Below are 54506 nucleotides of genomic sequence, written 5' to 3' on the forward strand. Positions count from 1 at the left end.
TTTCACTCATGGCATCCGTCAACAAGGTCATCATCGTCGGCAACCTCGGGCGCGACCCCGAAATGCGCACCTTCCCGAGTGGCGACCAGGTGGCCAACGTGACCATCGCCACCACCGACCGCTGGCGCGACAAGAACACGGGCGAGAACAAGGAAGCCACCGAGTGGCACCGCGTGGTCTTCAACGGCCGCCTGGCCGAAATCGTGGGCCAGTACCTGCGCAAGGGCAGCCAGGTCTATGTCGAAGGCAGCCTGCGCACGCGCAAGTGGACCGACCAGGCCTCCGGCCAGGAACGCTACGCCACCGAAATCCGCGCCGACACCATGCAGATGCTGGGCAGCCGCCAAGGCGGCGGCGGTGGCCAGCAAGGCGGCGGCTATGGCGATGAAGGCTATGGCGACAGCGGCTACGACGCCCCTCCCCAGCAGCAACAGCGCCGCCCGGCCCCTGCCCCCATGGCAGCGCCCGCCCCGCGCCAGGCCCCTGCCCAGCGCCCCGCCCCCGCACCCATGGCACCCCCGCCGCAGCGCGCAGCCTCGGGCTTTGACGACATGGATGACGACATTCCGTTTTGATTCGGACCATCAAGGTTCTTGAGCATCCAGACCCGCTTTCCCCGGAAAGCGGGTTTTGTTTTTCCAGGCGCCCGACGACAAATCCCATGCCCCTGCCGCGTGCCAGAACCCTGTTGTGGAGTCTTGTCCTGTGCCTGCCGCTGGCCGTGTTCGGCTGGCTGGCTGCAGCCCTCTGCCTGATCTCGCAGGAGGACTACACGCCCGAGCCCGGCAGCTTCACCTACTACATCGGCATCTCGTCCCTGGTGCGCCATGCGCCGCTGGTGGGCGCGCTGGGCAAGGCGGAGTACTTCGGCACCGTGGGCGACGGCAACAAGCCGCCACACGGCCTGGTGTCCTATGACGTGGAGTTCGCAAGCATTGGCCCCGCCACGCACGCCTTCGATGCCTACCTGCTCGGCAAAGGCTATTCCCGGACTGCGGACAACGAAACGCCCGCCCCCTCCTACGGCATGGGGCGGCGCGTTCGCCATGGCAGGTACACGGCGGCTTCGGGCCAAGTCGTCTACGTGGAAGTGGTGCAGGCCTCGTCGGCCGAGCAAGGCCCTGTGCGCTACCGCGCCACCATGGCGCACTACGACTGATTGCGGCCAGGGGTCCATCCCACGGCAGGCAGCACCCCCTCGTACAATCGCGCCCGTGATTTCAGTCCACCGGCACCGTCAACCCGAGGCTCGCCAAGCGCGCAGCCGCGATGCCGCACGCCTTCACAGCTTCACGCTGGCCCGCATCGCGCGCGGCTCGCAGAGCCGGCGCTCGGGCTGCACCCGCCTGGCGCCGCCGTAGCACGGTCGAACCGTACAAGCCGCCAGGTTGTTTCGGGCATCGCCCGACGCCCGGCATGTTCATTCCCGTCTACAAAATCCTGCCCCGCCCTGCCACACCCAGCGCGGCGGGGCTGGTCATTTCCATGTCGAAACACCCCCATCCCTTTCGCGCCGAGTGGGCGCCCAGCATTCCGCGCGAGCTCATGGCCGGCGCCGTGGCCACCTTTGCGCTGATCCCCGAGGTCATCGCCTTTTCCTTCGTGGCTGGCGTCGATCCTGCCGTCGGGCTGTTCGCCTCCTTCATCATCAGCATCGTCATCGCCTTCACGGGCGCGCGCCCGGCCATGGTGTCGGCGGCTGCGGGCTCGGTCGCCCTGGTGGCCGCTCCGCTGGTGCATGCCCATGGCGTGCAGTATCTTTTTGCGGCCGGCATTCTTGCGGGGGCCGTGCAGATCCTGTTCGGCCTGCTGCGCCTGGGCGTGCTGATGCGCTATGTGTCGGGCTCGGTGCGCACGGGCTTCGTCAATGCGCTGGCCATCCTGATCTTCTCGGCCCAGATGCCGCACCTGATCGGCGCCAATGCCGCCACCTGGGCCATGGTGGGCGCCGGCCTGCTGATCATCTACGGCCTGCCCCGGCTGACCACGGCTGTGCCCTCGCCCCTGGTCTGCATCGTGGTGCTGACGGTGGCGGCGCATTGGCTGGACCTGCCCCTGAAGACGGTCGCCGACCTGGGCCTGCTGCCGGACGGCCTGCCCAGCTTCGGGCTGCCGCAGGTGCCGTGGTCGCTGGAGACGCTGCGCCTGATCGCCCTGCCCGCGCTGGCGATCGCCATGGTGGGATTGCTGGAGTCCATGATGACGGCCAGCGTGGTCGATGAACTCACGGACACGCCCAGCTCCAAGAACCGCGAGTGCAGCGGCATCGGCGTGGCCAACATCGCGGCCAGCCTGTTCGGCGGCATTGCCGGCTGCGCCATGATCGGCCAGACCGTGGGCAATGTGCGCTACGGCGGCCGCGGCCGGCTGTCCACGCTGTTCGCGGGCGCCTTCCTGCTCATCCTGATGGTGCTGCTCAAGCCCTGGGTGTCGCAGGTGCCGGTGGCGGCGCTGGTGGCCATCATGGTGATGGTGTCGGCCTCCACGCTGGACTGGGGATCGGCCCGCGCCCTGCTCAGGCACCCCAAGCTGTCCAGCGCCGTGATGCTGGCCACCGTGGTGGTCACCGTGGCCACGGACAACCTGGCCGCCGGCGTGGGCGTCGGCGTGCTGCTCAGCGGGGTGTTCTTCACCTTCAAGGTCTCAAGGCTGCTGTCCGTCGAGAAGACGCAGGACGGCGCAGGCCTGACCTACCGCGTCTCGGGCCAGGTCTTCTTTGCCTCGGCCGATCAGCTGGTCGATGCCTTCGACGTGCGGGACATCGAAGGCCGGCCCGTGCGCATCGAACTGACCAACGCCCATTTCTGGGACATCACGGCCGTCAATGCGCTGGACAAGGTCTGCCAGCGCCTGCGCAAGCACGGCAGCACGGTCGAGGTGACGGGCCTGAACGAACACGGCCGGGCACTGGTGTCGCGGCTGGATATCGGCATCGAGTAGGAAACCTGCCCCGGGCATGGTTTCCCTGCGCTGGCAGACCGCTTGCTTTCCTGGGGCAGACGCGGTCTGCTCTTTCGCAAAGAGAAATCCGTCAAATATCGAATGGGTCATTCAGAAAATTCTCTATTTCAAAGAGTTACTCTTTTGAAATAAAGATTTCAGCCCGCTCATTTAGGATCTGGACCGCTGTCACCTCCCCGAACCCCTTCCATCTCTTCCATGCGACTCAGATCCGTTATCTTGGGCCTTGTCCTCCTGGTCTTTGCCGCATCCGCATCCTGGTTGGCCGTGTATGGATTTCTCATCTCCCAGGAGGACTACTCGCCTGAGCGGGGATCGCTCAGATATTACGTAGGCATCTCTTCCCTGATACGCAATGCGCCAGCGACAGGGACGATGGCGCAGCCCACCTACTTCGGCTCCGTCGGTGATGGCAACAAGCCACCGCAGTCCGAGATAACCTTCGAGACCAGCGCCAAGGACATCACCGAGGCCACTGCGGCCCTCACCAGCTACCTGCGCCAGAAGGATTTCCACCAGAGATCCATCGATGCCGGAAATGCCGCCGCATCGTTTGTCCCCGAGGGAGAGCGCCTTGTCCAATACGCGCAATACGCGTCATCGGCCGGCGAAGTTGCCGTACTGGCGGTCACCCAGGCAATCGCAACAGGCCTGTGCAAGGTCACGCTCACCCATTACGACTGAACATGTCCAGCAGATCCCACATACCCCGAAGACTTATCTATACCTGCAACTGCGGATGGATTGACCTGGGCCACCTCCAATCGGTCGAGAGCCATCGCAATCGCTACGCCAGTGCGGCCTATCTCTGGAAAGACATACTGCATGAGCGCGGCATCGGGATTCCCGGTCACTCCGACAGCCATCTGATTCAATACAAGCAATCCATGGGGCGCTTTGGCCTGACCCAGGAATTTGCCAAGTTCTATCTCGTCAAGAAAGGCCTGTCTCTTTCAGCGAAGCGCTCCGTGGCCCTGGCCATATTCATGGAGGTTTCCATGGGCTTCGAGAGCCTGCAGGCATCCATGTCGCTCCTCACAGACAGTGGATTCAGCCAGGAAGACCTGGTTTCCAACCTGATTGGCTTTTACATGGTCGTGCACGGGGCACTGGACTGGAAGAATCTGTGCAGGCCGGTTTCCACCGAGGCATCGCTGGCCGTCTGGGATGCCAACGGTCCCGTGGGAAGCCATAAAAACAAAGTCTTCCAGCCGCAGTTCCACGCCTGCGAGGAATGCAAGAGCAAGCACCATGTGCAGCTGCCGCGCTTTCCTTCCGCGTTTCAGTCCATACAGCCCGCATCCAAGGGTCTGCATTTCATCGAAGCATCTGATGGGCTGCCAGTGCCAAAGCACATGCTTTCGACACTGTTTCCCTGAGTCTTCCTGCCCTGCGCCAGAACGCAGGCGCCCTCACCGCTCATCGAACGACAGCACCACGCGCTCGGTCAGCGGATGCGCCTGGCAGGTCAGGACAAAGCCGCAGGCGACCTCGTTCTTGTCGAGGGCGAAGTTGCGCTCCATGCGCACCTCGCCCTCGACCACCTTGGCGCGGCAGGTGCCGCAGACGCCCGAGGTGCAGGAATAGGGCACTTCCAGCCCGGCCGAGGAGGCCGCGTCCAGGATGCTGGCCTGGCCGCGCGTGAAGGGGATCTCGCGCGAGAGGCCGTCGCGCACCAGGGTGATGCGGGCGGTGGCGGCGTCGCCGGGCTGGGCCTCGTGCACCACGGCGCCCACCGTGCCCTGGCCTGCGGCCGGCAGGGCCACGCCGAAGCGCTCGATGTGGATGCGCTCCTCGGGCACGCCGGCGGCCAGCAGGGCGGCCTCGGCCTCGTCGTTCATCTGGAAGGGTCCGCAGATGTAGACATGGTCGATGTGCGCGGCCGGCACCACGCCCTGCAGGAATTCGGCGATCTTGGCTCGGTCCATCACGCCCATGTTCAGCGGCAGGTCGGTGTGCTCGTCCGAGAACACATGCTGCAGCGACAGCCGCGACATGTAGCGGTTCTTGAGGTCCTCGATCTCCTCCTTGAACATGGTGGACTGCAGCTGGCGGTTGCCGTAGATCAGCGTGAAGCGGCTGGCGGGCTCGCGCGCCAGCACGGTCTTCATGATGGACAGGATGGGCGTGATGCCGCTGCCGCCGGCGATGCCCACATGGTGGCGCGCGGCCCCGGGCTCGATGGGCACGAAGAAGCGGCCCTGGGGCGCCATGACCTGCAGCGTGTCGCCGGGGCGCAGATGCTCGTTGATCCAGTTGGAGAACTGGCCGCCGCGCACCTTGCGCACGCCCACGCGCAGCTCGCCGTCATCCACGCCTGCGCAGATGGAGTAGCTGCGGCGCAGGTCCTGGCCGTCGATCTGGTGGCGCAGCGTCAGGTACTGGCCCTGGGTGAACCCGAAGACCTCGCGCAGCGCGGGCGGCACGTCGAAGGAGACGACCACGGCCTCGGCCGTGTCGGGCGCAATGCTGCGCACGCGCAGCGGGTGGAACATCGTGGTCGTGGTCATATCGGCTTGAAGTGTTCGAAGGGTTCGCGGCAGTCCAGGCAGCGGTGCAGGGCCTTGCAGGCCGTGGCGCCGAAGGCCGACAGCCGCTCGGTGTGCGCGCTGCCGCAGTGCGGGCAGGCAACGGGCTCGGGCACGGCAATGCCCTGGCGGCGGCGCACCAGGCGGATGGGCGAAGTGCCCTCCGGCAGGCCGGCGTCGCCACAGCGCCCGGGCGGCGCGATGCCGTATTCGCGCAGCTTGCGCCGGCCGTCGTCGCTGATCCAGTCCGTGGTCCAGGCCGGGGCGCGGCGCAGCACGGCGCGCGCGGGGCCCAGGCCGGCGGCCTCGATGGCCTCGAGCACGCTGCGCTCGATGACCTCGGTGGCCGGGCAGCCCGAGTAGGTGGGCGTGAGCACGATCTCCATGCCCTGGCCTTCGGGCAGGGCATGGACCTCGCGCACGATGCCCAGCTCGCAGACCGAGATCACGGGCACCTCGGGATCAGGCACGTCCTGCAGCGCGGCCCAGGCCAGGCGCTCGCGCTCGGCCGAGGCGGATGTGACGGCCACCAGCCGTGCGGCAGCCATCACCACACCCCGCCCGGATAGGCGCGCTGCAGGTGCTGCATCTCGGCCAGAATGAAGCCCATGTGCTCGCTGTGCACGCCGTTGCGGCCCGTGCTGCGGAAGGCGGATTCGGCCGGCATGTCCAGCGTGGCCTCCTGCAGCAGGGCGGCCATTTCGGCCTGCCAGGGCTCGCGCAGCTCGGACCAGGCCGGGCCCAGGCCGCTGGCGCGCGCGGCGGCGTCCGTGGCGTCGTCGGTGAACAGCTCGGCCGCATAGCGCCACAGCTGGGCCAGCGCCGCCTCCATGCGCTGGCGCGATTCCTCGGTGCCGTCGCCCAGGCGCACCACCCAGTCGCCCGCGTGCTGCTCGTGGTAGCGCGCCTCCTTGAGCGCCTTGGCGGCGATGGCGGCCAGCTCGGCGTCGCTGGAGTGCACCAGGCGCTCCCACATCAGGCGCAGCCAGGTGGCGGCCATGGCGTTGCGCAGCACGGTGAAGGCGAAGTCGCCGCGCGGCAGCTCAGCCAGCGTGGCGTTGAAGTAGTCGCGCTCGTCGCGCAGAAAGGCGAGCTGGTCCTCGTCGTGCGCGCGGCCTTCGAGCTGGCCGGCGCGCGTGAGCAGCGCACGCGCCTGGCCGACCAGGTCCAGCGCCATGTTGGTCATGGCGATGTCCTCTTCGAGGATGGGCGCGTGGCCGCACCACTGGCCCAGGCGCTGGGCCAGGATCAGGCAGGTATCGCCCAGGCGCAGCAGGTACTGCACCTCGGGGCGGGCGTCGATGGAGATGGAGGAGGCGGAGGCGGTCATGGCTGCACCCCGCTCACATGTGGTCCACCGAGGGCGGCAGCTGGTAGAAGGTCGGATGGCGGTAGACCTTGTCCTGGGCCGGGTCGAAGAACATGTCCTTGTCGCCGGGGTCGCTGGCCACGATCTGGTCCGAGCGCACCACCCAGACGCTCACGCCCTCCTGGCGCCGCGTGTAGACATCGCGCGCCATCTGCAGCGCCATCTGCGGGTCGGCCGCATGCAGGCTGCCGCAGTGCTTGTGGTCCAGGCCGGCCTTGCTGCGGACGAAGACTTCCCACAGCGGCCATTCGTTGGTGATGTTCTGTTCGACGGTGGTCATGCGGCCTCCTTGCGGGTCTGGTTTCTCTGTGTCTGCTTGCGGGCATGGGCCAGGGCGGCCTCGCGCACCCAGGCGCCTTCGTCCCAGGCCTTGACGCGTGCGCCCAGGCGCTCGCGGTTGCAGGGGCCGTCTCCGGCGATCACGCGCCAGAACTCGTCCCAGTCGATGGGGCCATGGTCATGGGCCTGGCGGGCCTCGTTCCATTTCAGGTCGGGATCGGGCAGGGTGACGCCCAGCACCTTGGCCTGGTCCACCGTGGCGTCGATGAACTTCTGGCGCAGCGCGTCGTTGGAGATGCGCTTGATGCCCCAGCGCATGGACTGCGCGCTGTTGGGCGACTGGTCGTCGGGCGGGCCGAACATCATGATGGACGGCCACCACCAGCGGTTGACGGCGTCCTGCACCATGGCCTTCTGCGCCTCGGTGCCCTGCTGCATCATGGTCAGCAGCGCCTCGTAGCCCTGGCGCTGGTGAAAGCTCTCCTCGCGGCAGATGCGCACCATGGCACGCGCATAGGGTGCATAGGAGCAGCGGCAGATGGGCACCTGGTTCATGATGGCCGCGCCATCCACCAGCCAGCCGATGGTGCCCATGTCGGCCCAGGTCAGCGTGGGGTAGTTGAAGATGGAGCTGTACTTGGCCTTGCCCGTGTGCAGCGCGTGCAGCATCTGGTCGCGGCTGCTGCCCAGCGTCTCGGCGGCCGCGTAGAGGTACAGGCCATGGCCGCCCTCGTCCTGCACCTTGGCCAGCAGGATGGCCTTGCGCTTGAGCGTGGGCGCGCGGCTGATCCAGTTGCCCTCGGGCAGCATGCCGACGATCTCGCTGTGCGCGTGCTGGCTGATCTGGCGCAGCAGCGTCTTGCGGTAGTTTTCGGGCATCCAGTCCTTGGCCTCGATGAATTCGCCGGCATCGATGCGCTCGTCAAAGCGCTGCTGCAGGCGCATTTCGTCGGCCGAGCGCACGGCCTTGCCGCCATCGCCCGCTTCCTTGCCCATGGTGTCCATGGCCTGGGTATACATGTGCGATCTCCTTCAATGAAATGGTTGACGACGGCCGGCGGTGCCTCAGCGCGGCCGCCTGTCGTACACGCGCCGGGCCTTGCCGGTCTGCGTGCGCTCGATGGTGTCGGGATCGAAGACGCGCACCGCCGTGGAAATGCCCACCAGGGTCTTGATGCGCTGCTGCACCCACTGCGCGATCTCGCCGCGCTCGGCATCGCCCAGGCCGCGCCGCTGCGGCTGCAGCTCGCAGTGCACCTCGACGGTGTCCAGCAGGCCTTCACGGCTGATGTGCATCTGGTACAGGCCCGTGAGGCTGGCATTGGCCAGCACGATTTCCTCGATCTGGGTCGGAAAGACGTTGACGCCGCGGATGATCATCATGTCGTCGCTGCGACCCACGATCTTGCCCATGCGCCGGAAGCTGCGCGAGGTCGGCGCCAGCAGCCGCGTCAGGTCCCGTGTGCGGTAGCGCACGATGGGCATGGCCTCCTTGGACAGCGACGTGAAGACCAGCTCGCCCTCGCTGCCGTCGGGCAGCACCTCGCCCGTGTCCGGGTCGATGATCTCGGGGTAGAAATGGTCTTCCCAGATCACCGGCCCGTCCTTGCTTTCCACGCATTCGCTGGCCACGCCCGGGCCCATGACTTCGGACAGGCCGTAGATGTCCACGGCATCCAGCCCCGCCTTGCCCTCGATCTCGCGGCGCATGGCCTCGGTCCAGGGCTCGGCGCCGAAGATGCCGATCTTGAGCGAGCTCTCGCGCGGGTCCATCCCCTGGCGCTGCATCTCCTCCACGATCACCTGCATGTAGCTGGGCGTGACCATGATGATGTCGGGCCGGAAATCCTGGATCAGCTGCACCTGCTTTTCGGTCTGCCCGCCCGACATGGGCACCACGGTGCAGCCCGCGCGCTCGGCTCCGTAGTGGGCGCCCAGGCCGCCCGTGAACAGGCCGTAGCCGTAGGCCACATGCACCATGTCGCCGGGCCGCCCGCCCGCCGCGCGGATGGAGCGCGCCACCAGGTTCGCCCAGCTGTCGATGTCATTCAACGTGTAGCCCACGACCGTGGGCTTGCCCGTGGTGCCCGAGGAGGCATGCACGCGCGCCACCTTCTGGCGCGGCACGGCGAACATGCCGAACGGGTAGTTCTCGCGCAGGTCCTTCTTGGTGGTGAAGGGAAAGCGGGCCAGGTCGGACAGCGTGCGCAGATCGGAGGGGTGCACGCCCTTCTCATCGAAGGCGCGGCGGTAGTGCGGCACGTTGTCGTAGGCATGCTGCAGCGACCAGCGCAGGCGCTGCAGCTGCAACGAGGCGATCTCGTCGCGGCTGGCGGTTTCGATGGGATCGAGTTCGCCGGGGGCGGGGCGCAGGTCTTTGTTCATCGGGGTTCTGGCGTCGTGAGGCAAGGGGTTCAGAATAATTGACCGACCGGACGGTAGGATTATAAGATGCAGCTTTCTTGAGCAACAAGGCTTGTTGTCCGGTACTAACCCTGATAGCGACGCCACATTCCAAACCAGGAGACATCCCATGCCCGCCCACGCCCTCTACGAACGCCACCGCCCTCTGCTCGACGACGCGCTGCAGGCCCTGTCCCGCCGGGGCCACTGGTCGCCCTTCCCCGAAGCGCCCTCGCCCAAGGTGTATGGCGAGACCGCGCAGGCCCAGGGCCACGCCGCCGTGCAGGCGCTGTTCGGCAAGGACTATCCGCTGCGCCAGCCCGGTGAACGCGCCCGCGTGGCCACCGAGCAATCGCCCTATGGCGTGGCCCTGGACATCCGCTACCCCGAGTGCGATGCCCAGGCGCTGGTGGATGCCGCCCAGGCGGCCGAGCCCGCATGGCAGGCGCTCGGACCCCAGGGCCGCACCGGCGTGCTGCTGGAGGCGCTGACGCGCATCCACCAGCGCAGCTTCGAGATCGCGCATGCGGTGATGCTGACCACGGGCCAGGGCGCGATGATGGCCTTCCAGGCCGGCGGCCCCCATGCCCAGGACCGCGCCCTGGAAGCCATTGCCGTGGCCTGGAAGGCCATGGCCGACGTGCCTGCCGAGGCCGTCTGGGAAAAGCCCCAGGGCAAGCATGCGCCCGCCGTGCTGCACAAGCGCTTCGAGATCGTGGGGCGTGGCGTGGCCCTGGTCATCGGCTGCGCCACCTTCCCGACCTGGAACACCTACCCGGGCCTGTTCGCCGCGCTGGCCACGGGCAACCCCGTGATCGTCAAGCCCCACCCCAACGCCGTGCTGCCTGCTGCGCTCACCGTGAGCGTGCTGCGCGATGTGCTGACCGAGCAGGGCCTGGACCCCAACCTCGTCACCCTGGCCGTGAGCGACAAGCCCGAATTGACCCAGGCCCTGGCCACGCATGCGGCCGTGGCCTCCATCGACTTCACGGGCGGCAATGCCTTCGGCCAGTGGCTGCAGTCCAACGCGCCGCAGGCACGCCTGTATGCCGAGATGGCCGGCGTGAACCTGGTGGTGATCGAGTCCACCGATGCCTACGCAGGCATGCTGCGCAATCTGGCCCTGTCACTGTCGCTGTACAGCGGCCAGATGTGCACCACCACGCAGAACCTGCTGGTTCCGGCCGGCGGCATAGAGACTGACCAGGGCCACAAGAGCTTCGAGCAGGTCGGCGCCGATCTGGCCGCCGCCATCGACCAGTTGCTGGCCGATCCCAAGGTGGCCTTCACCGTGCTGGGCGCCATAGGCTCTGCCCAGACCGTGGAGCGCGTGGAACAGGCCGCCACCGTGGGCCGCGCCGTGCGCGTCTCGCAAAAGCTCACCCATCCCGAGTACCCGCAGGCCGAGGTGCGCACGCCCGCGCTGCGCGCGCTGGACGTGGCGGACGCCGCCATCTACGAGCGCGAATGCTTCGGCCCCGTCTCCTACCTGGTGGCCGTGCCCTCGGCCCAGGCCGCGCGCGAGCTGGCCGAGCGCAGCGTGCGCGCGCATGGCGCGATGACGCTGGGCCTGTACTCCACGGATGCGGCCTTCGTCGATGCCGTGGCGGCCTCGGCGCTGCGCTCGCGCGTGGCCCTGTCCATCAACCTCACGCAGGGCGTGATGGTCAACCAGTCGGCCGGTTTTTCCGACTTCCATGCCACGGGCGGCAATCCCGCGGCCAATGCCAGCTACACCACGCTGGCCTTCGTGGCCGACCGCTTCGTGGTCGTGCAGCGCAGGTGGTGATGGACCGGGCCGAGCCTAGGCCTGGCGGGCCTTGCGCGGCTTCTTGGCGTCCGGCACGCTGACCGCGCGCACGCCGCCGAAGAACAGCTGGGACACCATGGTGCCAATGGCGTCATGGTCCAGCGTGCCGCCCGGCTTGAGCCAGGTGAAGGTCCAGTTGATCATGCCGAACAGCAGCATGGCCAGGGGCTTGCCCAGGGCGCTGTCGGCGGGCTCGCCGCGCACCTGGGCAATGGTCTGCGCAAAGGCCGCGACCACGCGGCGCTCCACGTCCAGGATGCGCTGCTGGTCTTCCTCGCGCAGGAAGCGCACGTCCTCGGTCAGCACGCGGTGGGCATTCTGGGCCTGGGCGTACTCCTGGCCGAAGCCGCGGATCAGCGCATGCAGGCGCTGCTCGGGATCGGCATGGGCCTGCAGGGTGTCGTTGACCAGGGCTTCGAGGCGCAGCACATGCTCTTCGGCAATGCGCACGGCCAGGTCGTGCTTGTCGAGCACATAGTGGTAGAGCGTGGCCTTGGAGACGCCGCAGGCCGCAGCCACCTCGTTCATGGAGGTGCCCGCATAGCCGCGCTGCGCGAACAACTGGGCGGCGTGGGAGAGGATCATTTCACGCTGGCCATCGTAGCCAGCAGGGTCACGTACGCGTGCCATGCGGCGGCGTCCTTTCGGTAGATGTCGTTGCCAGGGTCCGCCCGTGCGGCCCGGGCCGGAATTATGGACGGCGCAGCGGCGCGCGCCCCCGCGATTACCAGTTTTCAGGGATATGCAAAGATGCGGGCTTCGCCCACAGTCGGGCGGCCATCCTGCCCCTTTTTACGCCCGCCGCTGCGCACGCCTTTTCCATGCCCGCCCACCTGCTTGTCCCAGAGTCCACGCTTCCGGCCCCGGTGCTGGTGGTGGAGGACGAGCCGCTGATCCGCCAGCGGCTGCAGTCCGTGCTGGGCCAGCTGGGCTACACGCCCGATGCCCTGCTGTTCGCCGGCTCCCAGGCCCAGGCCCGCGCCTGCCTGGCCGAGCCCGTGGCGCTGGCTCTGGTGGACCTGGGCCTGCCCGACGGCAGCGGCATCGACCTGATCGCCGAGATGCGCAGCGCAGACCCGGCCGTGGGCATCCTGGTGATCTCGGCCTGGAGCACGGAGGACGCCATCCTCGCGGCGCTGCGCGCAGGCGCCACCGGCTATGTGCTCAAGGAGCGCGACGACCTGGAAGTGTCGCTGTCCATCCGCAGCGTGCTGCGCGGCGGCGCCCCCATCGACCCCTTCATCGCGCGCCGCGTGATCGCCGAGCTGCAGGGCGCGGCACCGGCCACGCCGGAGAGCAGCGGCACCGAGTCCACGCTGAGCGCGCGCGAAAGCCAGATCCTGCGCCTGGTGGCCGATGGCCTGACCAACCGCGAGATCGCCGAGCAGCTGCACCTGTCGCGCTACACGGTGGAATGCCACATCAAGCACATCTACCGCAAGCTGGCCGTGTCCTCGCGCACGCGCGCCGTCAACACGGCACGCGTGCGCGGATTGCTGGGCTGACGGCCATGGGCGGGTGGCGCCGGTGGTTCGGCCCGGTGCGGCGCCTCGCCCTGGGCCTGGCGGTTCTCCTGTGCAGTCCCTGCGCCTTGGCCCAGGCCTGCCTGCCGCAGATCCTGTCCATCCAGTCCGCCAAGGCCGCAGGCCTGGGACCGCCGCCCATCGCCAGCGCGGTACGCGACTGGCACAACGTGACCCTGCCCGACCACTGGCTGGACCGCTGGCCCGGCTACAGCGGCGCCGCCTGGTACCGCATCGACTGGCAGCGCGGCTGCGCTCACCCCCCTGCCGCTTCTGCCACCGCCGCCGCAGATCCCGTGGCGCTGGCCCTGCACTCCATGGTCATGGCCGGCGAGGTCTTCGTGAACGGCGACCTGCTGTGGCGCGACCGGCACCTGGTCGAGCCCCTGTCGCGCAGCTGGAACATGCCGCGCTTTTGGCTGCTGCCCGAATCCGCCCTGCATGCGGGCACCAACAGCGTGTGGATACGCGTGCACGGCCTGGCCGAGCAGACGCCCGGCCTGGGCGAGGTGCGCCTGGGCGAGCCCGAGGCGCTGCGCCAGTGGCACGCGCAGACCTGGTGGAACCAGCGCACGCTGTTTGCCATGAACATCGTGGTCTCGCTGGTGCTGGGCGTGCTGTTCGCCTTTGCCTGGCTGCAGCGGCGCGCCAGCAAGGCCTTTGGCTGGTACGCGCTCAATGCCTTCTGCTGGGCGCTGTTCCTGGCCAATATCCTGGCCACCGAGGCCTGGCCCTTCCCCGACACCCTGGCCGTGGCACGCGGCAATTTGCTGGTCTTCTTGCTGTTCGGCCAGAGCTTTTGCCTGTTCACCTGGCGCTTCGGCAGGCTGCACCTGCCCCGGCTGGAAAAGCTGCTGTGGGCGCTGACGCTGGCCGGCATGGCCGCCGCCATCTTCGCGCCCTGGCCGCTGGTGGACGGCGTGCTGCACATCGGCCTGGTGTACTTCGGCATCTGCGTGGCCGTGTCGCTGCACTTTCCGCTGCACGCCTGGCGCACGCGCGAGCCGGGCCACCTGGTCTACGCGGCCTGCCTGCTGGTCTTCCTGTGTGCGGGCCTGCACGACATGCTGGCGCTCAAGAAGGTGATCGGCCCCGCCACGCCCTGGATGCCCTATACCGCGCCGCTGACCATGCTGGCCCTGTCCATGGTGCTGGGCCGGCAGTTCGTGCTCAGCATGCGCCGCATCGAACAGTTCAACCAGGAGCTGACCGACAGCGTGGCGCGTGCCTGCGACGAGCTCGGCGGCACGCTGGCGCGCGAGCATGCGCTGGCGCTCAGCCACTCGCGGCTGCAGGAACGGATGCAGCTGGCGCACGACCTGCACGACAGCCTGGGCGGCTCCCTGGTGCGCTCCATCGCCATGGTGGAGCAGGCCGGCACCCCCATGCACAACCGCCAGTTCCTGTCCGTGCTCAAGCTGCTGCGCGACGACCTGCGCCAGATGATCGACAGCGGCACCAGCGTCTCCGTCACCGTGCCGGACACGCCCCAGGCCTGGATCGCGCCGCTGCGCCACCGCTTTGCCAGCCTGTTCGACGCGCTGGACATGCAGTCCGACTGGCAGGTGCCGGCCGCCTGGCCGCAGCCGCCCGGTGCGCTGCAGTGCCTGGCGCTGACGCGCGTGCTGGAGGAAGCGCTGGCCAATGTGATCAAGCACAGCCGCGCCCAGTGCGTGCAGGTGCAGCTGCAGTGGCCCGAGCCGCATTGGCTGATGCTGCGCATCACCGACGACGGCGCAGGCTTTGACGTGGCCGCCGTGCAGCAGGCCGGCATGGGCGTGGGCCTGCGCAGCATGCAGGCGCGCCTGCAGCGCCTGGGCGGCCATCTGGACATGGATTCGGAGCCCGGCGCCACCGTGCTGGCCGCCTGGCTGCCCGTGCCCGGCGATCACCTGCACGACGGCACGGAGGAGCAGGCCACCCTCAGCGCGAAAAGCGCCCTATCCCCGCACTGACGCCGGCCGGGGTCAGCACATCGTCGAAATACTCCAGCGTGAGCTGGTTGCCGTCGAACGTGGCCTTGGACAGGCTGCCCGGCGAATCGCCCTCGGGCACGAAGCTGAAGACCTCGCCATCCCAGTGGCTGAGCAGCATGCGCTGCGAACCCAGGCTGACCTGCAGCCCCCCGCCACCCGTCTGCAGGCTGACCTGGGCCGGTCCGTAGAAGCGGTTGGCGTAGCTGCCCACATAGGCGCCCAGCGGCCGGGGCGGGCGGGGAAAGCTGGGCCGGGTCTTGCCCACCAATTCGCCATGCGGCTGCATGATGGGTGCCAGCCGCTTGGTCCAGATGCTCTCCCAGTCCTGGCGCTGGCGGCCCCATTCGACCTGGTCCAGGAACTGCGAGACCACGATCTCGGGCACGCCGATGGGCATGCCGTTGGTCAGCACCACGATGCCCAGCTTGAGCTCGGGCATGACGGTGAAGCTGGTCGCGCTGCCCGTGCCGAAGGCGCCCGAGTGGCTGTAGGTGGTGCGCCCCGCCTCGGACACGCCCACGTTGAAGCCGAAGCCGTAGTAGCGGGCGGGCTCGCCGTTGCCGGCCGGCGACTGCAGCATCTGCGGCGACAGCGCCGTGCGCAAGGCCTGCGCATCGACCACCTGGCGGCCCTCGAAGCGGCCTTCGTCCAGCAGCATGGTCATCCAGCGCGCCATGTCGCGCACCGTGGAGCTGACGCCGCCGGCGGCCGACTGCGCATCGGGCCGGCGCACCGGCCCCGTCTGCCACACGCCGTTGACGCGCAGGTGGCCGGCCGCGCGGTTGGCGCGCGCCTCGAAATCGGCAAACAGCGAGCTGGTCTGCGTCATGCCCAGCGGGCCGTAGACGGCCTGCTGCGACAGCGCGGCCCAGGACTGGCCCGCGATGGCAGCCACCGCCTCGGCGCCCGTGGTCAGGCCGAAGTTGCTGTAGGCGTACTGGGTGCCCACGGGCCGCAGCGGCAGATAGCGCAGGCGCTCCAGGATCTGGCGCTGGCTGAAGCCCAGTTCCTCCAGCGCATCGCCGGCCTGGCCGGGCAGGCCCGAGCGGTGGGCATACATGTCGCCCACGGTGATGCGCTGGGCAGCGTCGGCGTCCTCCAGCGTCCACCAGGGCAGGCCCTGCTGCACGCGCGTGTCCCAGGACACGCGGCGCTGGCCCACCTGCTGCGCCACCACGGTGGCGCCCACGGACTTGGAGACGGAGGCGAGCTGGAACACCGTGTCCGCATCCACGGCCAGCGACGAGCCCAAACGGCGCACGCCCATGCCCTGGGCATAGACCAGGCGCCCTTCATGCACGACCGCCACGGCCACGCCGGGCACGCCCGTGCGCCGCATCTGCGCGCGCACCTGGCCGTCGAGTTGATCGAGCGCACGCTTGACGCGGTCCGTCACGGGCGGATCGATGGGATCGCCCCAGGACACCTCGCCGTTGCATCCGGCCGTGGCCACGGCGCCCAGGGCCGCTCCCAGAAAATGCCGGCGCGCAAGAATCGATGAAGCCATGGGGTCTCCTGTGGTGCTGTCGTGAAGAACAAAAGGAAAAAGAAAAAGGGGCGGTTGTGCCGCCCCCCGTGACGATAGCAAAACGCGACGGGCCGAATCCTGCCCGGCATCAATGCCGCATCAGTGCCGCGTCAGTGCTGCATCACTGCGGATCCACCGCCGCGATGATGCCGCCGCCCAGGCACACGTCGCCGTCGTAGAGCACGGCCGACTGGCCGGGCGTGACGGCCCATTGCGGCTCGGGAAAATCCAGCCGGAAGCCCTCGGGCGTGGCGCCCGAGATCAGGGCCGGCGAGTCGGGCTGGCGGTAGCGCGTCTTGGAGCCGTAGGCCTTGCCCTCGGCGGGCGCGTGGCCGGCCACCCAGCTGACCTGGTCGGCCAGCAGCGACTGCGACAGCAGCCAGGGATGGTCATGGCCCTGCACCACGCGCAGCGTGTTGGTGTCCAGCTCCTTGCGCGCCACGAACCAGGGCTCATGGTCGCCGCCACCGCGCGGCGCGCCCTTTTCCTTGACGCCGCCGATGCCCAGGCCCGAGCGCTGGCCCAGCGTGTAGAACGACAGGCCCACATGCTTGCCCAGCTTGCGGTTGCGGTCGTCGAGGATGTTGCCGGGCTCCTTGCTGATGTAGCGGTTCAGGAAGTCGCGGAACGGCCGCTCTCCGATGAAGCAGATGCCCGTGGAGTCCTTCTTCTTCGCGTTGGGCAGGCCGATCTCCTCGGCAATGCGGCGCACCTCGGTCTTCTTCAGCTCGCCCACGGGGAACATGGACCTGGACAGCTGGGCCTGGTTGAGGCGGTGCAGGAAGTAGCTCTGGTCCTTGGCCGGGTCCAGCCCCTTGAGCAGCTCGAACAGCTGCGTGTCGGGGTTCTGGCGCACGCGGGCGTAGTGGCCCGTGGCGATCTTCTCGGCGCCCAGGCGCATGGCGTGGTCCAGGAAAGCCTTGAACTTGATCTCGGCATTGCACAGCACGTCGGGGTTGGGCGTGCGGCCGGCCTGGTACTCGCGCAGGAACTCGGCGAAGACGCGGTCCTTGTACTCGGAGGCGAAGTTCACATGCTCGATCTCGATGCCGACCACGTCGGCCACGGCGGCGGCATCGACGAAATCGACATTGGACGAGCAGTATTCGCTGTCGTCGTCATCTTCCCAGTTCTTCATGAAGATGCCGACCACTTCATGGCCCTGTTGCTTGAGGAGATGGGCCGTGACAGCGGAGTCCACACCGCCCGACAGGCCCACCACGACGCGGTGTTTAGTCATGGCAGCGATTATCCCAGCGCCCTTCAAAGGCTGCGCGCCACGGGCTTTGCAGCCCTGCGCCAACAGGAATAATGGCCCTCCTGCTCCCTAGGAAACGCCCGCATGCGCTACGACCTGACCGATCTCAAGCTGTTCATGGCCATCGCCCAGGCCGGCAATCTCTCGCGTGCCAGCCAGGCGCGGCACCTGACGCCCTCGGCCGCCAGCCAGCGGCTGCGCAATCTGGAGCAGGCCCTGGGCTGCCAGCTGTTCACGCGCGAGCACAAGGGCATGCGGCTGACCGAGGAAGGCCACGCCATGCTCGAGCATGCGCGCGGCGTGTTCGCCGCCATCGACGGCATGGAGGCCGAGGCCGCCCTGCTGGGCAGCAGCCTGCAGGGCAAGGCAACGCTGGCGGCCAACAGCTCCTCGCTGCACGGCTTCATCGGCCCGCACATCGGCGAGTTCCTGACCGCCTTTCCCGAGGTGAACCTCACCCTGGTGGAGCAGACCAGCGAGACGATTGCCGCCAGCGTGGCCGAGGGCGAGGCCGACCTGGGCGTCTACGCGGGCGAGCCCATGGCGGGCGCCGTGGCCTGCGAGACCTTTGCGCAGGACCGCCTGGTGGTGATCGCCCCGCCCGGCCATCCGCTGGTGCCCCAGCCGGTCGAGAGGCAAGAGGACGGCGAAGGCCCTTCCTGCCGGTTCTTCGACACCCTGTCCCATGCCTTCGTGGGCATGGCGCTGACCAGCAGCAACTACGCCTTTCTGCGCGAGCTGGCCAAGCGCCATGGCCGGCCGCTGCGCTGCCGCATCCACGTGGACGATTTCACCTCCATCGTGCGGCTGGTCTCGCAGGGCGTGGGCCTGGCCATCATTCCGCACAGCATCTACCGCAGGCTCGGCACCGCGCATGCGGTGGCCTGCCTGCCGCTGGAGGAAACCTGGGCACGGCGCCCGCTGCAGCTGGTGCGCTCCAGCGAACGGCCGCTGACGCCCACCGCGCAGCGGCTGCGCAGCTTTCTGAAAGGGCTGGCCGACAAGGCCTAGCCCGGCCCGGCCTGGGTTCAGTGCTGGGCCTGGGCCTTGGCCTGCTTGCGCTCCAGGAAGGCATTCATGTGGTGCTGCGGCTCGCCCGTGTTGAAGGCCGCGCCGAACTCGGCCACGCTGTCGGTGATGGCCGAGTCCACGCCCATGCCTTCCCAGCGGCGCAGCAGGCGCTTTTGCTGGCGCAGCGCCTCGATGCCGATCCCGCCCAGCCCCTCGGCAATCTGCGCGATGCGCGCATCGAGTTGGTCGCCGGGCACGCATTCGTTGAGCAAGCCCCATCGCTCGGCCTGCAGGGCACCTATATTCTCGCCCGTGAGCAGCAGCCAGCTGGCGCGCGTGCCGCCGATCTGCGCGGGCATCATGGCCGCGTGGATCACCGAGGGAATGCCGACCTTGACCTCGGGCATGCCCACCACGGCATCATCGGCCGCGATGCGCAGGTCGGCCGCCATGGCCAGCTCCAGCCCGCCGCCCAGCGTATGGCCCTGCAGTCTGGCGATCACGGGCACGGGAAAATGCCGCACCGCGTTGCACAGGTCGCGCAGCCCGCTGATGAAGGCGCGTGCCGAGCCGGCGTTGAGCGACGCCATCTCGCGGATGTCGGCCCCCGCCACGAAGGCGCGCGTGCCCGATCCGCGCAGCACCAGGCAGTGCAGATCGGAGCGCTCGGCCAGCTCGGCCAATTGCGCGGTCAGCGCGCGGATCACGGGCGTGCCCAGGATGTTCAGCGGCCCGCCGCCGGTGATGGTGAGCACGGCGGTCTGCGGGGTGGGAAAGGTCACTTGTGCATGCACGGCAGATCTCCTCAAAGTTTCTCGAATCCGATGTCGCGGATCAGCTGGGACCAGGCCCGGTTGGAGCGCTCCACCGTCTGCCTGAACTGCGCAGGCTCCTGGAAGTCCACGACGGCGCCCTGCTGCTCGATGGTCTTGATCAGCTCGGGCTTTTGCAAGGTCTTGCGCATGGCTTCGCTGAGCCTGGCAAGAATGGCGGGATCGAGCCTGGCAGGCGCGCCCAGGCCGTACCAGGACATGTCGTTCATGGGCCTGAGACCGGCCTCGGCATAGGTGGGCACGCCCGGCAAGGCCGAAAGGCGCACGGGGCTGGACACGGCCAGCGCACGCAGCTGGCCGCCCGCGATCAGCGCGCCCGAGGACGGCATGTTGTCGAACACCACATCGAGCTGCCCCGCCATCAGGTCGTTGAGCGCCGGCCCCAGGCCCTTGTAGGGCACATGGGTGAGGGTGGTGCCCGTGGTGCTGCCGAACAGCGCACCGCTCAGGTGACTGAGCCCGCCATTGCCCGAGGAGCCGTAGTTGAGCTTGCCCGGCGCGGCGCGCGCCGCGTCGCTGACGTCCTTGGCGCTCGTGTAGGCCGAGCCTGCGCTGACCACCATCACGCCCGGCACGTTGGCGATGTTGGTGATGGGCGTGAAATCCTTCACGGGGTCATACGCAGGCTTGGCGTAGACGTTGGGGTTCACGGCATGCGAGCTCTCCACCATCATCACCAGGGTGTAGCCGTCGGCCGGCTGCTTGGCCGCATAGGCCGAACCCGTGCTGCCGCCCGCGCCGGGGCGGTTTTCCACCACCACGGCCTGGCCCAGCGTCTCGCCCAGATAGCGGGCCGCCACGCGCGCGATCACATCGGTGGCGCCGCCCACCGCATAGGGCACGACCAGGCGTACGGGCCGCTCGGGATAGCTTCCGGCCCCCGCTGCCCCGGCTGCCCCTGCCGCCCCCGCTGCATACGCCAGCGGCATCCCCGCCAGCGCGGCGGCTGCCACGGCGGCCTTCAGTGCTTTCATGCGTTTCGTCATCCTTGTCTCCTTCTTGGCTTGTCGATGTCTAGGGATTCAGAGGTCCTGCGGCGCCGCACCGAGCACGGGCGGCGGCGGCACCTGGGCGCCACTGCCGGCCGGCACCATGGGGTTGCGCACCAGCCTCAGCGTGCCCAGCTGCGGGTGCTCCACCGTCTGCAGCATCTGGCGGTGCCGCACCTGCGGATGGGCGAAGACCTGTTCCATGGTGTTGATGCAGCCCCAGGGCACCTGGGCGGTGTCCAGCGCATCGGTCAGGGCCTGCAGCGGCCAGCGGCCCAGCGCCGCGCGCAGCAGCGGGCGCAGCTGCGGCATGCCGGTCAGGCGCGCGGCATTGGTGGCAAAGCGCGCGTCCAGGTGCCAGTCCGTGCCCAGCACGGAGCACAGGGCGGCGAACTGCCCGTCATTGCCGATGGCCAGGATGAAATGGCCGTCTTCGCAGGCAAACACCTCGTAGGGCGCGCAATTGGGATGGGCGTTGCCCGTGCGGCGCGGGTTCTCGCCGCTGACCAGGTAGTTGGCCGCCTGGTTGGCATTCATGGCCACGGCCACGTCCAGCAGCGCCAGGTCGATGTGCTGGCCGCGCCCCGTGCGCTGGCGCTGCACCACGGCCGCCAGCACGGCGCTGGTGGCATACATGCCCGTCATCAGGTCCACCACGGCCACGCCCGTGCGCAGCGGGCCCGCGCCCTCCTCGCCATCGGCCACGCCCGTGTAGCCCATGAGGCCGCCCAGCCCCTGGAACACATAGTCGTAGCCGGGCTTGTGCGCAAACGGGCCGCTCTGGCCGAAGCCCGTGATCGACAGGTAGATCAGCCCGGGGTTGATGGCGGCCAGCGCCGCGTAGTCCAGCCCGTGGCGCGCCAGCGCGCCGGCCTTGTAGTTTTCCACCAGCACGTCGGCATCGCGGATCTGGCGCAGCAGCCAGGCATGCGAGGCCGGCTCGGTGAAGTCCAGCGCCACCGACTGCTTGCCGCGGTTGCAGGACAGGAAGTAGGCCGACACGGCCTCGCCACCGGGCGCCTGCACGAAGGGCGGGCCCCAGGCGCGCGTGTCGTCGCCCGTGCCGGGACGCTCGATCTTGAGCACCGATGCGCCCAGGTCGGCAAGGTTCTGGGTGCACCAGGGTCCCGCCAGGATGCGGGACAGGTCCACCACGCGCAGGCCGTCGAGGGCGCCGGACAATCCATGGGTTTGTTGCATGGACTCCATGCTCGCGGCATGGCGCGCGGTGGTCCATCGGTCATTGCTTCACGCAGCGTTCGCGGAAACTGCATGCCCCGCGTAGGGGATGGCTTCCTCCACCGTTTCCCAGATGAACCGGCCCGACGGGCTTTGCTGCTCCTCCACCACATGCGCCACCAGCCCGGCGGCCCGCGAGATGACGGCAAAGCCGCGCATCACGGCTGTGGGCACGCCGATCTCGCCCAGCAGGGCGGCCACAGCCCCCGTGGCATTGATGGTGATGGGCCGGCCCGCCGCGGCGTCCACGGCGGCGGACAGGGTTTCGAGCGCGCGGATTCTGCTGCCCGCCAGTTCGGGTTCGGCACGGCCCATGTCCAGCAGCTTGTAGGCGCGCGGGTCCACGGGCTTGTGCAGGTGGTGGCCGAAGCCGGGCACGGGGCTTTTCAACGCCTTGTGGTGCCGGGCGATGGCGCGGGCCTCGGCCTCGGGGTCGGCGGCGGCGGCAATGCGGTCGAGCAGCGCGGCGCAGTTCTCCATGGTGCCCACGAAGGAGCTGCCCACGGCCAGCAGGCCGGCCGAGACGGCGCCCTGCAGGTTCTCCGGCGCGCTCATGTAGATGAGGCGCGTGGCGATGGCGCTGGGCGTGAGGCCATGCTCCATGAGCACGATGAGCACCACATCGGCGATGCGCAGGTCCACGGGGCGCGGCGTGCGGCCCAGGATCTGCATCAGCATCACCTCGGTGAAGGTCTTCTTGCCCATCAGGTCCTCGACCAGGTCGGCATCGCGGTAATGCAGGCTGGTGAGGGTGTGGGTGCACAGGCGGGTGACGGGGGGTTGGTGCGTGGCCATGGCCAGGGTCTCCTTGTGATGGTGTGCGGGATCAGCGGGGCGCCAGCGCAAGCTCGCGCACGGCCGTCTTGAGCAGCTTGCCCACGGGCGAGCGCGGCAGGCTGGCGTGAAAGTGGATGCGCTTGGGTGTCTGCACGGGGCCCAGGCGCTGGCGCACGAAGGCGATCAGCTCGGCCTCGTCCGGCCGCTGGTCGGGGCGCAGTTCGGCGCGCAATTGCACGGCGGCCTGCACGGCCTCGCCCCAATGGTCGTCGGGGATGCCGAAGACCACGCACTCGTGCACGGCCGGATGCTGGCCCAGGGCGTTTTCCACATCCACGGGATAGACGTTGAAGCCGCCCGTGATGACCAGGTCCTTCAGGCGGTCCTTCAGGTGCAGGTAGCCCTGCGCATCGATCAGGCCCCGGTCCCCCGTGTGCAGCCAGCCGTTCACCAGGGTCTCGGCCGTCTTGCCTGGCAGGCGCCAGTAGCCGCTCATCAGCAGATCGCCGCGCGCCACGACCTCGCCCACCTCGCCCCGGGGCAGAAGGCGGCCGTCGGGCGCCATGATGGCCAGGTCGCTGAACCAGGTGGCCCGGCCCACGGAGGTCCACAGGCCTTCGTCCTCGAAGTCCTCGGGCCGCATGGCCGTGAGGATCTGCGGCGCCTCGGTCTGGCCATAGGTGGTGGCCAGCACGGGGCCGAAGAAGGCGCGCACCTGGCGGATTTTCTCGGGCGGCATGGCGGCGCCGCCGTAGATGAGGCGGCGCAGGCCGGGGAAGTCCGCACGGCTGGCGCCCGGCAGAGCCATCAGCATGTAGATCAGGGTGGGCGGCATGAAGCACACGGTGCCGCCGCGCAGGGCAAAGGCGCTGCGCACGGCCTCGGCACCCGCACCATCCAGCAGCACATGGCAGCCGCCCTGCGCCAGGATGGGCAGCAGGTAGGTGGACGTGCCATGCGTGATGGGCGCGGCCATGACGTAGCGGTCATGTTCATCGAACCCCCAGGCCTGGATCTGGTTGGCAATGCCGGCCATCCAGGCGCGGCAGGGCTGCATCACGCCCTTGGGCAGGCCCGTGGTGCCGCCCGTGAACTTGATGGCCTGGATGGCATCGGCGGGCAGTTCGGGTGTCACAGGCAAAGCGCCGGTCTGCGCCTGCTCCAGGGCCGCCGTGCCCTCGCCCAGCACCAGGTGGATGCCCGGCGCCCCTTGCACCAGTGCAGCGCCGCCGGCATCGCACAGCACGATGGAGGGCTCGGTGGCATCGATGATGCGGCGCACCTCGGACTGCGTGCTCTTGGGATTGAGCGGCACCCAGACCTTGCCGCTGGCCATCACCGCCAGCAGGGCGGCGACATGGTCTGCGCTGTTGCCCGCGCAGATGCCCACGCGGCTTTGCACGGCGGGCTCCAGCGCCTGCAGGCCGGCCGCCAGCGCGGCCACCTTGCGGGCCAGCGCGTCATAGCGGATGCAGCCGCCCGGCGCGTCGATGGCGATGCGCTGCGGCCAGCGCTCGGCCGCGCGCCAGAAAAAATCAATGGGTTGCATGGGGGTCGTCTCCTTGTGGGGCGGTTGTGTCGAGCTTGTGCCGAACGTGTGCCGAACTACTGGGCGGTGGCGCCCGAGGCCTTGACCACCTCGCGCCAGCGCCTGATCTCCGACGCCGCAAAGCTGCGCATCTGCGCCGGGGTGCCGGGCTCGGGCGTGGCGGCCATCTCGCCCAGGCGCTGGCGCAGCTCGGGTGCGGCCAGGGCGGTGTTCAGGGCATGGTTCAGGCGCTCGATCACGGCGGGCGGCGTGCCCGCAGGGGCGGCCAGGCCGAACCACGACTGCACGTCGAAGCCCGCATAGCCCGACTCCGCCAGCGTGGGCACATCGGGCAGCAGCGCCGAGCGCCGGGCGCTGGTGATGGCGATCGCGCGCAGCTTGCCGGCCTGCACGTGGGGCAGGGCCGAGGGCGCGTTGTCGAACATGGAATCCACCTGCCCGCCCAGCAGGTCGGTGATGGCCGGTGCGCTGCCCCGGTAGGGCACGTGCAGCATGCGCAGGCCCGACAGCTGCCGGAACATCTCGCCCGACAGGTGGATCGACGAGCCGCTGCCCGACGAGGCGAAGCTGATGCCCTGCGCACTCTGCCGGGCATGGCGCACATAGTCGGCCACGTTCTGTATGGGCAGGCGCGGGTTGACCACGAGGATGTTGGGAATCTTGGCGATCAGGCCGATGGGCTCGAAGTCCTTGACCGGGTCATAGCCGAGCCGGGGGTAGAGCGAGGCATTGATGGTGTTGGCAATGGTGTAGACATACAGCGTGTAGCCGTCCGCAGGCGCCCGCGCCACGGCCTCGGCGCCCACATTGCTGTTGGCGCCCGTGCGGTTGTCCACCACCACGCTCTGGCCCAGCTGCTCGCCCATCCGGGCGGCCACCAGGCGTGCGATCACATCGGTGGCGCCGCCGGCCGCATAGCCCACCACGAGCCGCACGGGCCGGGCAGGCCAGGCCGCCGGCTGCGCCAGCACGGGCGCGGGCGCCAACGCCACGGTCGCGACGGTCGCGGCGGCCATGCCGGCCAGGGCGCAGGTGAAGGAACAGGCCAGCAGGCGCCGGCGCGCCCACGGATTGAAACGGGCAGGGGTTGTCATGTCTTGTCTCCAGGTGATCGTTCTGATGTCCGCTGATGTCTGCTGATGTCCGCTCATGTCTGCCTGTGTGGGCTTTCGACGGCCTGCGGCACACTGCGCGCTGCACGCAGGCCCTTTTCTGCCCTGCCTGCAATCACCGGGAAATTCTTTTCCATGCCTTCGCGCAGCACCAATCCAAACGTCCGGCCAGCGGACATTCCAGTCTCCGCCGACGATGCCGGCAGCCGCACCCTGCGCCGTGGCCTGCAGGTGCTGGACGCCGTGCTGGCCGCAGGCCGCGAAGGCCTGCGCGTCGCCGACCTGTGCCGCGCCACGGGGCTGGAGCGCGCCACGGTGTACCGCCTGCTGTCCACCCTGGTGGACAGCGGCTATGTGGCGCACAGGGGGCGCTTCGCCTATGCGGCCGGCCACCGGCTGGCGGCCACGGCCGCCAGCGCGGGCCAGCCCAACATGGCCGTGCGGCTGCAGCCCGTGCTGGAGCGCGTGAGCGCGGGCTGCGCGGACGCGGCCTTTGCCATCGTGCGCGAAGGCGCGGCATCGCACTGCATCGCCCGCCATGTGGGCACGCATCCGGTGCAGATCCTGGTGATCCAGGTGGGCACGCGCCAGCCGCTGGGCGTGGGAGCGGCGGGCCTGGCCCTGCTGGCCGCCCTGCCCGATGCCGAGGTGCAGGCCGCGATGGCGGCCAACGCGCCCGTGCTGGAGCAGTACGGCGGCATGACGCCCGAGCGCATGGCCCTGCTGGTGAAGGCCACGCGCCAGCGCGGCTGGTCCGTCATCGGCAACCATGCCACGCGCGGCGTGCTGGCCGTGGGCATGGCGGTGCGCAATGCCGAAGGCGAGCCCGTGGCCGCCGTCAGCGTGGCCTCCACGCTGGAGCGCATGCCCGGCGAGCGCCAGAAGCTGATTGCGCGCTCGATAGGCGAGGCCCTGGCGGCCCTGCTGCCGCGCGGCATCTGAGGCCAAGCCCCGGTCTGCACCGACAATCGGCGCTGCACACCACAAGCGCCGCCCCCATGGAACTGAGACAACTCCGCTACTTCGTCCGCATCGTCGAACTGGGCTCCATGAGCCGCGCCGCCCTGGACCTGGACATGGTCCAGTCCGCGCTGAGCCAGCAGGTCAGCCGCCTGGAAAGCGAGCTGTCCACCCGGCTGCTGCAGCGCACGCCGCGCGGCGTGGTGCCCACCGAGGCGGGCGTGGCCTTCTTCCGCGAGGCCCAGCTCACGCTGCGCCATGCCGAGCAGGCCGTGCGCAGCGCGCAGCAGGCGCGGCTGTCGGGCTCGGTCAGCGTGGGCCTGGCGCCCACCACCTCGGCCATGCTGGGCCTGCCCATGATGCAGGCCATGCGCGCGCGCTACCCCGATGTGCGCCTGCACATGGTGGAGGGCATGTCCGGCCACCTGACCGACATGCTCAATGCGCGCGCGCTGGACATGGCCGTGCTGTTCGACGCCCGCCTGCACGGCGGTCAGGCCCGCGCAGGCGGGCGGCGCTGGCAGGTGCACCCGCTGATCGAGGAGGAGCTGTTCCTGATCCGCGCGCGCGGCCACCACCCCGAGCCGCTGCCGCCGCAGATGGCGCTGGCCGACCTGGCCGGCGAATCGCTGATCCTGCCCACGGGCCTGCACGGCCTGCGCAGCACGCTGGACACGGCCTTCTCGCAGGCGCGCTTCACGCCGCATCTGGTGCTGGAGGTGGACTCGCTGTCCATGGTCATGGCGGCCGTGGATGCGGGCCTGGGCAGCACGGTGCAGCCCTGGGCCTCCATGGGCCGCTATGCCGATGCCGCGCAGCGCTTCGAGTGGTCGCGTATCACGGACAAAGATGCCCTGCGCACCAACTTGCTGTGCAGCCTGTCCGAGGATGAGCTGTCGCCCGCCGCCCTGGCCGCGCGCGTGGTGCTGATCGACTGCGTGCGCCAGCTGCTGCGCGGCGGCGCCTGGGCCGGCACGGCCCTCATCCATCACGAAGACTGATACCCCCATGCCGGAGGGCCCCTGCCCGCCGCGCTGCGTTCTCCCTACATTCGCAATCCCCACGATGGCGAATGCAAGGAGAACTCCATGGACCCCGATGTCCTGGTCATAGGCGGCGGCAATGCCGCCCTGTGCGCGGCCCTGATGGCGCGCGAGGCAGGCCGCAGCGTGCTGCTGCTGGAGGCGGCGCCGCGCGACTGGCGCGGCGGCAATTCCGGCCACACGCGCAACCTGCGCTGCATGCACGACGCGCCCCAGGACGTGCTGGTCGAGGCCTACCCCGAAGAGGAGTTCTGGCAGGACCTGCTCAAGGTCACGGGCGGCATCACCAACGAGCACCTGGCGCGCATGGTGATCCGTGCCTCCTCCACCTGCCGCGACTGGATGCGCCGCCACGGCGTGCATTTCCAGCCGCCGCTGTCGGGCGCTTTGCACGTGGCGCGCACCAATGCCTTCTTCATGGGCGGCGGCAAGGCCCTGGTCAATGCCTACTACCGCAGCGCCGAACGGCTGGGCGTGCAGGTGCGCTACGCGTCGCCCGTGGACCGGCTGGAGATCGAGGACGGCGAGTTCAAGGCCGCCTGGGTGGGCGAGCAGCGCATCACCGCAAAGACCTGCGTGCTGGCGGCGGGCGGCTTCGAGTCCAACCGCGAGTGGCTGCGCGAGGCCTGGGGGCAGAACGCGCGCGGCGAATGGCCGTCCGACAACTTCCTGATCCGCGGCACGGCCTTCAACCGCGGCGTGCTGCTGCGCCACCTGCTTGAGGACCATGGCGCCGACCGCATCGGCGACCCCACCCAGGCCCACATGGTGGCCATCGATGCGCGCGCGCCGCTGTACGACGGCGGCATCTGCACGCGCATCGACTGCGTCTCGCTGGGCGTGGTGGTCAACCGCGAGGCCGAGCGCTTCTACGACGAGGGCGAGGACTTCTGGCCCAAGCGCTATGCCATCTGGGGCCGCCTGGTGGCCCAGCAGCCGGGCCAGACCGCCTGGTCCGTCATCGACGCCAAGGCCATAGGCCGCTTCATGCCGCCAGTCTTCCCGGGCGTGCGCGCCGACTCCCTGCCCGAGCTGGCACGCAAGCTGGGCCTGGACGAGGAACGCTTCATGCAGACCCTGGATGCCTACAACGGCGCCTGCCGCGTCGGCCACTTCGATCACACGGCGCTGGACGACTGCCACACCGAGGGCCTGGCGCCCGCCAAGACCCACTGGGCCCGCCCCATCGACACGGCGCCCTTCTACGGCTACCAGCTGCGCCCCGGCGTGACCTTCACCTACCTGGGCCTGGAGACCGACGACACGGCGGCCGTGCGCTTTGCCGGCCAGCCCAGCACCAGCCTGTTCGTGGCCGGCGAAATGATGGCCGGCAACGTGCTGGGCAAGGGCTATACGGCCGGCGTGGGCATGTCCATCGGCACGGCCTTCGGCCGCATCGCGGGCCGCAACGCGGCCCTGGCCGCCACGGGCCACCCCGCCGTGCGCGGCGCAGTGACAGAGAAGGCTTGACCGAGATGCAGACCCTGAACGCCCTGGCCCAAGAAGCCCAGGACCTGGCCGCCGGCCGGGTCATTCCCATCCTGCCGGTCTCCACCGAAACCGCCGCCGAAGGCGAGGTGGCGCGTGCCCTGCAGATCTGCAACGCCTGCCGCTACTGCGAAGGCTTTTGCGCGGTCTTCCCGGCCATGACGCGGCGCCTGGAGTTCGGCAAGGCCGATGTGCACTACCTGGCCAACCTGTGCCACAACTGCGGCGCCTGCCTGCATGCCTGCCAGTACGCGCCGCCGCATGAATTCGCCATCAACATCCCCAAGGCCATGGCCGAGGTGCGCGGCCAGACCTATGCCGACTACGCCTGGCCGCCCGCCCTGGGGCGCCTGTACCAGAGGAACGGGCTCACGCTGTCGCTGGCCCTGGCCGCAGGCCTGTCGCTGTTCCTGGTGCTGGCCGTGGCCCTGCAGGGCGGCCCGGGCCGGCTGTGGGGCGCCGACCTGGGCGCCAACTTCTACAACCTGTTCCCGCACAACCTGCTGGTGGGCATCTTCGCGCCCGTGTTCCTGTTCGTGGTGCTGGCGCTGGCCATGGGCGTGCGCCGCTTCTGGAAGGACGTCAAGCCCGCCACCGGCGGCGTGGACGTGGGCACGCCGGCGGCGGCCGAGGCCGCGCACGACGTGCTGCGCCTCAAATACCTGGACGGCGGCCACGGCGAGGGCTGCCACAACGAGGACGATGCCTACACCCTGAGCCGCAGGCGTTTTCACCACCTGACCTTCTACGGCTTCCTGCTGTGCTTTGCGGCCACGGCGCTGGCCACGGTCTACCACTACGTGTTCGGCTGGGCCGCGCCCTACGAATTCCCCAGCCTGCCCAAGCTGCTGGGCGCCGTGGGCGGCACCAGCCTCATGCTGGGCACCGCAGGCCTGTGGCGCCTGAACCGCAGGCGCCACCCGCTGCATGGCGACGCGCGCCAGAAACCCATGGACCTGGGCTTCATCGCCCTGCTGTTCCTGGTCGCGGCCAGCGGCATGGCGCTGTGGCTGGGCCGCGGCACGCCGGCCCTGGCCCTGCTGCTGTGCCTGCACCTGGGCGCGGTGATCGCCCTGTTCGCCACCCTGCCCTACGGCAAGTTCGCGCACGGCGTGTTCCGCACGGCATCCCTGCTGCGCCACAACACCGAAAAGCGCCAGCCCAGCCCCATCGGGCTGGGTGCCGACTAGCCGCATCCGCCCCGATTCCCAGCCAATGACGGAGACAACCCCATGATGAACAAGCGCAACTTCCTGCACGCCACCGCCCTGGCCGCCTCCCTGCTCGCACTGGCCGCCAGCGCGCAGGCCCAGGACTTTCCTCCCAAAAAGCCCGTGTCCCTGGTCGTGGGCTTCGCCGCCGGCGGCGCCGCAGATGCGGCCGCGCGCCTGATCGCCAAGAAGCTGGGCGAGAACATCGGCCAGAGCGTGGTGGTGGAGAACAAGGGCGGCGCGGGCGGCAACATCGCCCACCAGCAGGTGGCCAATGCGGCGGCCGACGGCTCGGTGCTGCTGTTCGGCTCGGTGGGGCCGCTGACCATTGCGCCGCACCTGATGAAGCTGCCCTACGACCCCTTCAAGGACCTGGCGCCCATCTCGGGCGGCGTGAACTTTCCCAACGTGCTGGTGGTGCACAAGGGCGCGGGCGTGAAGACCCTGGCCGAGTTCGTGGCCAAGGCCAGGAAGAACCCGGGCACGGTGGACTACGCCTCGACGGGCGCGGGCTCGGCCTCCCACCTGGCAGGCGAGCTGTTCAACCAGCGCGCGGGCATCGACATGGTGCACGTGCCCTACAAGGGCGGCGCGCCCGCGCTGCAGGACCTGCTGGGCGAGCGCGTGACCAGCTACTTCGCAGCGCCGCCCACGGCCCTGCCCCACATCGAGGCCGGCAAGCTGATCCCGCTGGCCACCACGGGCCTCACGCGCCCGGCGTACATGCCCGACATCCCCACGGTGGCCGAAGCCGGCTATCCCGGCTTCGAGGCACTGAACTGGTATGCCTTCGTGGCACCGGGCAAGACGCCCAAGCCGATGCTGGACCGCTGGAACACCGAGATCGTCAAGGTACTCAATGACCCCGGCGTCAAGGACGCGCTGAACAAGCACGGCCTCACCCCCCAGCCCACCACGCGCGCCGAGTTCGCGGCCTTCATGAAGAAGGAGTACGAGCAGTGGGGCAGGCTGGTCAAGGAGCGAAAGCTCACGGCGGAGTGAGCGGCTTGCGCACGTTCAGAGCTTGATCGGCTTGCGTGCCACGGGGGCTGCAAAGCCCGCGCACAGGCGGTTCCAGACATTGATGCTGCCTATGGCATAGGTCAGCTCCACCATCTCGCGCTCGCTGAAATGCGCGCGCAGCGCCTCGAAGTCCTGCTGCTCGGGATGGGCCTGGCTCAGGCGCGTGCAGCGCTCGGCCCAGTTCAGGGCGGCGCGCTCGCGCCCGTCGTAGAAATCCACCTCGGGCCAGGTGACGATGCTGTTGATGCGCTGCAGGTCCTCGCCCCGGGACAGCAGTTCGCGCGTGTGCATGTCCACGCAGAAGGCGCAGCCGTTGATCTGCGAGACGCGCAGGAACACCAGCTCCAGCAGCTGGATGCCCAGGCTGGACTCGTGCAGCAGCGCGTTGATGCCGGCCTGGGCCTTGTACAGCTCAGGGGCGACGGCCTGGAAGTTCAGGCGCGGCGTGGGGGCGGCAAGAGGACGGGCGCCGGTGGCAGCGGAAGACGAAGCGGTCATGGAAAACACTCCTTGAGGGATGTAGCAGCCGGCCGGAATGGCTGGCCCATACCTTCAAGACGCGCGGGGCGTGCGCGTTGTGACAGCGTTGGTGAAAATTCTTTCGCAGCCCCGGCCCCCATCGCCCGTTCCCCCCGGCTGCCCCTCAATCCGCCACGATGCGCCGCTCCGTGGCGATCTTGCGGTACAGGGCGTTCTCGGCCGCGATCTCGTGCGCGAACTCCTCGGGACGGTTGCCGATCACGCGCGAGCCCGTGTCCTCGATCTGGCGGCGCACCTCGGGGCTGGCCAGCGCGCGCTGGGCGGCCGCATGCAGGCGCGCCACAATCTCGGGCGACAGCCCCTTGGGGCCGTAGATGCCATAGAAGGCGCTGCGGTTGACAGGCTCCAGCCCCAGCTCCTTGAAGGTGGGCACCTGGGGCAGCTGGGCCAGGCGCTCGGGCGCGGCCACCGCCAGCGCGGTGAGCCGGCCCGCCTTGATGAAGGGCAGGGCCGAGGGCAGGTTGTCGAAGACGATGGGCACCTGGCCCGCCACCGCATCGTTGAGCGCGGGGCCCGATCCCCGGTAAGGCACATGCGTGAGCGACAGCCCCGAGCGGCTGGACATCAGCTCCATCAGCATGTGGCCTATGGAGCCCGTGCCCGCCGTGCCGTAGGCATGCTTGCCGGGGTTCTTCTTCACCTCGTCCACGAAGGCCGCAAAGCTCTGCGCCTTGAAGCCCGGATGCACGGCCAGCACATTGGGCGTGGCCGCAATGTTGGTGATGGGCGTGAAATCGGTGAGCGGGTTGTAGGGCAGGCGCGGGTTGATGGCCGCATTGGTGGCCGTGGTGGACACGGTGGCCACGCCCAGCGTGTAGCCGTCGGGCTGGGCGCGCGCGGCCTCGTGCGCGCCGATGGCGCCTCCGCCGCCGCCCTTGTTGTCCACCACCAGCGGCTGGCCCAGGGCCTCTGCCATGCGCGGCGCGATCGCGCGCGCCACGATGTCGGTGGTGCCGCCGGCCGCAAACGGCACGATCAGGCGCACCGGGCGCGTGGGATAGGCGCCGGCATCGGCCGCCATGGCGCCCGGTGCGGCGCCTGCGGCCAGCAGCAGGGCGCACAGGCTGCGGCGTGAAGTGAAGTGGTTCATGGGATGTCTCCTGGGAATGGCTGTGTTTTGAACGGACGGTGGAGGTTTCTGTCAGGCCGATGCGCGGCGCACGATGTGCGAGCGGTCCAGCGCGCCGCAGGAGGAGGCGCCCAGCATGGCCAGGTTGCGGTCCACCTCGTCGCGCAGCAGGCCGATGGCGTGCAGCACGCCGGCCTCGCCGCCCACGGCGGCGGCGTAGTTGAAGGGCCGGCCCACCAGCACCATGCGCGCGCCCAGCGCCACGGCCTTGAGCACATCGGAGCCGCGCCTGAAGCCCCCGTCGATCAGCACGGGATAGTCCGGCCCCACAGCCGCCACCACGTCCTCAAGAATGCGCATGGCCGACACCGCGCCGTCGAGCTGGCGCCCGCCATGGTTGGACAGCACGATGCCGTCGGCCCCCACGCGCCGCGCCTGCAGCGCGTCCTCCACGCTGAGCACGCCCTTGATGACCAGCGGCCCCTTCCAGCGGCGGCGGATGGCCTCGATGTGGCGCCAGCTCAGGTGGTCGCGTGCCGAAAAATCGCGCATCACGCTGGACGACATGATGGGCGCGCCGCGCGTGGCAAAGGAGTTCTCGAAATGCGGCATGCCGTGGCGCAGCAGCGTGCGCAGGAAGGTGCCGGCCACCCAGCCCGGGCGCACCATGCCGTCCCAGGCCAGGCGCAGGCTGGGCTTGAGCGGCGTGGAAAAGCCGGTGCGGATGTTGTTCTCGCGGTTGGCGGAGATCGGTATGTCCACCGTCACCACCAGGGTGCGAAAGCCTGCGCGCTCCACGCGGTCGATCAGCGCGTCGATGCGGGCCTGGTCACCGGGGATATAGGCCTGGAACCAGGTGGCCGGGCTCTCGCGCGCCACCTCCTCCATGGGGATCAGCGAAGTGCCGCTCATCACCGACACAATGCCCGCGCGCTGGGCCGCGCGGGCCAGCACCAGGTCGCCCCGGTAGGTGGACAGCGCATTGATGCCCATGGGCGCAATGCCGAAGGGGCTGGCATAGCGCTCGCCGAACAGCTCCACGGCCTGCGAGCGCTGCGACACATCGGCCAGCACGCGCGTGGTCAGGCCCCATTCGCCAAACACCTCGCGGTTGTCGCGCAGCGAGGCGTTGTCCTCTGCCGCCCCGGCGATGTAGCCGAAGATGGGCCGGGGCAGCCTGCGGCGCGCGGCTTCCTCGAAATCATGCAGCGACAGCATGCGGCGCAGCACGGCCGGGGCGCGCGGCGCCGGCAGGGCGGATGCCGAAGGCGTGGAGGCAGAGGCAGAGGAGGAAGCGATGGCGGCCATGGTGCGGACCTCGGAATGTTCAGGAACCGGCGCCACTGTAGGCCGCGCATCCATTGAATGAAAGTGGATTATTTAGAATGCACTTGTTCGCTTTTTGCCAATGACAAGCCCATGTCCACACCCTCGGTCAAGCAGCTCGAAGCCTTCTGGTGGGCCGCCACCTGCAGCAACTTCGCCACGGCCGCGCAGCGCGTGCACCTGTCCGTGTCCTCGCTGTCCAAGCGCATCACGGAACTGGAGTCCGCGCTGGGCCAGCCGCTGTTCGACCGCAGCGGCCACCGCGCCGTGCTCACCGACGCCGGCCAGCGCCTGCTGCCCGCCGCGCTGGAGGTGCTCAACGCCATGGCCGCGCTGGGCCAGGCCCTGGACACGCGCGAGGCACTGGCCGGGCATTGCCGCTTCGGTGTGGGCGACCTGTCGGCGCTGACCTGGCTGCCGGCCTTCGTGGCCGCCGCGCGCCAGGCCCATCCGCAACTGGTGCTGGAGCCCCATGTGGACGTGGGCGGCGTGCTGGAGCAGCGGCTGGACGACGGCGAGCTGGACTTTGCCGTCATCGCGGGCCGCTCCTCGCGCAGCAGCCTGCTGTCCCGCCCCGTGGGCGCCGCACGCTTTGCCTGGGCCGTGGCCCCCGGCCTAGCAGGCGCGGGCCGCCTGGGCGCCACGGCCCTGCTGCAGCGTCATGCGCTGGTCACCCTGCCCCCGCAGGCCGGCACCACGCGCCTGCTGGACGACTGGCTGCTCGCCCAGGGCGCCAGCGTGCGCGAGCGCATCCTGTGCAACAGCTGGGGCGCCGTGGCCGGCATGCTGCGCGCCGGCCTGGGCGTGGGCTTCCTGCCCACCGGCTGGATCGCCGCCCTGGGCCTGCGCGCCGTCGGGGGCGCCCATCCCAAGGCCGCCCTCGCTCCCCTGCACTACGCCTTCCAATGGCGGCGCGGCGACGCCCGCGCCCTGATCCCGGCCATGCAGCAACTGGCGCAGGCGCAGGTCGATTTCACGGTGATGCCGGGGTTGGTGGGTGCAGGGCCAAACGCCTCGCCGCATCACACTCGCAGCAAAGGCCATCCAGCCGAAATCGGGCAAGATGGCACTTGGAAGCAGACCTCCCGTAACCTGTACGACACAGACGAAGATGCCGCCTGCCATCGCTGAAGTCATTGAAATCCAGGGCCGCTCCGAGCAAGGCGCGCAAAAGCCGTTTCTGTGCCGGGCCGACGATGGCCAGACCTACTACGTCAAAGGACGGCAGACGGATCGGTCCAGCCTGTGCAACGAGTGGATCTGTGCACATCTGGCCGTGCAGTTGGGCCTGCCGCTGCCGCCCTTCAAGCTGCTGCATGTCAGCCAGGAACTTCTGGACGAGGCGCCCAGGCCATGGCGTGAATTGGGCTGCGGCATAGCGTTCGGCTCGCAGCGTCATCCCGGATGCATCTGGTTCGACAAAGCCCAGATCCTGCATGTACCGCAGGACCTGCAGGCCAGCATCCTCGCCTTCGACTGGTGGGTACAGAACGTGGACCGCATGGACGGCAACTCCAACCTGCTGTGGGATGCGCATCGCAGCGCATTGGTGGTCATCGACCACAACCTGGCCTTCGACCCGCATCTGGACGCCGCAACCTTTATCGAGAATCACATTTTCAGAGGCTGCTGGCAGAAGACAGATCTTGTGTCGCGCGACCGGCTACAGGATCAACTTTCCGAGGCGATGGATGCCGCTTTCCGCTTTGCCTGCGACAATATTCCACCGGAATGGCATTGGAACAACCCGGAATGCGACATCCCCGCCAGGGTGGACATCAATGCCATTGCCGCGACGCTTGCGAAGTGCAAATCGCCCGACTTTTGGAGGTTCACATGAAGCCTCTTGCCTGCCGCTATTCGATAGTCCAATTTGTCCCGTATGCCGAGACCGGCGAGTTCGCCAACGTCGGCATTGTGCTGACCTGCCCGCAAAGCGGGTACTTCGGTTTTCTGCTGCAAAGCCGTAAGTCCAAGCGCGTCACCGATTTCTTCGATGCGCTTGACAGGGATTTTTACAAGAGCGCAGTCAAGGCCGTGGAGGAAGAGTTGTCGCGGCTCGAGACTCTCGCCCACAGCCTTGCGCCGCAGGCGAAGACAGATGCTTTGAGGGGGATGATGGCCGCGCTCGAGCAGCCACGCGAAGCCATTGTGCGCTTCAGCCCCGCCAGAGTGGTGCTCACCCAGGATCCGGCCCGGGAGTTGCAGCAGCAGTTCGACCACTATGTCGACCATGCTTTTGCCACGCCCGAGTACGTGGAACGCACGATGAACGAACGCCTGAGGGCTTTGTTGGGCGGCCTCGAATTGGATGCGCCGTTCAGGCCGGCGCGCATAGGCAACGAATACGTCAGTGCCCGGTTCGACTTCGTGCAGACGGTGGGCGACAAGCCCCGGAAGATCATCAAGGCCCTGCATCTGGGCCAAAGCGATGCCAACGACATTGCTGCGCATGGCGACGTCTGGACCGGCAAGATCGCGCGACTGATCCGGCAGCGTGAATTGCCCGGAGACATCCTCGTCAACGTGAACCTGCCTCCACAGGACAAGCAGGCTCACAGGGAAGTCAGCCAGGACATCATGCGGGAGCTCGAGCACCACAAGGTGATCGTGGTGGCTGGCGAAGGCCAGTCCGCCATGCAGAGCATCAAGGAATTCGCGCAGCATTAGGCGCGGCCCTGCGGACCGCGCGTTTACTGGGCACAGCGCCGTCCAGCGGTCAGCCCTCCCCCCACTCCACCAACTGCGGCCGCACCTGCACCACCTGCCCCGCGCGCAGACCTTCGCCGTCGATGGCGCGGAAGGCCTCGGCCATCAGGCCTTCGACGTTCTGGCGCACCATGTGCACCGGAAAGCGCAGGCATTCGGCATAGGGGTCCCAGTCGTAGCTGCCAAAGCTGCATTGCGTCAGTTCCGCATCGGGCAGTGCGCGCAGGAAGCGGATGGCGCCTTGCAGCGTGATGCCCGATGAGAACAGCAGGGCGCGCGGCAGGCCGCCCAGGCGCTGGTAGAGCGCTGCCATGGCAAGGCGGGCCGCTTCGGGGTCGTAGCCGCAGCAGACGATGTGCTCGTCCGCCACCGGCGTGTGGGGCGCCAGGGCTTCGCGAAAGCCGGCCAGGCGCTGCTCGGTGGCGTACTCCTTGCGGACGCCGCCCAGAAAGCAGACGGCGTCCTGCGGCGCACCTGCCGGGGGCCTGGAGCGCGCCAGCAGCAGGCGCGTGAGTTCGGCCGCACCCCAGCGGTTGTCGCTGGTGACGGAGGGCGCCTTTTTCCCGGGCAGATCCACGTTGACATGGCGCACGCCGGCCTGGCGGCATTCGGCGCTGATGGCGTCGGGCCGGGTGGCGCCCGTGACGATGAGGTGCTCCACGCGAAAGGCGATCAGCGAGCGCACGGTCTCCACCTCCAGCGCGCCGTCGCGCAGCGTGCTGACCACCAGCGGGCACAGGCCGCGCGCGTGGGCCATGCGCTCGAAGGCCTGGGACAGCGCGCCGAAGAAGCGGTCCTCGTGCGTGGGAATCACCATGCCGATCAGCCCCGAGCGCTGGCGGCGCAGGCCGCTGGCCTGGCGGTTCACGGCAAAGCTGTGTTCCTGGGCGAGCTGCTGCACGCGGCGCGCGGTCTCCTCGCTGATGCGCCGCGACTGCCAGCTGCCGTTGAGGATGGCGCTGACCGTCGAGGCCGAGGTGCCGGCCAGTTCGGCCAGGTCGTAGATGGTGGAGGTTCGGGGGCGGTTCACGGTGCTCTGCAGGGGTTGGGACGGGAGCGCTCGGCGGCCATCGTAGCCGCTGCGGCAGCGATTCGGGCGGACCGGAGCCGGCACGCAGCAGCGGCCCGGGAAATCCCGCATCGGCAATGGAAGTCCATCTGTCTATAGTTTGCACAATCGATTGTGCAAAACAGAGGGAGGAGCGCCATGTTCCATGGATTCAGCCGGTTCTCGAGGGCACTGTTGGCCTGCACCCTGACGGTGCTGGCAGGCGCGGCCGGTGCCGAGGATGTGTCGGTGGTGGCCAAGGTCGGGGGCATTCCGTGGTTCAACGCCATGGAGACCGGCATCCGCAAGGCAGGCCGCGAGCTGGGCATCTCCAGCGGCATGGTCGGCCCCACCGAGGCCGATGCGGCCCAGCAGGTGCGCGCGGTCGAGGACCTGATCGCGCGCCGCAGCAAGGTCATCGCCGTGGTGCCCAATGACGCCAGGGCGCTGGAGCCCGTGTTCCGGCGTGCGCGCAGCGCGGGCATCAAGGTGCTCACGCACGAGTCGCCCGAGCAGAAGGGCGCCGACTGGAACATCGAGCTGAGCAGCGTCGCGGGCTTTGGCGAGCGCCACATGGACAGCCTGGGCAAGGCCATGGGTGGCGAAGGCAAGTACGTGGTCTTCGTGGGCTCGCTGACCGTGCCGCTGCACAACGCCTGGGCCGATGCGGCCATCGCCCACCAGAAAAAACAGTGGCCGAAGATGCAGCTGGTGTCCGAGCGCTTAGGCGTGGCCGAGAGCCTGGACGACTCCTATCGCAGCGCCCAGGACCTGATGCGCGCCCATCCCGACCTCAAGGGCTTCCTGGCCTTCGGCAGCCAGGGCCCCATTGGCGCGGGCCGCGCGGTGGCCGATGCGCGCAAAGCCGAGCGCATTGCCGTGGTGGGCTCGTTCTCGCCGGGCCAGGGCGCCAAGCTGGTGCGCGACGGCGTGATCCGCGAGGGCTTCATCTGGAACCCCGCGCTGGCCGGCGAGGTGATCGTGCATGTGGGCAAGATGCTGATCGACGGCCGCGAGCCCACGGACGGCATGGAGATACCGGGCCTGGGCAAGGTCCAGGTGGACCGCGAGCGCCGCAACATCCAGGGCCAGAAGCTGGAGCCGATCAACCGGCAGACCATAGACCGGCTGGTCGGCCTGGGCCTGTGAGCCGCGCGCTGCCATGGATGCCACCACAACGGCACTGGTCCGCATGCAGGCGGTCACCGTGCGCTTTGGCGACGCCACCGCGCTGCATGCGCTGGACTGGGACGTGATGCCCGGCGAGGTGCACTGCCTGATGGGCAGCAACGGCAGCGGCAAGAGCACGGCGATCAAGGTGCTCAGCGGCGTGCACGCGCCGCAGCCGGGCGCGCGCATCGACATCGGCGGACAGCCCGTGCAGCGGCTGGACCCGGCGCTGGCCAAGTCCCTGGGCATTCAGGTGATCTACCAGGACCTGTCGCTGTTTCCCAACCTGAGCGTGGCCGAGAACATCGCCTTCGACCAGGCCATGGGCCGCTGGTGGGCGCCCGTGCGCCGCAGGCGCCAGCGCGAAGCCGCCCAGGCCGTGTTGCGGCGCCTGGGCATTGCGCTGCCGCTGGATGCGCGGGTGGGCGACCTGCCCATTGCGGGCCGCCAGCTTGTGGCCATCTGCCGGGGCATGGCGGCCCGGGCCAGGCTGCTGTTCATGGACGAGCCCACGGCCTCGCTCACGCGCGCCGAGGTCGATGCGCTGCTGGCCGTGGTGCGCCGGCTCCAGGCCGATGGCATGGCCATCGTCTTCGTGAGCCACAAGCTGGACGAGGTCATGGAGATCGCCGACCGCGTCACCGTGCTGCGCGACGGGCGCAAGCTCGGCACCTGGCCCGCCGAGCAGTTGTCGGGCCGGCAACTGGCCGCGCTGATGACCGGGCAGGAAGTGGATGAGCGCCTGCATGCGCGCGACATGTCCGCCGCGCCCGCGCTGCTGGAAGTGCGCGGCCTGGGCCGCGACGGCGACTACGAGGACGTGAGCTTCGACGTGCGCGAGGGCGAGATCCTGGGCCTGACCGGGCTGCTGGGCGCGGGCCGCACCGAGCTGGCCCTGGGCCTGTTCGGCATGCGCCGGCCCGATCGCGGCAGCATCCGCCTGGGCGGCCGCACGTTGGTGCTGCGCAGCAACCGCGACGCCATGGCGGCGGGCATTGCCTATGTGCCCGAGGACCGCCAGTCCATCGGCCTGAACCTGCGCCAGTCCGTGCAGGACAACCTGGTGCTGGCCATGCTGCCGCGCCTGTCCGGCCCGCTGGGCTGGCTGCCCGCCCGCCGCCGCGCCGCCACCGCAGCCCAGTGGCGCGACCGCCTGCGCATGCGCCTGCCCGCGCTGGACGCGCCCGTGCACCAGCTGTCCGGCGGCAATGCCCAGCGCGTGGTGCTGGCCCGCTGGCTGGCGACCGCGCCGCGCCTGCTGATCCTCGACTCGCCCACCGTGGGCGTGGACATCGGCAACCGCCAGGGCATCTTCGAGATCGTGCACGGGCTCGCCGCACAGGGCATGGCGGTGATCGTCATCTCGGACGAGGTGGCCGAGGTCCATGCCCACTGCGACCGCGTGCTGCACATGCGCGGCGGGCGCATGGCCGGCGAGTTCGTGCCGGGGGTGCATTCCGAAAGCCAGATCGAGGAGGCCGTCCATGCCTGAACAGGCACACGCACACGCACACGCGCTGCTGCAACACCCCGTGGCCCGGCTCGGCCTGGCCATTGCCGCCATGGCCCTGCTGTTCGGCGCCCTGGCGCCGGGCTTCTGGACGCTGGGCAACTGGATGGACGTGGCCGAGGGCGCATCGGTCACCGCCATCATGGCCGTGGGCCTGCTGGTGGTACTGGTCGCGGGCGGCATCGACATCTCGTTTGCGGCCACGGCCACGGTGGCGCAGTACCTTGCGGCCCTCGCGGCCACACGCCTGGGCTGGGCACCGGCGGCCAGCATCGCGCTGGGCCTGGCCACGGGACTGGCGCTGGGCGCATTCAACGCCCTGCTCATCCACCGCCTGCGCGCCACCTCCATCATCATCACCATCTCCACGCTGAACCTGTACTTCGCGCTGCTGATGCATGGCACGGGCGGCCGGTCCATCTACGACCTGCCGTCGTGGTGGAGCGATTCCGTGGTGCTGGCCCGCTTCGCAAGCGCCGACGGCGCAGACCCCGTGCGCCTGACCCTGCCCATCGTCGTGGCCGGCGCAGCCGCCGTGCTGACCGCGCTGCTGCTGGGCCGCAGCGCGCTGGGGCGGCGCCTGTACGCCTTCGGCGGCAACCCCGAGGCCGCGCACCGCATGGGCATCGGGCTGGGCGCCATCCAGGGCGTGGCCTATGGCTGGCTCGGCATGATGGCGGCCATCGCAGGCCTGGTGCAGGCGCACCGCGTGGGCGAGTCGGTGCCCAACGCCCTGGTCGGCACGGAGCTGTTCGTGCTCGCGGCCGCCGTGTTGGGCGGCGCAAGCCTGTTCGGCGGCACGGGCAGCGTGGGCGGCGTGCTGATGGGCGTGCTGCTGCTGGCCGTGCTGCGCAACGGGCTGAATCTGATGGGCGTGTCGCCGTATTTCTTCCAGGTGCTGCTGGGCGCCGTGGTGCTGGCCTGCGCGGCCGCAACGGGACTGCGGCGCACGCAGCGACGCAACCAGCAGCGCAGCGCTGACGCCACTCCTGCAGCGCCCTTGGCGGGGGCCGCGCCATGAACCGCAGCACTGGCGCGCCGCTGGGCCTGATCGCGCTGCTGGCGCTGCTGTGCGCCGTGTTCACGCTGCTGCTGCCCGGCAGCTTCGCCACCCTGGGCACGCTGCAATCGGTGCTGCTGCAGATCCCCGAACTGGGCCTGCTGGCACTGGCACAGATGCTGCCGCTGATCAGTGGCGGCATCAACTTGGCCGTGGTCGCCAGCGCCAACATGGCGGGCCTGGCCATGGCCTGGGTGCTGGTGGGAGGCCTGTCGGCGCTGGGCCTGGACCTGTCGGGCCATGAGGGCCTGCTCATCGCCGCAGCACTGACCGTGGGCGCCCTCGCCAGCCTGCTGGTGGGGCTGGCCAGCGGCTGGCTGGTGGCGCGCGTCAACGCCCACCCCATCCTCGTCACGCTGGGCACCATGTCGCTGATCAACGGCCTGTGCGTCTGGCTCACGCGCGGCAAGCCCATTGCAGGCTTTCCCGATGCCTTCCAGGCCCTGGGCTCCGCCCAGTGGCTGGGCCTGCCGCTGCCGTTCTGGATCTTCGCGGCCGCGTGCCTGCTGGTGGGCCTGTACCTGGGCAGCACACGCCACGGGCTGGCCATCCGCATGGTCGGCTCCAATGCCGAGGCCACGCGCCATGCGGGCATCGACACGCGCCGCGTGCTGATCGGCGTCTACACCCTGTCCACGCTGCTGTGCTGGATCGCGGCCGTGCTGATGATGGCGCGCTTCAACTCGGCCAGTGCGGGCTACGCCCAGTCCTACCTGCTGGTCACGGTGCTTGCGGCCATCCTGGGCGGCACCGATCCCATGGGCGGCTTCGGCGGGGTGTCGGGGCTGTTCGTCGCCCTGCTCGTCCTGCAGGTACTGTCCAGCGGGGTGAACCTGCTGGGCGCCAATGCCCAGCTCACGCAGGCCCTGTGGGGCGCCACCATGATCGCCGCCGTGGCCGCGCGCCACCTGCTGGCGCGCTGGCGGGGCCGTACCCGGGCACTCGCCGAACCCTCCCCTTCACGCTCTCGCAGAGTCCACCCGGAGCCCCTATGAACCCCCTCGGCATCCACGCCCTTGTCTGGGCCGGCGACCTGTCGCCGGCCTCCACCCGCCATGTGATCGAGCAGACGCGCCAGGCCGGTTACGACCTGGTCGAGCTGTCCCTGCACGGCCCCCGGCTCATGGACCTGGCGCTCACGCGTGATCTGCTGCAGGAGCATGGCCTGGGCGTGGGCTGCTCGCGGGGCCTGACCTTCGAGGCCGATGTCTCCAGCGAAGACCCCGCCGTGGTCGCGCGTGGCCTGGCGCTGCTGCAAGAGGGCGTGGACATCACGGCGCGCCTGGGCGGGCGCTACTTTGGCGGCATCCTCTACGGCGCCATGGCGAAATACGGCCATCCCTGCACGCTGCAGGGCCGGCGCAACGCGATCGAGGCCGTACGGCGCATTGCCGACTTCGCGGGCGAGCGCGGCGTCACGCTGGGCCTGGAGGTGGTCAACCGCTACGAAAGCAATCTGCTGAACACGGCCGCGCAGGCGCTGGAGTTCATCGACGAAGTCGGCCAACCCCATGTCTGCGTGCACCTGGACACCTACCACATGAACATCGAGGAAGCCGACCTCGCCGCGCCCGTGCTGGCCTGCGGACAGCGGCTGGGCTATGTGCACATCGGCGAGAGCCACCGCGGCTACCTGGGCGCGGGCCACATCGACTTCGCGCAGTTCTTCGGCGCACTCGCGCAGATCGGCTACCAGGGCACCGTCACCTTCGAGAGCTTCTCGTCGGCCATCGTCAACGAGCAGCTGTCGAACGCGCTGGCCATCTGGCGCCCCATGTGGGAAGACGGCATGGACCTGGCCCTGCACGCACGCGGCTTCATGGCAGACGGGCTGGCCAGCGCGCAGCAGGCACGCGCATGACGGCCATCCTGCCGCCCGAAGCCCTGGCGCGTGCATTTGCGCTGGCGCGCTCCGGCCCCCGCAGCCTGCTGGGCCTGGCGGGCCCGCCCGGCGCAGGCAAAAGCACGGTCTGCGCCGCCCTGCTGCAGGCGCTGGGCCCGCTGGCGGCGGCCGTGCCCATGGACGGCTTCCACCTGGCGCAGTCCGCGCTGCAGCGCCTGGGCCGCGCGCAGCGCAAGGGCGCACCCGACACCTTCGACTCGGCCGGATACATGGCCCTGCTGCGCCGCCTGCGCGCGCCCGTGGCCGGTGAAACGGTCTACGCCCCCGAATTCCGGCGCGCCATCGAGGAGCCCATTGCAGGCGCCATCGCCATCGCGCCCGGCGTGCCCCTGGTCATCACCGAAGGCAACTACCTGCTGATGGAGGAACAGGATGCGCCAGGCACACACTGGCATGCCGTGCGCGCGCTGCTGGACGAGGTCTGGTACGTGGACATGGACGACCGCCTTCGCATCGAACGCCTGACCCGCCGCCACGAACTCCACGGCCGCAGCCCCCAGGCCGCACGCGACTGGGTGGCGCAGGTGGACGAGCCCAATGCGCGCCGCATTGCGGCAACGCGGGGGCGGGCGGATTGGGTGTTGCGCTGGGGGTGAGGCTGCAGAACACAGCCCCCGCTCAGAACGCCACCACGCCCCCATCCTTGCGCGGGTCCGATCCGCCGATGTAGTGGTCGCCGTCGCGCAGCACCAGCTGCGCGCCGCCGAAGGCGAAGACGCCATGGCCTTCCTCGATCGTGACTTCGTGGCCGCGTGCGCGCAGGGCGGCGACAACCTCGGCGTCGAAGGCGGGCTCCACAGCCACGCCCTTGCCGCCCGTCACGCGCCAGCGCGGTGCGTCGGCGGCGGCCTGGGGGTTCTGGCCGTAGCGCAGCACGCGCAGGGCCATCTGCAGGTGGCCCTGGCTCTGCATGGGGCCGCCCATCACGCCGAAGGCCATCTGGGGCGTGCCGTCGGCGATCATCGCAAAGGCCGGGATGATGGTGTGCGAAGGGCGCTTGCGCGGCGCGACCTCGTTGGCATGGCCGGCTTGCGTGGTGAAGCCGTGGCCGCGGTTTTGCAGGCTGATGCCGGTGCCCGGCACGACCACGCCCGAGCCGAAGCCCATGTAGTTGGACTGGATGAACGAGACCATCATGCCGCTGGCATCGGCCGCCGCCAGGTAGACGGTGCCGCCGGGGCGCGGTGCGCCGTAGGTGGGCGCGCTGGCGCGCTCGCGGTCAATGAGCGCCGCGCGTTCGCGCAGGTAGCCGGCGTCCAGCAGATGGGCGGATTCGACGCGCATGTGGTCGCCGTCGGCGTTGTATTCGTGCAGGTCGGCCAGGGCCAGCTTCATGGCCTCGACCTGCAGGTGCACGGACTCCACGCCGTCCAGCGGCTCGGCGCCCACGCCCAGTGCGTCCAGCATGCCCAGCGCCATCAGCGCGGCAATGCCCTGGCCGTTGGGCGGGATCTCGTGGATCACCGAATCGCCAAAGGTCTGCGACACCGTGCCGACCCAGTCGGCCTGGTGGGCGGCCAGGTCGGCCTCGGTCATGGCGCCGCCGCAGGCCTTGGCGTGCTCGGCCATCGAGCGCGCCAGTGCGCCACGGTAGAAGGATTCGCCCTTGGTGGCGGCGATCTCCTCCAGCGTGCGCGCATGGGCTTCGCTGCGGAAGACCTCGCCCGCCTTGGGGGCCTTGCCATCGGGCAGGAAGCATTCGGCAAAACCGGGCTGGTCGCCGAGCTTGGCGCCGCCCAGCGCCCACAGCGTGGCGATGGTGGGCGAGACCGCAAAGCCGTCGCGCGCATAGCGGATGGCGGGCTGGGCCAGTTGCTCGAACGGCAGCTTGCCGAAGCGGCGCGACAGCTCCACCCAGGCCGAGACGGCACCGGGCACGGTGACGGCGTTCCAGCCCTTCTCGGGGATGCCGCCCAGCGCGGCGAAGTACTCGGGCGTCCAGGCCTGGGGCGAGCGGCCCGAGGCATTGAGGCCGTGCAATTCCTTGCCGTCCCACAGGATGCAGAAGGCATCGCTGCCCAGGCCGCAGCCCGTGGGCTCGACCACGGTCAGCGCCATGGCCGTGGCAATGGCCGCATCCACCGCATTGCCGCCGGCCAGCAGCATGGACAGGCCGGCCTGCGCGGCCAGCGGCTGCGAGGTGGAGACCATGTTGCGGCCCAGCACCGAAGAGCGGTGCGAGGCGTAGGGAAGTGTCCAGTCCGTAACAGTGCTTGTCATATCAATTTCCATAGCGCCAACGCGCCACCGATAGCTTGAGGAACCGCAGGCACGGCCCAGCTCAGGGACGCCAAGCAAGGGCCTACGCCGGCCGCGCCACCCCGCAGCAAGGGCGTCGTCCCCCTCCCGCAGGAGAGGGGGAAGCGGCAAAGCCGCTCAGGGGGTGCTTCACTCAATCCAATGTGATTTTGTTGTCTTTGATGACCTGCGCCCAGCGCGCGCTGTCGGCCTGCACCATGGCGGCGAACTGCTCGGGCGTGCGCGGCGATGCGGCTTCCACGCCCTGCCTGGCCAGGCTGGCCACCACCTCGGGATTCTGGATGGCCTTGTTGAAGGCCTGATTGATCCGCGCGACAAGTTCGGGCTTCATGCCGGCCGGGCCATAGACGCCGAACCAGGTGACCGAAGAATAGCCGGGCAGGCCGGACTCGGCCACCGTGGGCAGGTCGGGCGCCAGCGCGCTGCGCTTGTCGCCGGTCACGGCCAGGGCACGCAGGCGGCCGCTGGCCACATGGGGCATGCCGGTGGGAATGGAGTCGAACAGCAGGTGCACCTGGCCTGCGGACAGGTCGGTGATGGACTGCGCCGTGCCCTTGTAGGGCACATGGGTCAGCTGCAGGCCTGCGCGCGCCGCGAAGGCCGCCGCGTTCAGGTGGACGATGGTCCCGTTGCCGCTGCTGGCGTAGTTGAGGGCGCCCGGATGGGCCTTGGCGTAGGCGACCAGTTCCTTGACGCTGCGCGCGGGCAGAGAAGGCGTGACCAGCAGGATACTGGCCGCCCCGCCGATCTCGGCAATCGGCGTGAAATCCTTGTCGGCCTTGTAGGCCAGACGGGTCATCAGGTGTGGCGAGATGGCATGCGTGCTGCTGGTGGTGAACAGCAGCGTGTAGCCGTCCGGCGAGGCCTTGGCCGCCTCGCCCGTGCCGATGGTGCCGCCCGCGCCGGGGCGGTTGTCGATGACCAGCTGCTGGCCCAGGTCCTGCGACATGCGCTGCGCCACCACGCGCGCCACGAGGTCGGTGGCGCCGCTGGCCGGAAAGGGCACGACCAGCCGCACCGGGTGCGAGGGCCAGGACGCCTGGCCCTGGGCCACGGCGGGCAGGGCCATGGCGCCAGCCAGGGCACAGGCCGCAGCCACGAGGGTGCGGCGTGGAAGTAAAACGCTGGGCAATGCCTTCATGGGCACACTCCTGGTCAGAGGGTTGGACAGCTGCAGCCGCTGCTCCCTGCAACGCCGCAACAGGCCATCGTAGAACCCTCTCCCCTTTGCCGCCATCAGCAAATTTGCAAACCTGCGTTGCCTCTGCGGCAAATTGATGACAATCGGGGCGACATGCCCGACGCCCGCCACCTTCTCCTGCAGGACACCGCGCTGCGCTACTTCCATGAAGTGGCGCAATGCGGATCGCTGACCGAGGCATCGGCGCGGCTGCATGTGGCGGCCTCGGCCATCAGCCGCCAGATCGCGGCGCTGGAGGGGCTGCTGGGCACGCCGCTGTTCGAACGCCACCCGCGCGGCATGGTGCTCAATGCGGCCGGCGAGATCCTGGCCGACCATGTGCGCCGCGCCGGCCTGGATGCCGAGCGCGCGCTGAGCGAGATCGAGGCCCTGCAGGGGCTGCGCAGCGGCCGCGTGCGCATCGCAAGCTCCGACGCCTTTGCCAACGAGTTCCTGCCGCGCCTGTGCGCGGCCTTCCAGCGCGAGCACGCCGGTATCGTCTTCGAGGTCATGGTGCTGCCCACGCCCGCCGTGCCCGAGGCCGTGCGCAGCGGCACGGCAGACATCGGCCTGTGCTTCAGCCGCGCGCCCGAAAAAGGCATTGCCGTGGCCTGCCGCGTGGCCGCGCCGCTGGTGGCCCTGGTCGCCCCCGGCCATGCGCTGGCGCAGGCGCGGCGCCTGTCGCTGGCCCAGCTGGTGCGCCATCCGCTGGCGCTCACGCCGGCCGACACGGCCGTGCGCCAGCTGCTGGACGCCGCCTGCAGCCGCCAGGGCCTGATGCTGATGCCGGTGATGGAGAGCAACCACGGCAAGACCCTGCTGAACTTTGCAGCCCAGGGCGCCGCCGTGGCCGTGGCCAGCGAGATCGCCGCGCGCCACATGGTGGCCACAGGCGCACTGGTGGCCGTGGCGCTCAGCGACCGGGGCATGGACCTGCGCGACATCGAGGTGCAGACCCTGGCCGGCCGTACGCTGCCGCATGCGGCGCAGTCCTTCCTGGAAATGCTGCAGCTGCGGTTGCCCGGTCCCTGGTAACCAGAGGACACGGCGGGCAGCGGGCAGCACCCGCCAGGCACCACCCACACAAGGCCGGCCAGAAAAGAGACCACAGTCCGACCAGGGATGCAGGGACAAAACTCGGAAAGCTCCGATTTTTACGGCCCTGCAGACCCGCGATTCATCCATCGCCCTTGCTCGATCCGCTCAGGCTGGGAGCGGATTGGGCACGAATCGGATAGGACAACTCTGATTCTGACCCAGCCGATTCTGATTCTCCAGCGCGACCGGACAGCCAGCCGCCGGCGCCATTCCTATCATCCGCAGCTCTGTCGTCGGGCTTCCCCTTGCGGGATTCCTGGACTCCCGTTCCTGAATGAATTCATGGACAACCCGGCCATCGCCGGACCTACAAAGAAGAGGCAAGGCATGTACACGAACCAGACCGGAGGGCGCAGGCGGCAATTGCAGCGGGAGGCACAGCATGGATGAGCGAACCGAGCTGACCTTCATGCTGCATGGCCTGCCGGACCGCGACGCCAAGCTGTTCCGCTCCTATGTGCTGATGGTGAATCACCGCACGCGGCACCGCTGGACGTGGCGCGAATCCCAGGCGGACATGACGGTGGTGCATGGCGAACTGGCCCAAGCGCCTGCCGCCCCGCCCGCGCTGACGCTGCGCGTGGGAGGGCCACCGAGGGGAGCCTTCCCTGCGGGTGGCCACCTGGGCATGCCCCTGCGCGCCGAGGCGCTGGAGGAATGCCTCAACACCATGGGCGCAGGCATCCTGTCGGTGCACGGCAAACCGGCCAGCGCCAAGGTACACGCCTGCGGCCTGCACACGCAGCATCAGCTGATGCTGCTGCAGCTGCGGCGCTGGCCGTCGCCGCAACTGCTGACGAGATCCCACCATATCCGCCTGGCCACCTTGCTGACAGGCCAGCCCACGACGATGCAGACCCTGTGCCAGCGCTCGGGCCTGTCGCCCGAGACCTGCGCCGGTTTTCTGAACGAGCTGGACGCCGCCGGCCTGCTGCGCTGGGCCTCGGCCCGCCCGCCCGCCGCACCGCCCCCCGGCAACCCTGCGCCGGACAGGGGTGTGCTCGAACGCATACGCCTTCGCTTGGCCCGGTTTGCAGGAGCGCGCCCATGAGCGAACTCAAGATCCTGATTTCCGGCCCTCCAGGCGCAGGCAAGACCACGGCCATCCGCTGCGTCAGCGAGATCGCCCCTGTGAGCACCGACGTGCGCAACACCGATGACACCCTGGACAAGGCGCTGACGACGGCCGGCATGGACTATGGCGAGCTGACCCTGGACAACGGCGAGAAGCTGTACCTCTACGGCACGCCCGGGCAGGAGCGCTTTGACTTCATGTGGCGCATCCTCTCGCGCGGCGCGCTGGGCGTGATCTTGCTGATCGACAACAGCCGCTCCGATCCGCTGGCCGACCTGGATATCTATGTCCAGGGCCTGTCCGATGTCTTGCGCAGCACGGCATGCGTGGTGGCGGTATGCCGCATGCAGGAGTACACAGCGCCTGATCTGGACAGCTTTGCCGTGCACCTGCAATCGCGCGGCCTGCTGTGCCCCGTGGTGCCGGCCGATGTGCGCAACCCCCAGCAGGTGGTGGCCCTGATCGAGCTGTTGCTGCTGCAGATCGAAGCCCTTGCCCAGGAGAAGTCCCATGAAGAATGACGCTGCCTTGAAGGCTGCAGCCCAGGCGGCGGTGCAGTCGCTGATGAGCAGGTTGCACGGCGTGCGTGGCTGCGTGGTCAGCACCGAGGACGGCTTCGAGGTGGCCGCCCGTGCGCAAGGCCAGGGCAGCACGGCGCGGCTGTCGGCCATGGCCAGCTCGATGGCGGCGCTGGGCATGATCGCCGGCGAGGAGAACCAGCTCGGGCATTGCGCCAACGTGGTGGTCGAGGCGGCCGAGGGCTTCATCGTCATGCTGCAGGCACAGCGCCCGGGCCTGACGCTGGTCATCAGCGTGGTGGCCTCGCGCGAGGCCGTTCTGGGCCAGGTTCTCTATGTCTCGCGCGAGGCCGTGCGGACGCTGGAACAAGCGTGATGGCAAAGGCAGGCAAGGGCTGCTCCTATGCATCCGGCAAGAAGGCACCGCGAAGGTGCAGAACATTTTCGCAACACAAGGGAGTTAGGAAAACAATGGCCAATATCAAGCAAACCATGGATGAACTGATGCGCTGCGACGGCGCCATGTGCGCTGCACTGGTGGACTACAACAGCGGCATGATCCTGGGGCAGGACGGCTCGGGCGTGGACCTGGAGCTGGCTGCCGCCGGCAACACCGAACTGGTGCGCGCCAAACTCAAAACCATGCGCTCGCTGGGCCTGGAAGACACCATCGAGGACATCCTCATCACGCTGAGCAAGCAGTACCACATCCTGCGCCCCTCCACCCACCACGAGGGCCTGTTCCTGTACCTGGTGCTCGACAAGGCCAAGGCCAATCTCGCGCTGGCGCGCCGCAAGGTGCAGGACGTGGAGAATGCGCTGGTGGTCTGAACAACAGCCCCTGACTGGCTGCGCCGCTCAGAACCGCTCGGCGCACAGCGCCTGCCACTGCAGGATCTCGATCTCGCCGCGCTGCACCCGGATGAGGCCCCGCGCCTGCAGGCCCTGCAGCAGCACGTTGGTGGTCTGGCGCGAGATCGACAGCATGCGCGCCAGCTGCTCCTGCGTGATATCCAGGCGCGGCCGGGCCGGCACGTCGTCCAGCCGCTCGCCGTAGCCACGCGCCATGGCCACCAGGCGGCGCGCCAGCCGCTGGGGTGCGGGCATCAGGGCCAGGTCCTCCAGCGCCGCAAAGGCCGCCCGCATGCGCCCCGACATCAGCACGCCCAGGTCATGCCAGTGCGCGGGGTGCTGCTGCAGCCAGTCCAGCAGCGGCTGGCGTGGCACCTGCAGCACCACGCTGGGCTCCATGGCGTGGGCATCGTGGGTGCGCGGCGAACCGTCGAACAGCGCGATCTCGCCAAACCAGGTGGCTGGTCCCATGCGCGTGAGCAGCGCCTCGCGCGCCTGCTCGCTCTGGCCGCCCACACCGGAGAAACCGACGCTGCCGCGGACCACGGCGAACAAACCGCCCTCCAGCGCATCGCCGCGCAGGAACAGGGCTTCGCCCGCCTCCAGGCGGCGCGGCTGTGCCAGCGCCAGCAGCAAATCGGCAAACTGCGGCGCCAATGCGCTGAACCAGCGGCCGGCGCGCAGCGTGGGCAGGTAGGAAGAGGCGAGGGAAGCTTGCATGGAAAGGGATGTCGGGTGGCTGACAGACACAGCCGGCGGGCCTGCGTATTTTCGCCGCTGACATCGAACACATGCCAGGAGACCTTCCCATGCAAGCCTCACACCCCCTGCCCCGCGCGCTGGCGCGCCCTTGCCGCCTGCTGGCCTGCCTGGCCGCCGCCGCCCTGCTGAGCGCCTGCGCAGGCAGCAGCCTGCCGGTCTCCGACATGGCCCGGCCACAGGCAGCCAGCGCGGCCACGCGCGCGGCCCAGCAGGCTGCGCTGGCGCAGCAGCCTCAGGACGACGCCCAGGCCATGGAGGACGCGCAACGCGGCCTGATCGCCTCGGCGGATGCGCTGGTGGTGCGCAATGCCCAGGGCCGGCCCATCTGGGGCATGCAGGCCTATGCATTCCTGCAGCAGGACCAGGCGCCCGACACCGTGCACCCCGCGCTGTGGCGCCAGGCACAGCGCAACCGCGTCAGCGGCCTGTTCCAGGTGACCGACAGGCTCTACCAGGTGCGCGGCCTGGACCTGTCGAACATGAGCATCATCGAGGGCGAGACCGGCCTGATCGTGGTCGATCCGCTGATGTACACCGAGACCGCCCAGGCCGCCATGGACCTGTACTACCAGCACCGACCGCGCAAGCCCGTGGTGGCCGTCATCTACTCGCACAGCCATGTGGACCATTTCGGCGGCGTGCGCGGCGTGGTGCGCCAGGAAGAGGTGGATGCGGGCCGCGTGCAGGTCATCGCCCCGGCGGGCTTCATGGCCGAGGCCGTGGGCGAGAACGTGATCGCCGGCCACGCCATGGGCCGGCGCGCGCTCTACCAGTTCGGCATGCTGCTGCCGCGCGATGCCAGGGGACAGGTGGACGCAGGGCTGGGCAAGGCGGGTGCGCCCGGCACCATGGGACTGATCGCGCCCACGCGCGTGATCGACGAGCCGCGCGAGACCCTGCGCATCGACGGCGTGGACATCGAGTTCGCGCTCACGCCCGGGGCCGAGGCGCCGGCCGAGATGATCATGTACTACCCCCAGCTCAAGGTGCTGAACATGGCCGAGATCGCCGTGCATACCCAGCACAACCTGCTGCCGCTGCGCGGCGCCCAGGTGCGTGACGCGCTGGGCTGGTCCCGCCACCTGAACGACGCCCTGCACGCCTATGGCGGCCAGGCACAGATCCTGATCGCCCAGCACCACTGGCCGGTCTGGGGCCAGCCCCGGCTGCAGCGCATGCTGGCCGGCCAGCGCGACACCTACAAATACCTGCACGACCAGACCGTGCGCCTCATGAACCACGGCTACGTGGGCTCGGAGATCGCCGAGATGCTGAAGATGCCCGAATCCCTGGCCCGCGACGGCGCCACACATGCCTTCTACGGCCACCTGCGCCACAACATACGCGCCATCTACCAGCACTACCTGGGCTACTACGAAGGCAACCCGGCCCAACTGGAGGCGCTGCCGCCCGTGCCCGCGGCGCGCAAGACCGTGGAGTACATGGGTGGCGCCGACGCCGTGCTGCGCCGTGCGCAGGCCGACTACGAGCGCGGCGAATACCGCTGGGTGGCGCAGATCGCCTCGCAGCTGGTCTTTGCCGACCCGGCCAACCAGGCCGCGCGCCGCCTGGCCGCCAATGCCTATGAACAGCTGGGCTACCAGATGGAATCGGCCACGGCCCGCAACGCCTTCCTGCAGGGCGCGGCGGAGCTGCGCCAGGGCGTGCCCCAACTGCCCAGGCCCGGCAGCGCCGCGCGCGACCTGGTGCGCAGCCTGCCGCTGGAGATGTTCTTCGACTACCTGGGCGTGCGGCTGGACGCGGGCAAGGCCGCAGGCCAGCGCATCGTGCTCAACTGGACCTTCACCGACACCGGCGAGCAGCGCAGCCTGAACCTGGAGAACAGCGCACTCACCCAGAGCCCGGGCCTTGCGCCCGCCGCCCACGCGAGCCTGCGCCTGACGCGCGCCACGCTGGACGCCATTGCAGGCCAGGAGACCACGATGGCCGAGGCCATCAAGAGCGGCCAGCTGCGCATCGAGGGCGACGCCTCCAAGGTAGCGGCGCTCATGTCCATGCTGGACCGCTTCGACAGCGTGTTCCCCATCGTGGAGCCACGCCCCGAGCGGGCCGCTCAGTAACCGTGCTGGGCGCGGAAGTCGCGCGCCTTGCCGAAGTGCCCGTTGCCGATGAAGGGCACGGGCGGGCGCAGCGCCGACAGAGGCGAGGGATGGTTGCTGGTCAGCACCAGATGGCCCCGGTCGCCCGGAATGAAGGCGCGCTTGGACTGCGCATGGCTGCCCCAGAGCATGAAGACCACGGGGCGCGTGCCCTGGGCGATGTGCCGGATCACCGCATCGGTCAGCAGCTCCCATCCCTTGCCCGAGTGACTGGCCGCCTGGCCTTCCTCCACCGTGAGACAGGTGTTGAGCAGCAGCACGCCGTTCCTGGCCCACTTGACCAGGCTGCCGCCCGGGTTGGGGAACGGCGGGAAGGGCACGCCCAGGTCACGCTGCATCTCCTTGAAGATGTTCTGCAGCGAGGGCGGCATGCGCACGCCCGGCGCCACCGAGAACGACAGGCCTTCGGCCTGCCCCCGGCCGTGGTAGGGGTCCTGCCCCAGGATGACCACGCGCACCTCATCGGGCGGTGTCAGCTCCAGCGCGCGCAGCGGCTGGGGCGGAAAGATCACGGCGCCGGCTTCCAGGCGCTGGTGCAGAAAGGTCAGCAGCTGCTGGCCCGTGGCACCCGCGAAGAAGTCCTCGACCAGGGGCTGCCAGTCGGGCGCAACGGGCCAGTCGGCGGGATCGGCGGATTGGAGTTGGTCGGCTTGCGCCGGGGCGATTGCGTCGTCTTGAAGGGCCATGGCGGATGGGGGCACCGCCGCCACATGCCGAGGCAGCAGCCTCCCTCAAAAAAGTACAGCTGAAATGCATGGGCGCAAGCGCCATGCCTGTTGGATCACGGCAAGCATACCTTTCCCTGCGGCGGGGAGGTACGTCCGCCTCCAACGGCGTCCTAAAGACAGACAATGGTTACACGGAAAAACATACGAAAAACCTTGAGTCAGCCCAATGCTTTACCTAGAATTTCGTGTAAATGACCGCAAACTGCACTCTACAACTGCACCACTGCAGCGCCTGGCACGACGTCGCGAGCGTGGACCTGCGCGGGCAGCAAGGAGAAGGCTGGAAGGCCAGCACCTACTCGGGCTATACCGTGGACTGGGCGGTCCAGCATGCGGGCGCCACCGATGCCCGCGCCCTTTGTGCCCGTTGGCCTGTGGGGCTGGAGCCCCTGCAGCAGGTGCATTGGCCAGTCTTTCTGATCGACATGCTGCCTCAAGGCTTTGGTCGGCGCGAGCTGCTGCAACGCCTGGGCCAATCTCCCCTGGCAGGTGCGGTTGCCGACTGGCAGTTGCTGCTGGCCGGGGCAGGTAACCCCATAGGAAACCTGCGCGTCAAGGAAGCGGCGCAATGGCTGGGCAACCATGGGGGAGGCATGCGCGGGTTCACCGACGAGGAGGTTGCGCAACGCGGCGACGAGTTCTCCGAGTACCTTGCCTCGCATGGCCTGTTTGTTGCCGGGTCCTCCGGGATACAAGGCGAGTGGCCCAA

Annotated in this window: 53 protein-coding genes (1 of these 53 only partly in view); 30 read left to right on the plus strand and 23 right to left on the minus strand. The window is 69.2% G+C overall.

All coding sequences use genetic code 11. From position 1 onward, the window contains the following. Positions 1-8 precede the first annotated feature (8 nt). From ssb to U6958_RS32490, 5 genes are all read left to right on the plus strand, one after another. Positions 9-575, plus strand: a complete 567-nt coding sequence (gene ssb, locus U6958_RS32470) for a single-stranded DNA-binding protein (protein WP_016449346.1) — start codon at positions 9-11, stop codon at positions 573-575. 86 nt (positions 576-661) lie between these two features. Continuing rightward, positions 662-1159 carry a hypothetical protein gene (locus U6958_RS32475; protein ID WP_074920915.1) on the plus strand — a complete coding sequence of 166 codons (498 nt, stop codon included), beginning with the start codon at positions 662-664 and terminating at the stop codon, positions 1157-1159. A 326-nt stretch (positions 1160-1485) separates the two neighbouring features. Then, positions 1486-2940, plus strand: coding sequence for a SulP family inorganic anion transporter (locus U6958_RS32480; protein ID WP_244160437.1), 1455 nt, complete (start codon positions 1486-1488; stop codon positions 2938-2940). A gap of 396 nt (positions 2941-3336) precedes the next feature. Continuing rightward, entirely contained in the window at positions 3337-3645 is a 309-nt protein-coding gene (locus tag U6958_RS32485) for a hypothetical protein (protein ID WP_244160438.1), read from the plus strand. Positions 3646-3647: 2 nt separating this feature from the next. Further along, positions 3648-4340, plus strand: a complete 693-nt coding sequence (locus U6958_RS32490; protein ID WP_047328038.1) for a hypothetical protein — start codon at positions 3648-3650, stop codon at positions 4338-4340. A gap of 33 nt (positions 4341-4373) precedes the next feature. On the opposite strand, the gene paaE is transcribed toward U6958_RS32490, so the two are convergent. The 6 genes from paaE to paaK are packed head-to-tail and all read right to left on the minus strand — an operon-like array spanning position 4374 to position 9522. After that, the gene (paaE, locus tag U6958_RS32495) at positions 4374-5471 is read right to left on the minus strand and encodes a 1,2-phenylacetyl-CoA epoxidase subunit PaaE (RefSeq protein WP_016449341.1); all 1098 of its coding nucleotides are present in this window, start codon (positions 5469-5471) and stop codon (positions 4374-4376) included. After that, positions 5468-6037, minus strand: coding sequence for a 1,2-phenylacetyl-CoA epoxidase subunit PaaD (gene paaD / locus U6958_RS32500; protein WP_016449340.1), 570 nt, complete (start codon positions 6035-6037; stop codon positions 5468-5470). The genes paaE and paaD overlap by 4 nt, the downstream gene beginning before the upstream one ends. Next, the gene (paaC, locus tag U6958_RS32505; protein WP_016449339.1) at positions 6037-6819 is read right to left on the minus strand and encodes a 1,2-phenylacetyl-CoA epoxidase subunit PaaC; all 783 of its coding nucleotides are present in this window, start codon (positions 6817-6819) and stop codon (positions 6037-6039) included. Before paaC ends, paaD begins: the two co-directional genes overlap by 1 nt. A 13-nt stretch (positions 6820-6832) precedes the next feature. Continuing rightward, a complete protein-coding gene (gene paaB / locus U6958_RS32510; RefSeq protein ID WP_016454266.1) occupies positions 6833-7138 on the minus strand; it encodes a 1,2-phenylacetyl-CoA epoxidase subunit PaaB in 306 nt (101 codons plus the stop codon). Next, positions 7135-8157 (minus strand): 1,2-phenylacetyl-CoA epoxidase subunit PaaA, encoded by a 1023-nt coding sequence (gene paaA, locus U6958_RS32515; RefSeq protein ID WP_074920918.1) that lies wholly within the window; start codon positions 8155-8157, stop codon positions 7135-7137. Before paaA ends, paaB begins: the two co-directional genes overlap by 4 nt. A gap of 45 nt (positions 8158-8202) precedes the next feature. Next, on the minus strand, positions 8203-9522 hold the full coding sequence (gene paaK / locus U6958_RS32520) for a phenylacetate--CoA ligase PaaK (protein WP_350337297.1): 1320 nt from the start codon (positions 9520-9522) through the stop codon (positions 8203-8205). Between the two features lie 148 nt (positions 9523-9670). Here paaK and paaN point away from each other — a divergent pair, with 148 nt between their 5' ends. Further along, positions 9671-11329 carry a phenylacetic acid degradation protein PaaN gene (gene paaN / locus U6958_RS32525; RefSeq protein WP_074923604.1) on the plus strand — a complete coding sequence of 553 codons (1659 nt, stop codon included), beginning with the start codon at positions 9671-9673 and terminating at the stop codon, positions 11327-11329. Positions 11330-11344: 15 nt separating this feature from the next. On the opposite strand, the gene U6958_RS32530 is transcribed toward paaN, so the two are convergent. After that, positions 11345-11980, minus strand: a complete 636-nt coding sequence (locus U6958_RS32530) for a TetR/AcrR family transcriptional regulator (RefSeq protein WP_016449579.1) — start codon at positions 11978-11980, stop codon at positions 11345-11347. Between the two features lie 191 nt (positions 11981-12171). On the opposite strand from U6958_RS32530, the gene U6958_RS32535 reads away from it, so the two are divergent. Together U6958_RS32535 and U6958_RS32540 are read left to right on the plus strand one after the other, a co-directional pair. Continuing rightward, positions 12172-12855, plus strand: coding sequence for a response regulator transcription factor (locus U6958_RS32535; protein ID WP_017404039.1), 684 nt, complete (start codon positions 12172-12174; stop codon positions 12853-12855). A 5-nt stretch (positions 12856-12860) separates the two neighbouring features. Then, positions 12861-14828, plus strand: coding sequence for an ATP-binding protein (locus U6958_RS32540; RefSeq protein ID WP_074923603.1), 1968 nt, complete (start codon positions 12861-12863; stop codon positions 14826-14828). Here the strand turns inward: U6958_RS32540 and U6958_RS32545 are convergent. Further along, positions 14797-16356: a serine hydrolase gene (locus U6958_RS32545; protein WP_074923602.1), complete on the minus strand. Its 1560-nt coding sequence runs from the start codon at positions 16354-16356 to the stop codon at positions 14797-14799. The genes U6958_RS32540 and U6958_RS32545 overlap by 32 nt on opposite strands. A 142-nt stretch (positions 16357-16498) precedes the next feature. Continuing rightward, positions 16499-17617 carry a tRNA 2-thiouridine(34) synthase MnmA gene (gene mnmA, locus U6958_RS32550; protein ID WP_026062033.1) on the minus strand — a complete coding sequence of 373 codons (1119 nt, stop codon included), beginning with the start codon at positions 17615-17617 and terminating at the stop codon, positions 16499-16501. A 102-nt stretch (positions 17618-17719) separates the two neighbouring features. On the opposite strand from mnmA, the gene U6958_RS32555 reads away from it, so the two are divergent. Further along, positions 17720-18646: a LysR substrate-binding domain-containing protein gene (locus U6958_RS32555; RefSeq protein ID WP_074923601.1), complete on the plus strand. Its 927-nt coding sequence runs from the start codon at positions 17720-17722 to the stop codon at positions 18644-18646. Between the two features lie 17 nt (positions 18647-18663). On the opposite strand, the gene U6958_RS32560 is transcribed toward U6958_RS32555, so the two are convergent. The 6 genes from U6958_RS32560 to U6958_RS32585 are packed head-to-tail and all read right to left on the minus strand — an operon-like array spanning position 18664 to position 25127. Beyond that, positions 18664-19440: an enoyl-CoA hydratase gene (locus tag U6958_RS32560; RefSeq protein WP_074923600.1), complete on the minus strand. Its 777-nt coding sequence runs from the start codon at positions 19438-19440 to the stop codon at positions 18664-18666. 11 nt (positions 19441-19451) lie between these two features. After that, positions 19452-20465 carry a tripartite tricarboxylate transporter substrate binding protein gene (locus U6958_RS32565; protein ID WP_074923599.1) on the minus strand — a complete coding sequence of 338 codons (1014 nt, stop codon included), beginning with the start codon at positions 20463-20465 and terminating at the stop codon, positions 19452-19454. A 36-nt stretch (positions 20466-20501) separates the two neighbouring features. After that, positions 20502-21668 (minus strand): CaiB/BaiF CoA-transferase family protein, encoded by a 1167-nt coding sequence (locus U6958_RS32570; protein ID WP_198803947.1) that lies wholly within the window; start codon positions 21666-21668, stop codon positions 20502-20504. A gap of 48 nt (positions 21669-21716) precedes the next feature. After that, the gene (locus U6958_RS32575; RefSeq protein WP_016449571.1) at positions 21717-22502 is read right to left on the minus strand and encodes a citryl-CoA lyase; all 786 of its coding nucleotides are present in this window, start codon (positions 22500-22502) and stop codon (positions 21717-21719) included. Positions 22503-22533: 31 nt separating this feature from the next. Continuing rightward, on the minus strand, positions 22534-24033 hold the full coding sequence (locus U6958_RS32580) for a class I adenylate-forming enzyme family protein (RefSeq protein ID WP_074923598.1): 1500 nt from the start codon (positions 24031-24033) through the stop codon (positions 22534-22536). A gap of 56 nt (positions 24034-24089) precedes the next feature. Further along, a complete protein-coding gene (locus U6958_RS32585) occupies positions 24090-25127 on the minus strand; it encodes a tripartite tricarboxylate transporter substrate binding protein (RefSeq protein ID WP_046986853.1) in 1038 nt (345 codons plus the stop codon). A gap of 153 nt (positions 25128-25280) precedes the next feature. Between U6958_RS32585 and U6958_RS32590 the strand changes: the two genes are divergently transcribed. From U6958_RS32590 to U6958_RS32610, 5 genes are all read left to right on the plus strand, one after another. Further along, positions 25281-26087 (plus strand): IclR family transcriptional regulator, encoded by an 807-nt coding sequence (locus U6958_RS32590; protein ID WP_016449568.1) that lies wholly within the window; start codon positions 25281-25283, stop codon positions 26085-26087. Between the two features lie 56 nt (positions 26088-26143). Further along, the gene (locus tag U6958_RS32595; RefSeq protein WP_012202727.1) at positions 26144-27106 is read left to right on the plus strand and encodes a LysR substrate-binding domain-containing protein; all 963 of its coding nucleotides are present in this window, start codon (positions 26144-26146) and stop codon (positions 27104-27106) included. Between the two features lie 87 nt (positions 27107-27193). Further along, positions 27194-28618, plus strand: coding sequence for an FAD-dependent tricarballylate dehydrogenase TcuA (gene tcuA / locus U6958_RS32600; protein WP_074923597.1), 1425 nt, complete (start codon positions 27194-27196; stop codon positions 28616-28618). A 5-nt stretch (positions 28619-28623) separates the two neighbouring features. Then, the gene (tcuB, locus tag U6958_RS32605) at positions 28624-29826 is read left to right on the plus strand and encodes a tricarballylate utilization 4Fe-4S protein TcuB (protein WP_074923596.1); all 1203 of its coding nucleotides are present in this window, start codon (positions 28624-28626) and stop codon (positions 29824-29826) included. Positions 29827-29868: 42 nt separating this feature from the next. Further along, a complete protein-coding gene (locus U6958_RS32610; RefSeq protein WP_016454008.1) occupies positions 29869-30849 on the plus strand; it encodes a tripartite tricarboxylate transporter substrate binding protein in 981 nt (326 codons plus the stop codon). A 15-nt stretch (positions 30850-30864) separates the two neighbouring features. On the opposite strand, the gene U6958_RS32615 is transcribed toward U6958_RS32610, so the two are convergent. From U6958_RS32615 to U6958_RS32625, 3 genes are all read right to left on the minus strand, one after another. Further along, positions 30865-31368, minus strand: a complete 504-nt coding sequence (locus U6958_RS32615) for a carboxymuconolactone decarboxylase family protein (protein ID WP_026062516.1) — start codon at positions 31366-31368, stop codon at positions 30865-30867. A 145-nt stretch (positions 31369-31513) separates the two neighbouring features. Continuing rightward, positions 31514-32500 carry a tripartite tricarboxylate transporter substrate binding protein BugE gene (locus tag U6958_RS32620; RefSeq protein WP_074923595.1) on the minus strand — a complete coding sequence of 329 codons (987 nt, stop codon included), beginning with the start codon at positions 32498-32500 and terminating at the stop codon, positions 31514-31516. A 51-nt stretch (positions 32501-32551) separates the two neighbouring features. Beyond that, positions 32552-33787: an alpha-hydroxy acid oxidase gene (locus U6958_RS32625; protein WP_061289028.1), complete on the minus strand. Its 1236-nt coding sequence runs from the start codon at positions 33785-33787 to the stop codon at positions 32552-32554. A 111-nt stretch (positions 33788-33898) separates the two neighbouring features. Here U6958_RS32625 and U6958_RS32630 point away from each other — a divergent pair, with 111 nt between their 5' ends. The 3 genes from U6958_RS32630 to U6958_RS32640 are packed head-to-tail and all read left to right on the plus strand — an operon-like array spanning position 33899 to position 36475. Continuing rightward, positions 33899-34936 (plus strand): LysR family transcriptional regulator, encoded by a 1038-nt coding sequence (locus U6958_RS32630; protein WP_074923594.1) that lies wholly within the window; start codon positions 33899-33901, stop codon positions 34934-34936. Then, the gene (locus tag U6958_RS32635) at positions 34917-35645 is read left to right on the plus strand and encodes a HipA family kinase (RefSeq protein WP_074923593.1); all 729 of its coding nucleotides are present in this window, start codon (positions 34917-34919) and stop codon (positions 35643-35645) included. Before U6958_RS32630 ends, U6958_RS32635 begins: the two co-directional genes overlap by 20 nt. Next, positions 35642-36475 (plus strand): DUF3037 domain-containing protein, encoded by an 834-nt coding sequence (locus tag U6958_RS32640; protein WP_074923592.1) that lies wholly within the window; start codon positions 35642-35644, stop codon positions 36473-36475. Before U6958_RS32635 ends, U6958_RS32640 begins: the two co-directional genes overlap by 4 nt. A gap of 49 nt (positions 36476-36524) precedes the next feature. Here U6958_RS32640 and U6958_RS32645 read toward each other — a convergent pair whose 3' ends face one another. Continuing rightward, positions 36525-37544: a LacI family DNA-binding transcriptional regulator gene (locus tag U6958_RS32645; RefSeq protein ID WP_244160556.1), complete on the minus strand. Its 1020-nt coding sequence runs from the start codon at positions 37542-37544 to the stop codon at positions 36525-36527. A gap of 177 nt (positions 37545-37721) precedes the next feature. On the opposite strand from U6958_RS32645, the gene U6958_RS32650 reads away from it, so the two are divergent. The 6 genes from U6958_RS32650 to U6958_RS32675 are packed head-to-tail and all read left to right on the plus strand — an operon-like array spanning position 37722 to position 43801. Continuing rightward, on the plus strand, positions 37722-38711 hold the full coding sequence (locus tag U6958_RS32650) for a substrate-binding domain-containing protein (RefSeq protein WP_074923590.1): 990 nt from the start codon (positions 37722-37724) through the stop codon (positions 38709-38711). Positions 38712-38724: 13 nt separating this feature from the next. Further along, entirely contained in the window at positions 38725-40224 is a 1500-nt protein-coding gene (locus U6958_RS32655; protein WP_074923589.1) for a sugar ABC transporter ATP-binding protein, read from the plus strand. Beyond that, positions 40217-41263, plus strand: coding sequence for an ABC transporter permease (locus U6958_RS32660; protein WP_074923588.1), 1047 nt, complete (start codon positions 40217-40219; stop codon positions 41261-41263). Before U6958_RS32655 ends, U6958_RS32660 begins: the two co-directional genes overlap by 8 nt. After that, positions 41260-42297 (plus strand): ABC transporter permease, encoded by a 1038-nt coding sequence (locus tag U6958_RS32665; RefSeq protein WP_074923587.1) that lies wholly within the window; start codon positions 41260-41262, stop codon positions 42295-42297. The genes U6958_RS32660 and U6958_RS32665 overlap by 4 nt, the downstream gene beginning before the upstream one ends. Beyond that, positions 42294-43163, plus strand: a complete 870-nt coding sequence (locus U6958_RS32670; RefSeq protein ID WP_074923586.1) for a sugar phosphate isomerase/epimerase — start codon at positions 42294-42296, stop codon at positions 43161-43163. Before U6958_RS32665 ends, U6958_RS32670 begins: the two co-directional genes overlap by 4 nt. Beyond that, positions 43160-43801, plus strand: a complete 642-nt coding sequence (locus U6958_RS32675) for a nucleoside/nucleotide kinase family protein (RefSeq protein ID WP_074923585.1) — start codon at positions 43160-43162, stop codon at positions 43799-43801. The genes U6958_RS32670 and U6958_RS32675 overlap by 4 nt, the downstream gene beginning before the upstream one ends. Before the next feature lie 22 nt (positions 43802-43823). Here U6958_RS32675 and U6958_RS32680 read toward each other — a convergent pair whose 3' ends face one another. Both U6958_RS32680 and U6958_RS32685 read right to left on the minus strand, forming a co-directional pair. After that, a complete protein-coding gene (locus U6958_RS32680; protein WP_074923584.1) occupies positions 43824-45425 on the minus strand; it encodes a gamma-glutamyltransferase family protein in 1602 nt (533 codons plus the stop codon). Positions 45426-45597: 172 nt separating this feature from the next. Beyond that, positions 45598-46605, minus strand: a complete 1008-nt coding sequence (locus U6958_RS32685; RefSeq protein ID WP_074923583.1) for a tripartite tricarboxylate transporter substrate binding protein — start codon at positions 46603-46605, stop codon at positions 45598-45600. A 153-nt stretch (positions 46606-46758) separates the two neighbouring features. Between U6958_RS32685 and U6958_RS32690 the strand changes: the two genes are divergently transcribed. The 5 genes from U6958_RS32690 (at position 46759) to U6958_RS32710 (ending at position 50166) form a co-directional block, all read left to right on the plus strand. Next, the gene (locus tag U6958_RS32690) at positions 46759-47679 is read left to right on the plus strand and encodes a LysR family transcriptional regulator (RefSeq protein WP_074923582.1); all 921 of its coding nucleotides are present in this window, start codon (positions 46759-46761) and stop codon (positions 47677-47679) included. Positions 47680-48124: 445 nt separating this feature from the next. Then, positions 48125-48793: a hypothetical protein gene (locus U6958_RS32695; protein WP_074923581.1), complete on the plus strand. Its 669-nt coding sequence runs from the start codon at positions 48125-48127 to the stop codon at positions 48791-48793. After that, positions 48790-49338, plus strand: coding sequence for an ATP/GTP-binding protein (locus tag U6958_RS32700; RefSeq protein WP_043820163.1), 549 nt, complete (start codon positions 48790-48792; stop codon positions 49336-49338). Before U6958_RS32695 ends, U6958_RS32700 begins: the two co-directional genes overlap by 4 nt. Further along, complete coding sequence (locus U6958_RS32705) at positions 49328-49711, plus strand: roadblock/LC7 domain-containing protein (RefSeq protein WP_016449547.1); 384 nt, start codon at positions 49328-49330, stop codon at positions 49709-49711. Before U6958_RS32700 ends, U6958_RS32705 begins: the two co-directional genes overlap by 11 nt. Positions 49712-49806: 95 nt before the next feature. Continuing rightward, positions 49807-50166 carry a hypothetical protein gene (locus U6958_RS32710; RefSeq protein WP_047328008.1) on the plus strand — a complete coding sequence of 120 codons (360 nt, stop codon included), beginning with the start codon at positions 49807-49809 and terminating at the stop codon, positions 50164-50166. Positions 50167-50193: 27 nt separating this feature from the next. Here the strand turns inward: U6958_RS32710 and U6958_RS32715 are convergent, their stop codons facing one another. After that, positions 50194-50907, minus strand: a complete 714-nt coding sequence (locus U6958_RS32715; protein ID WP_016449545.1) for a Crp/Fnr family transcriptional regulator — start codon at positions 50905-50907, stop codon at positions 50194-50196. A gap of 89 nt (positions 50908-50996) precedes the next feature. Between U6958_RS32715 and U6958_RS32720 the strand changes: the two genes are divergently transcribed. Then, positions 50997-53030, plus strand: coding sequence for an alkyl/aryl-sulfatase (locus tag U6958_RS32720; protein ID WP_074923580.1), 2034 nt, complete (start codon positions 50997-50999; stop codon positions 53028-53030). Here the strand turns inward: U6958_RS32720 and U6958_RS32725 are convergent. Beyond that, complete coding sequence (locus tag U6958_RS32725; protein ID WP_016453987.1) at positions 53024-53755, minus strand: uracil-DNA glycosylase; 732 nt, start codon at positions 53753-53755, stop codon at positions 53024-53026. The genes U6958_RS32720 and U6958_RS32725 overlap by 7 nt on opposite strands. 233 nt (positions 53756-53988) lie before the next feature. On the opposite strand from U6958_RS32725, the gene U6958_RS32730 reads away from it, so the two are divergent. Beyond that, positions 53989-54506, plus strand: partial view of a type II toxin-antitoxin system HipA family toxin gene (locus tag U6958_RS32730; RefSeq protein ID WP_016453986.1) — the 5' end (the start) only. Its footprint extends 811 nt past the window's final position; the window shows 518 of its 1329 coding nt (coding positions 1-518); its start codon is at positions 53989-53991; the stop codon falls past the right edge of the window.

The organism is Delftia lacustris, assembly GCF_040267515.1.
In the GTDB taxonomy this organism is placed as follows: Bacteria; Pseudomonadota; Gammaproteobacteria; order Burkholderiales; family Burkholderiaceae_C; genus Comamonas; species Comamonas tsuruhatensis.

Bases quoted from the DNA above. Each gene is read 5' to 3' on its own strand.
- ssb (WP_016449346.1), top strand. From the start codon at position 9: ATGGCATCCGTCAACAAGGTCATCATCGTCGGCAACCTCGGGCGCGAC.
- U6958_RS32475 (WP_074920915.1), top strand. From the start codon at position 662: ATGCCCCTGCCGCGTGCCAGAACCCTGTTGTGGAGTCTTGTCCTGTGC.
- U6958_RS32480 (WP_244160437.1), top strand. From the start codon at position 1,486: ATGTCGAAACACCCCCATCCCTTTCGCGCCGAGTGGGCGCCCAGCATT.
- U6958_RS32485 (WP_244160438.1), top strand. From the start codon at position 3,337: ATGGCGCAGCCCACCTACTTCGGCTCCGTCGGTGATGGCAACAAGCCA.
- U6958_RS32490 (WP_047328038.1), top strand. From the start codon at position 3,648: ATGTCCAGCAGATCCCACATACCCCGAAGACTTATCTATACCTGCAAC.
- paaE (WP_016449341.1), bottom strand. From the start codon at position 5,471: ATGACCACGACCACGATGTTCCACCCGCTGCGCGTGCGCAGCATTGCG.
- paaD (WP_016449340.1), bottom strand. From the start codon at position 6,037: ATGGCTGCCGCACGGCTGGTGGCCGTCACATCCGCCTCGGCCGAGCGC.
- paaC (WP_016449339.1), bottom strand. From the start codon at position 6,819: ATGACCGCCTCCGCCTCCTCCATCTCCATCGACGCCCGCCCCGAGGTG.
- paaB (WP_016454266.1), bottom strand. From the start codon at position 7,138: ATGACCACCGTCGAACAGAACATCACCAACGAATGGCCGCTGTGGGAA.
- paaA (WP_074920918.1), bottom strand. From the start codon at position 8,157: ATGTATACCCAGGCCATGGACACCATGGGCAAGGAAGCGGGCGATGGC.
- paaK (WP_350337297.1), bottom strand. From the start codon at position 9,522: ATGAACAAAGACCTGCGCCCCGCCCCCGGCGAACTCGATCCCATCGAA.
- paaN (WP_074923604.1), top strand. From the start codon at position 9,671: ATGCCCGCCCACGCCCTCTACGAACGCCACCGCCCTCTGCTCGACGAC.
- U6958_RS32530 (WP_016449579.1), bottom strand. From the start codon at position 11,980: ATGGCACGCGTACGTGACCCTGCTGGCTACGATGGCCAGCGTGAAATG.
- U6958_RS32535 (WP_017404039.1), top strand. From the start codon at position 12,172: ATGCCCGCCCACCTGCTTGTCCCAGAGTCCACGCTTCCGGCCCCGGTG.
- U6958_RS32540 (WP_074923603.1), top strand. From the start codon at position 12,861: ATGGGCGGGTGGCGCCGGTGGTTCGGCCCGGTGCGGCGCCTCGCCCTG.
- U6958_RS32545 (WP_074923602.1), bottom strand. From the start codon at position 16,356: ATGGCTTCATCGATTCTTGCGCGCCGGCATTTTCTGGGAGCGGCCCTG.
- mnmA (WP_026062033.1), bottom strand. From the start codon at position 17,617: ATGACTAAACACCGCGTCGTGGTGGGCCTGTCGGGCGGTGTGGACTCC.
- U6958_RS32555 (WP_074923601.1), top strand. From the start codon at position 17,720: ATGCGCTACGACCTGACCGATCTCAAGCTGTTCATGGCCATCGCCCAG.
- U6958_RS32565 (WP_074923599.1), bottom strand. From the start codon at position 20,465: ATGACGAAACGCATGAAAGCACTGAAGGCCGCCGTGGCAGCCGCCGCG.
- U6958_RS32570 (WP_198803947.1), bottom strand. From the start codon at position 21,668: ATGCAACAAACCCATGGATTGTCCGGCGCCCTCGACGGCCTGCGCGTG.
- U6958_RS32575 (WP_016449571.1), bottom strand. From the start codon at position 22,502: ATGGCCACGCACCAACCCCCCGTCACCCGCCTGTGCACCCACACCCTC.
- U6958_RS32580 (WP_074923598.1), bottom strand. From the start codon at position 24,033: ATGCAACCCATTGATTTTTTCTGGCGCGCGGCCGAGCGCTGGCCGCAG.
- U6958_RS32585 (WP_046986853.1), bottom strand. From the start codon at position 25,127: ATGACAACCCCTGCCCGTTTCAATCCGTGGGCGCGCCGGCGCCTGCTG.
- U6958_RS32590 (WP_016449568.1), top strand. From the start codon at position 25,281: ATGCCTTCGCGCAGCACCAATCCAAACGTCCGGCCAGCGGACATTCCA.
- U6958_RS32595 (WP_012202727.1), top strand. From the start codon at position 26,144: ATGGAACTGAGACAACTCCGCTACTTCGTCCGCATCGTCGAACTGGGC.
- tcuA (WP_074923597.1), top strand. From the start codon at position 27,194: ATGGACCCCGATGTCCTGGTCATAGGCGGCGGCAATGCCGCCCTGTGC.
- tcuB (WP_074923596.1), top strand. From the start codon at position 28,624: ATGCAGACCCTGAACGCCCTGGCCCAAGAAGCCCAGGACCTGGCCGCC.
- U6958_RS32610 (WP_016454008.1), top strand. From the start codon at position 29,869: ATGATGAACAAGCGCAACTTCCTGCACGCCACCGCCCTGGCCGCCTCC.
- U6958_RS32615 (WP_026062516.1), bottom strand. From the start codon at position 31,368: ATGACCGCTTCGTCTTCCGCTGCCACCGGCGCCCGTCCTCTTGCCGCC.
- U6958_RS32620 (WP_074923595.1), bottom strand. From the start codon at position 32,500: ATGAACCACTTCACTTCACGCCGCAGCCTGTGCGCCCTGCTGCTGGCC.
- U6958_RS32625 (WP_061289028.1), bottom strand. From the start codon at position 33,787: ATGGCCGCCATCGCTTCCTCCTCTGCCTCTGCCTCCACGCCTTCGGCA.
- U6958_RS32630 (WP_074923594.1), top strand. From the start codon at position 33,899: ATGTCCACACCCTCGGTCAAGCAGCTCGAAGCCTTCTGGTGGGCCGCC.
- U6958_RS32635 (WP_074923593.1), top strand. From the start codon at position 34,917: ATGCCGCCTGCCATCGCTGAAGTCATTGAAATCCAGGGCCGCTCCGAG.
- U6958_RS32640 (WP_074923592.1), top strand. From the start codon at position 35,642: ATGAAGCCTCTTGCCTGCCGCTATTCGATAGTCCAATTTGTCCCGTAT.
- U6958_RS32650 (WP_074923590.1), top strand. From the start codon at position 37,722: ATGTTCCATGGATTCAGCCGGTTCTCGAGGGCACTGTTGGCCTGCACC.
- U6958_RS32655 (WP_074923589.1), top strand. From the start codon at position 38,725: ATGGATGCCACCACAACGGCACTGGTCCGCATGCAGGCGGTCACCGTG.
- U6958_RS32660 (WP_074923588.1), top strand. From the start codon at position 40,217: ATGCCTGAACAGGCACACGCACACGCACACGCGCTGCTGCAACACCCC.
- U6958_RS32665 (WP_074923587.1), top strand. From the start codon at position 41,260: ATGAACCGCAGCACTGGCGCGCCGCTGGGCCTGATCGCGCTGCTGGCG.
- U6958_RS32670 (WP_074923586.1), top strand. From the start codon at position 42,294: ATGAACCCCCTCGGCATCCACGCCCTTGTCTGGGCCGGCGACCTGTCG.
- U6958_RS32675 (WP_074923585.1), top strand. From the start codon at position 43,160: ATGACGGCCATCCTGCCGCCCGAAGCCCTGGCGCGTGCATTTGCGCTG.
- U6958_RS32680 (WP_074923584.1), bottom strand. From the start codon at position 45,425: ATGACAAGCACTGTTACGGACTGGACACTTCCCTACGCCTCGCACCGC.
- U6958_RS32685 (WP_074923583.1), bottom strand. From the start codon at position 46,605: ATGAAGGCATTGCCCAGCGTTTTACTTCCACGCCGCACCCTCGTGGCT.
- U6958_RS32690 (WP_074923582.1), top strand. From the start codon at position 46,759: ATGCCCGACGCCCGCCACCTTCTCCTGCAGGACACCGCGCTGCGCTAC.
- U6958_RS32695 (WP_074923581.1), top strand. From the start codon at position 48,125: ATGGATGAGCGAACCGAGCTGACCTTCATGCTGCATGGCCTGCCGGAC.
- U6958_RS32700 (WP_043820163.1), top strand. From the start codon at position 48,790: ATGAGCGAACTCAAGATCCTGATTTCCGGCCCTCCAGGCGCAGGCAAG.
- U6958_RS32705 (WP_016449547.1), top strand. From the start codon at position 49,328: ATGAAGAATGACGCTGCCTTGAAGGCTGCAGCCCAGGCGGCGGTGCAG.
- U6958_RS32710 (WP_047328008.1), top strand. From the start codon at position 49,807: ATGGCCAATATCAAGCAAACCATGGATGAACTGATGCGCTGCGACGGC.
- U6958_RS32715 (WP_016449545.1), bottom strand. From the start codon at position 50,907: ATGCAAGCTTCCCTCGCCTCTTCCTACCTGCCCACGCTGCGCGCCGGC.
- U6958_RS32720 (WP_074923580.1), top strand. From the start codon at position 50,997: ATGCAAGCCTCACACCCCCTGCCCCGCGCGCTGGCGCGCCCTTGCCGC.
- U6958_RS32725 (WP_016453987.1), bottom strand. From the start codon at position 53,755: ATGGCCCTTCAAGACGACGCAATCGCCCCGGCGCAAGCCGACCAACTC.